The organism is Rhodococcoides sp. S146-33, assembly GCF_059489205.1.
Genome location: NZ_JCAJWY010000002.1, coordinates 1,202,279 through 1,259,949 on the forward strand (window position 1 = coordinate 1,202,279; position 57,671 = coordinate 1,259,949).

At 65.3% G+C, this 57,671-nt stretch carries 50 protein-coding genes (2 of these 50 running past the window's edge); 42 read left to right on the forward strand and 8 right to left on the reverse strand.

Annotated features, from left to right (window positions below):
• Positions 1-1,580, forward strand: the 3' portion of a protein-coding gene (locus tag AC5WEY_RS14210; protein ID WP_495646311.1) for a RelA/SpoT family protein. It extends 901 nt beyond the left edge of the window; the window shows 1,580 of its 2,481 coding nt (coding positions 902-2,481); its start codon lies beyond the left edge, outside the window; its stop codon occupies positions 1,578-1,580.
• A 67-nt stretch (positions 1,581-1,647) separates the two neighbouring features.
• Here the strand turns inward: AC5WEY_RS14210 and AC5WEY_RS14215 are convergent, their stop codons facing one another.
• Together AC5WEY_RS14215 and AC5WEY_RS14220 are read right to left on the reverse strand one after the other, a co-directional pair.
• Entirely contained in the window at positions 1,648-2,445 is a 798-nt protein-coding gene (locus tag AC5WEY_RS14215; protein WP_495646312.1) for a peptidylprolyl isomerase, read from the reverse strand.
• Positions 2,442-3,305, reverse strand: a complete 864-nt coding sequence (locus AC5WEY_RS14220) for a peptidylprolyl isomerase (protein WP_495646313.1) — start codon at positions 3,303-3,305, stop codon at positions 2,442-2,444. The genes AC5WEY_RS14215 and AC5WEY_RS14220 overlap by 4 nt, the downstream gene beginning before the upstream one ends.
• 192 nt (positions 3,306-3,497) lie before the next feature.
• On the opposite strand from AC5WEY_RS14220, the gene AC5WEY_RS14225 reads away from it, so the two are divergent.
• Genes AC5WEY_RS14225 through AC5WEY_RS14235 form a run of 3 tightly spaced genes read left to right on the forward strand, consistent with a single transcriptional unit; the run spans position 3,498 to position 6,107 of the window.
• Positions 3,498-4,190 carry an MBL fold metallo-hydrolase gene (locus AC5WEY_RS14225; RefSeq protein ID WP_495646314.1) on the forward strand — a complete coding sequence of 231 codons (693 nt, stop codon included), beginning with the start codon at positions 3,498-3,500 and terminating at the stop codon, positions 4,188-4,190.
• 2 nt (positions 4,191-4,192) lie between these two features.
• The gene (gene hisS, locus AC5WEY_RS14230) at positions 4,193-5,464 is read left to right on the forward strand and encodes a histidine--tRNA ligase (RefSeq protein WP_495646315.1); all 1,272 of its coding nucleotides are present in this window, start codon (positions 4,193-4,195) and stop codon (positions 5,462-5,464) included.
• A gap of 52 nt (positions 5,465-5,516) precedes the next feature.
• Positions 5,517-6,107, forward strand: a complete 591-nt coding sequence (locus AC5WEY_RS14235; protein WP_235581746.1) for a hypothetical protein — start codon at positions 5,517-5,519, stop codon at positions 6,105-6,107.
• Between the two features lie 11 nt (positions 6,108-6,118).
• Here the strand turns inward: AC5WEY_RS14235 and AC5WEY_RS14240 are convergent, their stop codons facing one another.
• A complete protein-coding gene (locus AC5WEY_RS14240; RefSeq protein ID WP_032377784.1) occupies positions 6,119-6,589 on the reverse strand; it encodes a DUF3237 domain-containing protein in 471 nt (156 codons plus the stop codon).
• Between the two features lie 126 nt (positions 6,590-6,715).
• On the opposite strand from AC5WEY_RS14240, the gene AC5WEY_RS14245 reads away from it, so the two are divergent.
• Entirely contained in the window at positions 6,716-7,744 is a 1,029-nt protein-coding gene (locus tag AC5WEY_RS14245; protein WP_495646316.1) for an Rv2578c family radical SAM protein, read from the forward strand.
• Positions 7,745-7,755: 11 nt separating this feature from the next.
• On the opposite strand, the gene ypfJ is transcribed toward AC5WEY_RS14245, so the two are convergent.
• A complete protein-coding gene (gene ypfJ, locus AC5WEY_RS14250; RefSeq protein ID WP_495646317.1) occupies positions 7,756-8,673 on the reverse strand; it encodes a KPN_02809 family neutral zinc metallopeptidase in 918 nt (305 codons plus the stop codon).
• A 169-nt stretch (positions 8,674-8,842) separates the two neighbouring features.
• Here ypfJ and aspS point away from each other — a divergent pair, with 169 nt between their 5' ends.
• Positions 8,843-10,648, forward strand: coding sequence for an aspartate--tRNA ligase (gene aspS, locus AC5WEY_RS14255; RefSeq protein ID WP_495646573.1), 1,806 nt, complete (start codon positions 8,843-8,845; stop codon positions 10,646-10,648).
• A gap of 77 nt (positions 10,649-10,725) precedes the next feature.
• Here the strand turns inward: aspS and AC5WEY_RS14260 are convergent, their stop codons facing one another.
• Complete coding sequence (locus AC5WEY_RS14260; RefSeq protein ID WP_495646318.1) at positions 10,726-11,790, reverse strand: hypothetical protein; 1,065 nt, start codon at positions 11,788-11,790, stop codon at positions 10,726-10,728.
• A gap of 227 nt (positions 11,791-12,017) precedes the next feature.
• On the opposite strand from AC5WEY_RS14260, the gene AC5WEY_RS14265 reads away from it, so the two are divergent.
• The 13 genes from AC5WEY_RS14265 (at position 12,018) to aroB (ending at position 31,020) form a co-directional block, all read left to right on the forward strand.
• The gene (locus tag AC5WEY_RS14265) at positions 12,018-15,407 is read left to right on the forward strand and encodes a transglutaminase family protein (protein ID WP_495646319.1); all 3,390 of its coding nucleotides are present in this window, start codon (positions 12,018-12,020) and stop codon (positions 15,405-15,407) included.
• A gap of 125 nt (positions 15,408-15,532) precedes the next feature.
• A complete protein-coding gene (locus AC5WEY_RS14270) occupies positions 15,533-18,196 on the forward strand; it encodes a circularly permuted type 2 ATP-grasp protein (RefSeq protein WP_495646320.1) in 2,664 nt (887 codons plus the stop codon).
• Positions 18,196-19,095, forward strand: a complete 900-nt coding sequence (locus AC5WEY_RS14275) for a transglutaminase family protein (protein ID WP_495646321.1) — start codon at positions 18,196-18,198, stop codon at positions 19,093-19,095. Before AC5WEY_RS14270 ends, AC5WEY_RS14275 begins: the two co-directional genes overlap by 1 nt.
• Before the next feature lie 155 nt (positions 19,096-19,250).
• Complete coding sequence (locus AC5WEY_RS14280) at positions 19,251-20,420, forward strand: kinase (RefSeq protein WP_495646322.1); 1,170 nt, start codon at positions 19,251-19,253, stop codon at positions 20,418-20,420.
• Between the two features lie 49 nt (positions 20,421-20,469).
• Positions 20,470-21,888 (forward strand): replication-associated recombination protein A, encoded by a 1,419-nt coding sequence (locus AC5WEY_RS14285; protein ID WP_495646323.1) that lies wholly within the window; start codon positions 20,470-20,472, stop codon positions 21,886-21,888.
• A gap of 42 nt (positions 21,889-21,930) precedes the next feature.
• On the forward strand, positions 21,931-24,600 hold the full coding sequence (gene alaS, locus AC5WEY_RS14290) for an alanine--tRNA ligase (RefSeq protein WP_495646324.1): 2,670 nt from the start codon (positions 21,931-21,933) through the stop codon (positions 24,598-24,600).
• A gap of 5 nt (positions 24,601-24,605) precedes the next feature.
• Positions 24,606-25,166 (forward strand): Holliday junction resolvase RuvX, encoded by a 561-nt coding sequence (gene ruvX / locus AC5WEY_RS14295; RefSeq protein WP_495646325.1) that lies wholly within the window; start codon positions 24,606-24,608, stop codon positions 25,164-25,166.
• The gene (locus AC5WEY_RS14300) at positions 25,163-26,599 is read left to right on the forward strand and encodes an endolytic transglycosylase MltG (protein WP_495646326.1); all 1,437 of its coding nucleotides are present in this window, start codon (positions 25,163-25,165) and stop codon (positions 26,597-26,599) included. Before ruvX ends, AC5WEY_RS14300 begins: the two co-directional genes overlap by 4 nt.
• A 1-nt stretch (position 26,600) precedes the next feature.
• On the forward strand, positions 26,601-27,413 hold the full coding sequence (locus tag AC5WEY_RS14305; RefSeq protein ID WP_495646327.1) for a shikimate dehydrogenase: 813 nt from the start codon (positions 26,601-26,603) through the stop codon (positions 27,411-27,413).
• Positions 27,414-27,572: 159 nt separating this feature from the next.
• Positions 27,573-28,145 carry a prepilin peptidase gene (locus AC5WEY_RS14310; RefSeq protein WP_495646328.1) on the forward strand — a complete coding sequence of 191 codons (573 nt, stop codon included), beginning with the start codon at positions 27,573-27,575 and terminating at the stop codon, positions 28,143-28,145.
• Positions 28,146-28,157: 12 nt separating this feature from the next.
• Entirely contained in the window at positions 28,158-29,345 is a 1,188-nt protein-coding gene (gene aroC / locus AC5WEY_RS14315) for a chorismate synthase (protein ID WP_495646329.1), read from the forward strand.
• Complete coding sequence (locus tag AC5WEY_RS14320) at positions 29,342-29,881, forward strand: shikimate kinase (protein WP_495646330.1); 540 nt, start codon at positions 29,342-29,344, stop codon at positions 29,879-29,881. Before aroC ends, AC5WEY_RS14320 begins: the two co-directional genes overlap by 4 nt.
• Positions 29,882-29,907: 26 nt before the next feature.
• Positions 29,908-31,020 carry a 3-dehydroquinate synthase gene (gene aroB / locus AC5WEY_RS14325; protein ID WP_495646331.1) on the forward strand — a complete coding sequence of 371 codons (1,113 nt, stop codon included), beginning with the start codon at positions 29,908-29,910 and terminating at the stop codon, positions 31,018-31,020.
• Between the two features lie 87 nt (positions 31,021-31,107).
• Here the strand turns inward: aroB and AC5WEY_RS14330 are convergent, their stop codons facing one another.
• On the reverse strand, positions 31,108-31,791 hold the full coding sequence (locus AC5WEY_RS14330) for a B-4DMT family transporter (protein WP_495646332.1): 684 nt from the start codon (positions 31,789-31,791) through the stop codon (positions 31,108-31,110).
• Positions 31,792-31,897: 106 nt separating this feature from the next.
• On the opposite strand from AC5WEY_RS14330, the gene AC5WEY_RS14335 reads away from it, so the two are divergent.
• The 17 genes from AC5WEY_RS14335 (at position 31,898) to AC5WEY_RS14415 (ending at position 50,210) form a co-directional block, all read left to right on the forward strand.
• Positions 31,898-33,001, forward strand: coding sequence for a M24 family metallopeptidase (locus AC5WEY_RS14335; RefSeq protein ID WP_495646333.1), 1,104 nt, complete (start codon positions 31,898-31,900; stop codon positions 32,999-33,001).
• 76 nt (positions 33,002-33,077) lie between these two features.
• Positions 33,078-33,641, forward strand: a complete 564-nt coding sequence (gene efp, locus AC5WEY_RS14340; protein WP_057478662.1) for an elongation factor P — start codon at positions 33,078-33,080, stop codon at positions 33,639-33,641.
• Position 33,642: 1 nt separating this feature from the next.
• Complete coding sequence (nusB, locus tag AC5WEY_RS14345; RefSeq protein ID WP_495646334.1) at positions 33,643-34,197, forward strand: transcription antitermination factor NusB; 555 nt, start codon at positions 33,643-33,645, stop codon at positions 34,195-34,197.
• 117 nt (positions 34,198-34,314) lie between these two features.
• Entirely contained in the window at positions 34,315-34,902 is a 588-nt protein-coding gene (pyrR, locus tag AC5WEY_RS14350; RefSeq protein WP_094610444.1) for a bifunctional pyr operon transcriptional regulator/uracil phosphoribosyltransferase PyrR, read from the forward strand.
• Complete coding sequence (locus AC5WEY_RS14355) at positions 34,899-35,840, forward strand: aspartate carbamoyltransferase catalytic subunit (protein ID WP_495646335.1); 942 nt, start codon at positions 34,899-34,901, stop codon at positions 35,838-35,840. The genes pyrR and AC5WEY_RS14355 overlap by 4 nt, the downstream gene beginning before the upstream one ends.
• Positions 35,837-37,153 carry a dihydroorotase gene (locus AC5WEY_RS14360; protein WP_495646336.1) on the forward strand — a complete coding sequence of 439 codons (1,317 nt, stop codon included), beginning with the start codon at positions 35,837-35,839 and terminating at the stop codon, positions 37,151-37,153. The genes AC5WEY_RS14355 and AC5WEY_RS14360 overlap by 4 nt, the downstream gene beginning before the upstream one ends.
• A 4-nt stretch (positions 37,154-37,157) precedes the next feature.
• Positions 37,158-37,664: a PH-like domain-containing protein gene (locus AC5WEY_RS14365; RefSeq protein WP_057478667.1), complete on the forward strand. Its 507-nt coding sequence runs from the start codon at positions 37,158-37,160 to the stop codon at positions 37,662-37,664.
• A complete protein-coding gene (gene carA / locus AC5WEY_RS14370) occupies positions 37,661-38,791 on the forward strand; it encodes a glutamine-hydrolyzing carbamoyl-phosphate synthase small subunit (protein WP_057478668.1) in 1,131 nt (376 codons plus the stop codon). The genes AC5WEY_RS14365 and carA overlap by 4 nt, the downstream gene beginning before the upstream one ends.
• Complete coding sequence (carB, locus tag AC5WEY_RS14375) at positions 38,791-42,132, forward strand: carbamoyl-phosphate synthase large subunit (RefSeq protein ID WP_495646337.1); 3,342 nt, start codon at positions 38,791-38,793, stop codon at positions 42,130-42,132. The genes carA and carB overlap by 1 nt, the downstream gene beginning before the upstream one ends.
• The gene (gene pyrF / locus AC5WEY_RS14380) at positions 42,129-42,959 is read left to right on the forward strand and encodes an orotidine-5'-phosphate decarboxylase (protein WP_495646338.1); all 831 of its coding nucleotides are present in this window, start codon (positions 42,129-42,131) and stop codon (positions 42,957-42,959) included. The genes carB and pyrF overlap by 4 nt, the downstream gene beginning before the upstream one ends.
• Positions 42,960-43,167: 208 nt before the next feature.
• Positions 43,168-43,488, forward strand: a complete 321-nt coding sequence (gene mihF, locus AC5WEY_RS14385) for an integration host factor, actinobacterial type (protein ID WP_027496987.1) — start codon at positions 43,168-43,170, stop codon at positions 43,486-43,488.
• Positions 43,489-43,544: 56 nt separating this feature from the next.
• Positions 43,545-44,105, forward strand: a complete 561-nt coding sequence (gene gmk / locus AC5WEY_RS14390; RefSeq protein WP_495646339.1) for a guanylate kinase — start codon at positions 43,545-43,547, stop codon at positions 44,103-44,105.
• Between the two features lie 72 nt (positions 44,106-44,177).
• The gene (gene rpoZ / locus AC5WEY_RS14395; protein ID WP_032377808.1) at positions 44,178-44,483 is read left to right on the forward strand and encodes a DNA-directed RNA polymerase subunit omega; all 306 of its coding nucleotides are present in this window, start codon (positions 44,178-44,180) and stop codon (positions 44,481-44,483) included.
• Positions 44,480-45,760, forward strand: a complete 1,281-nt coding sequence (coaBC, locus tag AC5WEY_RS14400; protein WP_495646574.1) for a bifunctional phosphopantothenoylcysteine decarboxylase/phosphopantothenate--cysteine ligase CoaBC — start codon at positions 44,480-44,482, stop codon at positions 45,758-45,760. Before rpoZ ends, coaBC begins: the two co-directional genes overlap by 4 nt.
• 184 nt (positions 45,761-45,944) lie before the next feature.
• Complete coding sequence (gene metK, locus AC5WEY_RS14405) at positions 45,945-47,159, forward strand: methionine adenosyltransferase (RefSeq protein WP_057478672.1); 1,215 nt, start codon at positions 45,945-45,947, stop codon at positions 47,157-47,159.
• Positions 47,160-47,307: 148 nt separating this feature from the next.
• Positions 47,308-49,275, forward strand: a complete 1,968-nt coding sequence (locus AC5WEY_RS14410; RefSeq protein ID WP_495646575.1) for a primosomal protein N' — start codon at positions 47,308-47,310, stop codon at positions 49,273-49,275.
• Positions 49,276-49,355: 80 nt separating this feature from the next.
• Positions 49,356-50,210 (forward strand): cyclase family protein, encoded by an 855-nt coding sequence (locus AC5WEY_RS14415; protein WP_495646340.1) that lies wholly within the window; start codon positions 49,356-49,358, stop codon positions 50,208-50,210.
• Here AC5WEY_RS14415 and AC5WEY_RS14420 read toward each other — a convergent pair.
• Positions 50,123-51,859, reverse strand: a complete 1,737-nt coding sequence (locus tag AC5WEY_RS14420; protein ID WP_495646341.1) for a diguanylate cyclase domain-containing protein — start codon at positions 51,857-51,859, stop codon at positions 50,123-50,125. The genes AC5WEY_RS14415 and AC5WEY_RS14420 overlap by 88 nt on opposite strands.
• A 295-nt stretch (positions 51,860-52,154) precedes the next feature.
• Here AC5WEY_RS14420 and AC5WEY_RS14425 point away from each other — a divergent pair, with 295 nt between their 5' ends.
• The 3 genes from AC5WEY_RS14425 to AC5WEY_RS14435 all read left to right on the forward strand — a co-directional run bounded on the left by AC5WEY_RS14425 (position 52,155) and on the right by AC5WEY_RS14435 (position 55,364).
• A complete protein-coding gene (locus AC5WEY_RS14425) occupies positions 52,155-52,886 on the forward strand; it encodes a PadR family transcriptional regulator (RefSeq protein ID WP_495646576.1) in 732 nt (243 codons plus the stop codon).
• Between the two features lie 88 nt (positions 52,887-52,974).
• A complete protein-coding gene (gene fmt / locus AC5WEY_RS14430; protein ID WP_495646342.1) occupies positions 52,975-53,898 on the forward strand; it encodes a methionyl-tRNA formyltransferase in 924 nt (307 codons plus the stop codon).
• Positions 53,895-55,364 (forward strand): RsmB/NOP family class I SAM-dependent RNA methyltransferase, encoded by a 1,470-nt coding sequence (locus tag AC5WEY_RS14435; RefSeq protein WP_495646343.1) that lies wholly within the window; start codon positions 53,895-53,897, stop codon positions 55,362-55,364. Before fmt ends, AC5WEY_RS14435 begins: the two co-directional genes overlap by 4 nt.
• Before the next feature lie 16 nt (positions 55,365-55,380).
• Here AC5WEY_RS14435 and AC5WEY_RS14440 read toward each other — a convergent pair whose 3' ends face one another.
• On the reverse strand, positions 55,381-55,770 hold the full coding sequence (locus AC5WEY_RS14440) for an MmcQ/YjbR family DNA-binding protein (protein WP_495646344.1): 390 nt from the start codon (positions 55,768-55,770) through the stop codon (positions 55,381-55,383).
• A 35-nt stretch (positions 55,771-55,805) separates the two neighbouring features.
• On the opposite strand from AC5WEY_RS14440, the gene rpe reads away from it, so the two are divergent.
• The 3 genes in view from rpe to AC5WEY_RS14455 are tightly spaced (at most 22 nt apart) and all read left to right on the forward strand, a layout consistent with a single transcriptional unit that may run on beyond the window.
• Positions 55,806-56,480: a ribulose-phosphate 3-epimerase gene (rpe, locus tag AC5WEY_RS14445; protein ID WP_495646345.1), complete on the forward strand. Its 675-nt coding sequence runs from the start codon at positions 55,806-55,808 to the stop codon at positions 56,478-56,480.
• A gap of 22 nt (positions 56,481-56,502) precedes the next feature.
• Entirely contained in the window at positions 56,503-57,534 is a 1,032-nt protein-coding gene (gene ribD / locus AC5WEY_RS14450) for a bifunctional diaminohydroxyphosphoribosylaminopyrimidine deaminase/5-amino-6-(5-phosphoribosylamino)uracil reductase RibD (RefSeq protein ID WP_495646346.1), read from the forward strand.
• On the forward strand, positions 57,535-57,671 hold the 5' end (the start) of the coding sequence (locus tag AC5WEY_RS14455) for a riboflavin synthase (RefSeq protein WP_495646347.1). The gene runs 475 nt beyond the window's last position; the window shows 137 of its 612 coding nt (coding positions 1-137); its start codon is at positions 57,535-57,537; its stop codon lies off the right edge, out of view. It begins immediately after the preceding gene.

The window sequence follows — 57,671 nt, forward strand, 5'->3', positions numbered from 1 at the left end:
CCGATCGGGCGCCGTCCCGCGACACCTATCTCGAGAAGGTTCGGGCCGAGATCAACGCGACGCTGGCCGCGTCGAGAATCAGTGCCGTCGTCGAAGGTCGCCCGAAGCACTACTGGTCCATCTATCAGAAGATGATCGTCAAGGGCCGCGATTTCGACGACATCCACGACCTCGTCGGCGTCCGGATTCTGTGCGACGAGATCCGCGACTGCTACGCCGCTGTCGGCGTGGTGCATTCGTTGTGGCAGCCGATGGCGGGCCGATTCAAGGATTACATCGCGCAGCCCCGTTACGGCGTCTACCAGTCTCTGCACACCACGGTGATCGGACCCGAGGGCAAGCCTCTCGAGGTGCAGATCCGCACCCGGGACATGCACCGGACTGCCGAGTTCGGCATCGCTGCGCACTGGCGGTACAAGGAGACCAAGGGCAAGCACTCGCAGGACAACGCCGAGGTCGACGACATGGCGTGGATGCGCCAGCTGCTCGACTGGCAGCGTGAAGCCGCCGATCCGGGGGAGTTCCTCGAGTCGCTGCGGTACGACCTCGCGGTCAAGGAGATCTTCGTCTTCACGCCCAAGGGCGACGTTGTCACCTTGCCTGCCGGATCGTGTCCCGTCGACTTCGCCTACGCGGTACACACCGAGGTCGGCCACCGCTGCATCGGCGCACGCGTCAACGGTCGGCTGGTCGCACTCGAACGCACCCTGGACAACGGTGAAGTGGTCGAGGTGTTCACGTCCAAGGCCGCGACCGCCGGACCGAGCCGGGACTGGCAGGGGTTCGTCGCGTCCCCACGTGCGAAGACCAAGATTCGACAGTGGTTCGCCAAGGAGCGCCGCGAGGAGGCACTCGAGGCCGGCAAGGATGCCATCGCGAAGGAGGTGCGCCGAGGCGGATTGCCGTTGCAGCGGTTGATGAATGCCGAATCGATGTCGGCCATCGCGCACGAATTGCGGTACGTCGATGTCTCGGCGCTGTACACCGCGGTCGGCGAGAATCACGTGTCCGCTCGCCACGTGGTGCAGCGTCTCGTTGCTCACCTCGGGGGTGTCGGCGATGTCGAGGAAGAACTCGCCGAGCGGTCGACTCCGTCGACCATTCCGACTCGGCCGCGGCAGGTCGGCGATGCCGGAGTGTTGGTGACCGGGGCGGACGGCGTCGTCGCGAAACTCGCGAAGTGCTGTACTCCGGTGCCCGGAGACGAGATCCTCGGATTCGTCACTCGCGGAGGTTCGGTCAGCGTGCATCGCACCGACTGCACCAACGCGCGTTCACTCGAGGAGCAGTCCGAGCGATTCATCGAGGTTCAGTGGGCACCGTCGGCGTCCTCGGTGTTCCTGGTGGCCATTCAGATCGAGGCACTCGACCGCCACCGACTGCTCTCCGATGTGACCAAGGCGCTGGCCGACGAGAAGGTCAACATCCTCTCGGCGTCCGTCGCCACGTCGGGTGACAGGGTTGCGATCAGCAAGTTCACGTTCGAGATGGGCGATCCGAAGCATCTCGGTCACGTGCTGAACGTGGTCCGCAATGTCGAGGGCGTCTACGACGTCTACCGGCTGACTTCGGCCGCCTGAGCGGTCCCGAGAACGACGAGAGGGTGAGCAGAGATTCTCTGCTCACCCTCTCGTGCTTCGAACCAATTTACGCCGTTGCCGACTCCACGATCACCGGGTTCGCAGGCGCGCCGTCCTCGGAGCCTCCGGTCACTCCTCCCGCCGCGATGGCGTCGAGGGTGGCCAGTCCGCTCTCGGAGATGGTGCCGAACACCGTGTACTGCGGCGGCAGCACCGAATCGGCGTACACCAGGAAGAACTGGCTGCCGTTGGTGTCCGGGCCGGCATTGGCCATCGCGAGCGTCCCGCGGGGATACACCACCGGATTCTCGGCCTGCGCGGGATCGGTGTATGCCGTCGTGGGGTACTCGTTGGCGAAGCTGTATCCGGGTCCGCCCCGGCCGGATCCGGACGGATCGCCGCACTGAAGCACCTCGAGGCCCGGTGACGTCGTCAACCGATGGCACGGAGAGCCGTCGAAGTATCCCTGCTGGGCGAGGCTGACGACGCTGTTGACCGTGCACGGTGCCTGCGTCCGGTCCAGCGTGATGTCGATGGGCCCCTGGCTGGTGGCCAGCGCCACGTCGACGGTTCCGAACACGTCCACAGCGTCGACCGGTGGCGGATCGACCTCTTTCGCGGCCGGAGTCTCCGCCGGATAAGCACAGGTGACCGTGTCGGTCGCCGGCTGTGGTACGGCCGGTAGCGCACCGAAACGAGACAGGTCCAACGCCGGCCGCTGCGATGTCGTTGCCGCCGGTGTCGACGAGGTTGTTGACGGGGTAGCTGCAGCAGGCTGGGCAGCGGGTTCGGCCGAGCCGGAGCAGCCGGCCAACACCAACGCGGTAGCCGAGAGCCCGGTCAGGAGGGCAGCGGTGCGGTTCACAGATCGCTCTGCATCGTCGTGATGTCGACCGGCTCGGCGGGAGCCCCGTCGGATGCGCCGCCCTGCACTCCCTTGGCCGCGATGGCGTCGAGGGTGGCGAGGCCGGTCTCGTCGATCGTGCCGAACGCGGTGTAGGCCGGCGGCAGTTCCGAATCTCCGTAGACGAGGAAGAATTGGCTGCCGTTGGTTCCCGGCCCTGCGTTGGCCATCGCCAGCGTTCCGCGCGGGTAGGAGATCGGCGTCTGCGCAACGGGATCGCCCTCGGCGAACGTGTCGGCGGGGAATTCGTCGGCGAACTGGTACCCCGGTCCACCGCTGCCGGTGCCGGTGGGATCGCCGCACTGCAGGACCTGAAGTCCGGCACCGGTGGTGAGTCGATGACAGGTGGTGCCGTCGAAGTAGCCCTGGTTGGCGAGCGAGACGAAACTGTTCACCGTGCACGGCGACTCGGGGTTGTTCAGAGTCAAACCGATGTTGCCGGCCGTCGTCTCCATGCTGTAGCTCAGCGGCTCGTCGCTGGTGGGGACGTTGTCGGTGCGTGGGGGAGTGTTCTCCTTGGCCGCAGGCTGTGCCGCAGCGGGATAGGAGCAGTTCACCGTCTCGGGCAGGGGCTCGGAACGGCCCGCTGCGATGAGGGAGTCGGCGGGCGCCGACGTCGTCGATGCCTGAGCGGTACTCGCGTCGTCGTCACCGCGGGTCACCACGTACACGACCGAGACGACGGCCACGACTGCGACGACGCCGAGAATGGAACCTGCAATCGTCAATTGCTTCCGACGCCGCGCTCGTTCCGCGCGGCGTACGAGTTGGCGTTCTAGCTTTCGTTTGGCAGCCTCGCGCCGTTGCTCGTTGCTGGGCAATTCGTGTTCCTCCCGCTTGTCCGAAAATCGACCTCGCCCGCTCGCTGTACGGACCGATCGTGTGGTGACAGGCCGAAAATCGGCCAACGCGAGTGTGCCATCACTGCCTGAGAGCATGCTGGGGGGACCCGATCGAGACGACCCCACTAAGCTTGCTCGGTACTTCGGCCTCAGCCTTTAGGAGCGATTGGTTTGCTCGTCACCGGATTCCCCGCAGGCATGTTTCAGACGAATTGTTACATCCTGGCCCAGGACGACGCGTCCGAGTGCGTCGTCGTCGATCCCGGTCAGGACGCCGCGGATCCGCTGATCGATTTTCTTACACGATCCTCGCTCACTCCCACCGCAGTGCTGCTCACGCACGGCCATCTCGACCACACGTGGTCGGTCGAGCCGATCTGCGCAAAGTACGGCATTTCTGCGTACATCGCACCCGAGGACCGATACATGCTGTCGGACCCGATCAAGGGAACGGGTCCAGCGTTGGCTGCCGTGCTCGGTGACATCGAGTTCCGCGAACCGAACGACGTGATCGAACTCGCCGACGGCGGGGAGCTCGATCTCGCCGGAATCGAGTTCACCGTGGTGCACACCCCCGGGCACACCCAGGGTTCCGTCGTGTTTCTCACCCGGGCCGACGGGCCCGAGGGCGCGGTTCCGCTGGCGTTGACCGGAGACACCCTGTTCGCGGGTTCGATCGGTAGGACAGATCTGCCCGGCGGCGACCACGACCAACTACTTCGTTCCATCGCGACCCGGTTGCTGCCGCTCGGTGACGACACCGTCGTATTGCCCGGGCACGGCGGCCAGAGTTCGATCGGTCAGGAACGGGCGTCCAATCCATTCCTCGTTGGACTCGGCGACCCCGAGCAAGGGAAGCTGTGAACGTGAGCAAGCCGACCACCTTTTCTGCGCCCAAGGGCATTCCCGACTACTTTCCACCCAACTCGGCCGAGTTCGTCGCCGTGCGAGAGGGGCTGCTCGACGCCGCCCGCAATGCCGGCTACGGACACATCGAACTCCCGATCTTCGAGGACACCGGGCTGTTCGCCCGCGGGGTCGGAGAGTCGACCGATGTGGTGAGCAAGGAGATGTACACGTTCGCCGATCGAGGAGATCGGTCGGTGACGCTGCGTCCCGAGGGCACCGCGGGGGTCATGCGCGCGGTGATCGAGCACGGATTGGATCGGGGCGCGCTTCCGGTCAAGTTGGCCTACGCCGGCCCGTTCTTCCGCTACGAGCGCCCCCAGGCCGGGCGGTATCGGCAGCTGCAGCAGGTCGGGGTCGAAGCAATCGGCATCGACGACCCAGCGTTGGACGCCGAGGTCATCGCCGTCGCCGACGCCGGATTCCGAGCCCTCGGGCTCACGGGGTTCCGGCTGGAGATCACCTCGCTCGGTGACGATACCTGCCGCCCGCAGTATCGAGAGTTGTTGCAGCAGTTCCTTTTCACGTTTCCACTGGACGAGGAGACGCGTCGGCGCGCCGAGATCAACCCGCTGCGGGTTCTCGACGACAAACGGCCGGACGTGCGCGAGATGACCGCGGACGCGCCGTTGATGCTCGATCACCTGTCCGATTCGGCCAAAGAACATTTCGACGAGGTACTGGCGTATCTGGACGTGATGAACGTTCCGTATCTGGTGAACCCGCGGATGGTGCGCGGACTGGACTACTACACCAAGACCACGTTCGAGTTCGTGCACGACGGGCTCGGGGCGCAATCCGGCATCGGCGGCGGCGGCCGCTACGACGGGCTGATGGAACAGCTGGGCGGGCAAGCGCTGTCGGGCATCGGATTCGGGCTCGGCGTCGACCGCACCGTCCTCGCCTTGGCCGCCGAGGGAAAGACTGCGGGGGCCACGTCTCGGTGTCAGGTGTTCGGCATCCCGATGGGTGCCGCAGCCAAACTGGCGATCGTCGATATCAGCGCGCAACTACGCGAACGGGGTATCGCCGTGGACATGGCGTTCGGAAGTCGCGGTATCAAGGGAGCGATGAAGGCAGCCGACCGATCGGGTGCCCGTTACGCACTGGTGCTGGGCGATCAGGAACTGGCAGCGGAATCGGTTGTGGTGAAGGACCTCTCGAACGGCGAACAGAGCACTGTCGATTTGGCCGACGTGGTCGACGACCTCGGGGCTCGCCTTGCCCGGTGATTCCGGGTCCGGTGACCCCCGGTCAGGTGGGGGTGCGGTAGCCCTCGATCTGGTGTCTGCAGAGTTCCTGGCTCCGCGCCTCCGAAAGATCGCGTTGATCTCGGTGGCGATCGGAATCGTGCTCGCCGTGGTACTCGCACTGGTTGTGCCGGTGTGGGTGGCAGTCCTCGTCGGAGTGGTGGTCGGTGGACCGGCCGCGTTGTCCGGCTGGCTCGGCCTTCGGCGGCGGGTATGGCTCGACGGTCCGCAACTGTGCGCGCGTGGCGTGCGCACTCGCCGACTGCAGATGCCCGAGGTGGTGACGGCCGAGCTGACGATTCGCACGGCCGGGATCGATCAGATTTCGTTGCGGCTCTACGACGGCCGCACTCGCGTGGTACTGCCACTGGCGCTCTACACCAACGGTGGAGGTCGTGAACTGCCGATCCTGGCGCTACGCACCCTCGCCGATTCGCTGTGGACCACCGAGCTCGTCCCTGCGGCGGCCATCGCGTCGGTCCTGGTGGATCAGCTACGGGCCGAGGCACGTGACGCCGGACTCGACGAAAGACCCCTCTACCGCGCGATCGAACTGGTTCGCAGCAAGGGCCGCACTCCGCATGCGACGCTGACCGACCGCGAGGTTGCACAGCTGATCCGGTGAGTGAACCGGTATCAGGTCACCAGGAACGCGTCGAGGACCACGGCCTCGGCCGATCGCGAGCCGGAGGTGACGACCAGCGCACGGTTGAGGTAGGTGAACTTCGGAACAGCCGTCGACACACGCAGCGTGCCGCGGAAGTAGTAGGTGGCGGGGTCGACTTCCCGATCGGGATCGTCGAGCGCGTCGATGACCTCGGCCGGACCGAACTGAACCCCGCGGTAGTCGAGCGAAAGGTAACCGCCGGTTGCCAATTCGAGGACGAGATCACTACTGAACTCGGTGCATCCGTCGGGTCGGGTGACGCTGACGACGGTCGATCGGGCAGCCAGAGTGCCCTCGATGTCCGGGCCGGGGGCGGCACCGCCGAGGACGGTGGTGACGACTCGGTCGCCCTCGGGCACCGAACCGATCTCGATGGCCGGTCCCAGTGTGAGTCCCAGGCGCAGAATGGGTTCGAGGGTCGGTGTGTTCGGGGCGGTCACGTGCTGTGCACTCCTTGGATCGGCTTCGGGCCCTACGCTATCGCTTGTCGGCTGCCGAATCCGAGCGGGGATGCGGGGGAACGATCCGACCTTGACACCGCATAGAACAAATGTTCGACTGTGTGCATGCGATGGGCCGGTCAGACTCTCGATGCCGCGGACGAAGGCGCGCTACCGGGACTCGAACGGTCCGGGCTCGTCCGCAGCGTACAGACTCCGGAATTCGAGGGAATCACCTTCCACGAGGTGCTGTGCAAGAGCGCCCTGAACGAGGTTCCCGGTGAATCGCAGGTGCCGTTCTCGTGGACCGTCAATCCGATGCGGGGATGCTCGCATGCGTGCCGATACTGCTTCGCCAGGCCGACACACGAATACCTGGACCTCGATTCCGGCAACGACTTCGACTCGCAGATCGTCGTCAAGACGAACGTTGCGGCCGTTCTACGCAAAGAGCTCGCACGCCGATCCTGGAAGCGGGAGCCGGTGGCGCTCGGTACCAATACCGATCCGTATCAGCGCGCCGAGGGACGGTACCGGTTGATGCCCGGCATCATTCGCGCGTTGACGGAGTCCGGTACGCCGTTCTCGATTCTGACCAAGGGCACATTGCTGCGTCGCGACCTTCCCTTGTTGACGTTGGCTGCCCAGAAGGTCGATGTGCACGTGAGCATCAGCCTCGCCATTCACGACGCCGACCTGCAGAAGCAGCTCGAGCCCGGAACCCCAAGTCCGCGAGCGCGATTGGATCTCATCCGTGCGGTCCGCGACGCGGGTCTCGACTGTGGAGTGCTGGTCGCTCCGGTGATTCCCTTCCTCACGGACGGTGGCAAGCAGCTCGACGGACTGATCGGCGCGCTGGCCGACGCGGGCGCTACGAGTGTGACGGCGTTGCCGATGCATCTACGGTCCAGCACCAAGGATTGGTACATGAGCTGGCTGGTGAAGGAGCATCCGGCGTTGGTTCGGCGCTACCGTCAGCTCTACGGCCATGGGGCCTACGTGACGCCGGAGTACAAGCAGTGGCTACGTAGCCGTATCGACCCGTTGCTCGAGGAGTACGGGTTCGCCGCCGAGCAGACCCGCTCCATGCCCCCCAACGAGCCTGCCGAACCCCGCGCACTGGTCGCCTCGGGTCCGGCTCTCACCTTGTTCTGATCGGCATCGGTTCAGGGGTTGTTCAGGTCGCGCGCCGAGAACGTATCGCAGGCCGAGACCTGCCCGGTCTCGTAACCCGCGGTGAACCACGCCTGTCGCTGCGCGGACGAGCCGTGCGTCCAGCCTTCGGGGTTGACCCGGCCGGTCGACGCCTGCTGAATCCGATCGTCGCCCACCGACGATGCGGCGGAGAGGGCGTCGTCGATGTCGGTAGAGGTCAGCGGTTCGAGGAACGGGACCCCGGTGTCCGGGTCGACCGTCTCGGCTGCGTAGTGCGCCCAGATTCCGGCGTAGCAGTCGGCTTGCAGTTCCACTTTGACGCCACCGGACTCGGGACCCTGTGGGTCGGCTTGCGCGCGTCCGATGTCACCCAGCTGATTCTGGATGTGGTGACCGATCTCGTGCGCCACCACGTACTCCTGCGCGAGTGGCCCACCGCTGGAGCCGAATTGATCGACCAGGACCTGAAAGAAGCTGGTGTCGAAATAGGCAGAGGAATCGGCCGGGCAGTAGAAGGGCCCGACGGCGCTGGTGGCGTTGCCGCACCCGGTGTTCGTGGAACCAGAGAACAAATTCACCGCGGGTCGGACGTAGGCGACACCGGTTTGATTCTGCAACTGTGCTTCCCAGACGGTGTCCAGGCTCGCCACCGTGAAGTCGATGCGGCAGTCGACGTTGCTGTTTGCCTCTGCGACGTCACAGTCGAGCGTTCCCGACGCTCCGGAGTCGTTCTGTCCGGCGGAACTGTCGCCGCCGCTGATCTGATTCAGGATTGCTCCCGGGTCGCCGCCGAACAGCAGGGCCAGGACGATGACGACCAGGCCGCCTGCGCCGCCGCCGATGGCCAGCTTGCCGCGTCCACCGCCCCCGCCGCTACCGCCGACGGAGACTCTGCCCGGTTCCGACTGCGAACCTTCTCTGAACGTCATGCTGGAGTTCCCCTCCGCCGAGCGCGCATCTGTGATGCGAACCGATACCGCCACTGTCGGCCTTAGCTTCGCATGCCGGGACGGGATCTCGTTTCCTTCTGGGGTGATGTGCTCCGTAGGATCGGTGAGCGAAGAACACGATCAGCGGATTTTTCTCGAAAGGACACCCGTGCTGCGCACCCACCTCGCCGGCTCATTACGCCCCGAGCACGTCGACCGAACCGTGACGCTGACGGGATGGGTGGCCCGTCGACGCGATCACGGCGGCGTCATCTTCATCGATCTCCGTGACGCCTCCGGTGTGTCTCAGGTCGTCTTCCGCGAGGGAGCAGCACTCGAGCAGGCACACCGACTGCGCGCCGAGTACGTGGTGAAGGTGACCGGCAAGGTCGAGGGTCGCCCCGAGGGCAACGCGAACTACGAGATCCCCACCGGTGCCATCGAGGTCGAGGCGTCCGAGATCGAGGTCTTGTCCGAGGCCGCTCCGCTGCCGTTCCAGCTCGACGATCAGCCCGGCGAGGAAGCGCGACTCAAGTACCGCTACCTCGATCTTCGCCGTGAGGGTCCCGGCCATGCCATTCGGCTGCGTTCGCACGTCAATGCCGCCGCCCGGTCGGTGCTCGCGCACCACGAGTTCGTCGAGGTCGAGACCCCGACGCTGACACGTTCCACGCCCGAAGGCGCACGAGACTTCCTCGTTCCTGCTCGTCTGCAGCCGGGTAGCTTCTACGCTCTGCCGCAGAGCCCGCAGCTGTTCAAGCAGCTGTTGATGGTCGGCGGTATCGAGCGGTACTACCAGATCGCTCGCTGCTATCGAGACGAAGACTTCCGTGCCGATCGTCAGCCCGAGTTCACTCAGCTCGACGTCGAGATGAGCTTCGTCACCCAGGACGACGTCATGCTGTTGGCCGAGGAGATTCTGGCCTCGCTGTGGAAGCTGGTCGGGTACCACTTCACGGCACCCATCCCGCGGATCACCTATGCCGAGGCCATGCGCCGGTACGGCTCCGACAAGCCCGATCTTCGATTCGACATCGAACTGGTCGAGTGCACGGACTTCTTCTCCGAGACCACGTTCCGCGTCTTCCAGGCTCCGTACGTCGGTGCGGTCGTCATGCCCGGCGGCGCGTCTCAGCCCCGTAAGCAACTGGACCGGTGGCAGGAATTCGCCAAGCAACGTGGACACAAGGGACTCGCGTACGTTCTCGTCGGCGAGGACGGCACCCTCGGCGGCCCGGTCGCGAAGAACCTGACCGACGCCGAACGCGGCGGACTGGCCGCACACGTCGGCGCGAAGAACGGCGACGCGATCTTCTTCTCTGCCGGACCCGTCAAGGCCTCCCGCGGGCTGCTCGGCGCAGTGCGCGGCGAGATCGCCCGCAAGCTCGACCTGATCGACCCGAAGGCCTGGGCATTCGTCTGGGTCGTCGACGCCCCACTGTTCGAGCCGACTTCCGACGCCACGGCCAGCGGTGACGTAGCCGTCGGATCCGGCGCGTGGACCGCTGTGCACCACGCGTTCACCTCGCCGAAGCCGGAGTCGATGGACACATTCGACACCGATCCCGGGTCTGCTCTCGCCTATGCCTACGACATCGTCTGCAACGGCAACGAGATCGGCGGCGGCAGTATTCGTATCCACCGCAAGGACATTCAGGAACGAGTGTTCGCGATCATGGGTATAGGCAAGGAAGAAGCTCAGGAGAAGTTCGGCTTCCTCCTCGATGCCTTCTCCTACGGCGCACCGCCGCACGGCGGAATCGCGTTCGGCTGGGATCGCATCACCGCGCTGCTCGCCGGAGTCGATTCCATCCGAGAGGTCATCGCATTCCCGAAGTCCGGTGGCGGCATCGACCCGTTGACCGACGCGCCTGCTCCGATCACGCCGCAGCAGCGCAAGGAATCGGGCGTCGACTTCAAGCCGGAGAAGAAGGAAGAGTCTCCGGCTGCGACCGAGACTGTGGCCGACGCGTAACTGTCGTCCTGCGAACGCCAATGTCCCCGTAACGCCGAGCGTTACGGGGACATTCGTTCTTTGGTGGAGCGGTTGGATCAGCGGGCCGGGGACACCGGCGCGCCGGTGAGCACGCGGTATGCGTAGTTGATGGCGATCACCGAGACCGGGATTGTCACCAGGAGACCCAGGCCGCACAGCAACCCGCCGACTATGTTGATCGCGGCAAGTGCCAGAAGGAGCAACACGAGTGGTCCGAAATTCTTGACGGTGAGGTCGAAGCTGGACTTGATTGCAGTGATAGCTTGCTCGTTTCGATCGAGCAGAAATGTCAGCGAGAAGGACAGCAGGAAGCCGAACACGATGGTGAGCAAGGTTCCCAGGAACGGAATGAACGACAGGACGACAGTGAGCACCGTCCAGATCAACGCCAGCACGGCAATCTGTGGAACGTTGGTGAGCTGGAAGAATCGCCCGAACGCAGGCTTCTCGGGACCGCCGGTTTCATCCAACGCTCCACGCACGAATGCTGCGTTGACGAAGTAGGACACAAAGGTCCCGATGGCCGTGACCACGATGAACACGCCGGACGTCGTGGCGACGGCCGCGCTTTCACCTCGGTCCGCGGCTGCGATTGCGGCAGTGAGGGTCGACGCGAACGTGAAGATGAACACGGCCACGCCGACGGCCCATACGATTGCTGTGATTCCCAGCCACGGTCCGGCGTTGGCCTTGAACTTGTCGAAGCCGTAGCTCAGCGCCGCACCGACGTCGAGGCGCCCAGGATTGGGGGCCATCGGTGCCGGACCGTAGCCCTGGTTTCCGTAATTCCCGTAGTTTCCGGGAGGCGGTGGGTAGGCACCTGGCGGCGGTGGGTAGGCACCTGGCGGCGGTGGGTATCCACCAGGAGTGCCACCGGGGGGTGGGTAGTTTCCGGGCGGAGGGGGATATTGACCGGGTGCGCCGCCCTGGGGTGGGTAGTTCCCAGGAGGTGGGTAGCCGCCAGGAGGGGGATAGCCACCGGGAGCTGGGTAACCGCCCGGTGTGGGATAACCACCGGGCGGCGGGTAGCCGCTGCCAGGCGGCTGGGGTTTGTTCAGGTTCGGCTGGTCCGGGTTGGGGTCGCCACCGTATTGCGGTCCATCGGGCGGGTTTTCATTCACGTTTTACCCTTCGGTGTCTAGCGAAGTACGTCGACGATTCGTCGTTTTTCAGGCTGAGCGAACCGTAGACAGTTCTGGGTGTCAAGGCGTCGATATTCGGACGGTGCGGGGCTCGGAAATGTTCCAGTACGCGTGCACCGATCGCGAATTCTTGCCGAGCGGACCCGGCTCGGCCCTACTAGGGTTGGGTGTTCCACCCATACCGGGACTATCACGAGGGGCTCGCCGTGGGCATCAAGGTTGCACTCGAACACCGCACCAGCTACCAGTTCGACCGCACTGTCAAGATCTTTCCGCATGAAATCCGGTTGCGCCCGGCGCCCCATTCGCGCACACCGATCGAGGCGTACTCGCTGAAAATCGAACCAGCGGAACATTTCGTCAACTGGCAGCAGGACGTCTTCGGCAACTTCCTTGCTCGGGTGGTGTTTCCCGAACGCACCGACCGGATGTCGATCACGGTGGGTCTCGTCGCAGACATGGCGTCGATCAACCCGCTGGACTTCTTCGTCGAAGAATGGGCCGAACACTTCGGATTCGCGTACGAGGAGCACGACCTTCCTGATCTGGAGCCGTACCTGCGTCCGGTGGACGAGGACAAGGCCGGCTCGGGCCCGGGTCCCGTGGTCTCGGCCTGGGTGGAGAAGCTGCAGGCGGCCGTAGTCGAACGCGGAGAGTCGTTGCGCACCATCGACTTTCTCGTCATGGCAAATCAGGCCGTGATGAGTGACGTCGGGTACTCCGTGCGGATGGAGCCCGGGGTGCAGACGCCCGATCTGACACTGACGTCCGCTGTCGGGTCGTGCCGTGACTCGGCGTGGTTGCTGGTTTCGGTGCTGCGCCAGATGGGTCTTGCCGCGCGTTTCGTCTCCGGGTATCTCGTTCAGTTGTCCTCGGACGTCAAGTCGTTGGACGGTCCGTCCGGTCCTGTCGAGGACTTCACCGATCTGCACGCGTGGACCGAGGTGTACCTGCCCGGGGCGGGCTGGGTCGGGATGGATCCGACGTCGGGTCTGTTCGCGGGCGAGGGACACATCCCACTGTCGGCGACCCCGCACCCGTCGACGGCCGCCGCGATCTCCGGTGCGACGAGCAAATGCAAAGCCGAACTGGACTTCTCGAACACTGTTATCCGCGTGCACGAGGATCCGCGAACGACGTTGCCCTACACGGCCGATCAGTGGGAATCGATCAAGGTCACGGCGGAGAAGATCGACAAGCGGATGCATGATCAGGACATTCGGTTGACGGTCGGTGGTGAACCGACGTTCGTGGCGATCGAAAATCAGGAAGCCCCGGAGTGGAACACCACAGCCGACGGCCCACACAAGCGAAAACTGGCCAGTGTCCTGGCCGAACGCCTCCGGACCATCTACGCACCGGACGGATTGGTACAGCGCAGTCAAGGCAAGTGGTACCCCGGCGAGCCGCTGCCCCGATGGCAGGTGGGATTGTTCTGGCGTACCGACGGCCAAGCCCTCTGGCACGATTCCGACCTGATCGCAGATCCCTGGTTGGCCGAGGACCTTCGCCCGGAGCCGGTGAACAATTCGGCGTCACAGGAACTGATCGACGAGTTGGTCAAGGCACTCGGACTGCCTGCCTCACAGGCGCGTCCTGCCTACGAGGATCCGTTGGTGAAACTGCTGGACCTGGTTCGTCAGCCCTACGGGGACCCGCCCGCCGACGACGAGGACCTCGAACCCGGAACCGATTCCGCGGACGCGAGACAGCGACTGCTCGAGCGGCTCGATTCCAGCACCGACGAGCCCGCCGCGTTCGTGTTACCGATATCACGGACCGACGACGGCTCCGGCTGGGAGAGCGCTGACTGGAAGTTGCGCCGAGGCCGAATAGTGTTGTTGGAGGGTGATTCTCCCGCTGGTCTACGTTTGCCGCTCCGCGCGATCTCCTGGGACGGCGGTCCGGTCGAGAACCCGTCCGATCCCACCGCACCGACTCCCGATCTACCCGTCCCGCAATTGACGCAACAACCGCCGCGTGCAGTTGACCCGACCGAGTCGCGGTACGCGCAGTTGGTGAACGAGACGTCCGGGGTGGGCGGCACAGCCGTGACCGCGTTGGTCGCCGAGGTCCGCGACGGCGTGCTGCACGTGTTCATGCCGCCGATGGATCGTCTGGACGATTTCGTCGACCTCGTCTCGCGCGTCGAGCACGCGGCCTCGGCCATCGACACACCGGTCGTCATCGAAGGTTACGGTCCGCCGTCGGATCCGCGCATCCAAACCCTTACCGTCACACCGGATCCCGGTGTGATCGAGGTCAACGTTCAGCCGACGTCTTCGTGGGCCGAACAGAACGAGCTCATGGAACGCCTCTACCTCGAGGCGCGAAAGTCCCGGTTGAGTACCGAAGGATTCGACAACGACGGCACCACTCGCGGAACCGGCGGTGGCAACCACATCACCCTCGGCGGGGTCACACCCGTGGACTCGCCGGTGCTACGTCGACCTGACCTGCTGGTGTCGTTGCTGACACACTGGCAACGGCACCCGTCGTTGTCGTACTTGTTCTCGGGACGTTTCATCGGAACCACGTCGCAGGCACCTCGTGCCGACGAGGGTCGCGAGGAATCGCTCTACGAGCTCGAGGTCGCGTTCAGCGAGATCAAGCGACTGACCGATGCAGATCGATCCGCGTCGCCCTGGGTCGTCGACCGCGCTCTGCGACACCTGCTCACCGACATCACCGGGAACACGCACCGTGCCGAGTTCTGCATAGACAAGCTTTACAGCCCCGACTCCACCCGGGGCCGACTGGGACTGCTCGAGCTGCGCGGGTTCGAGATGCCGCCGCATCATCAGATGGCAATGGTGCAGTCTTTGCTCGTGCGTTCGATGGTGTCCCGGTTCTGGGACACCCCGCTTCAGGCACCGCTGATTCGGCACGGTGCGAATCTGCACGGGCGGTACATGCTCCCGCACTTCGTCATCAACGACATCGGCCGCGTGGTCGAGGACCTTCGCGAACACGGGATCGAGTTCGACACCAGCTGGCTCGACCCGTTCACCGAGTTCAGATTCCCCAGGATCGGAACCACGGTGGTCGGCGATGCCGAGATCGAGTTACGAGGGGCGATCGAGCCGTGGAACACCCTCGGTGAGGAATCGACGTCCTCGGGAACGGCGCGCTACGTGGACTCCTCGGTGGAGCGAATCCAGGTGCAGGTGGCCGGAGCCGATGCGGGTCGTTATCTGTTGACGTGCAATGGGGTGCCGGTGCCACTGCTGCGCACCGATCGACAGGATGTTCAGGTCGCTGGGGTGCGGTATCGCGCATGGCAGCCGCCGAGCGCTCTGCACCCGACGATCGAGGTACAGAGTCCGCTGCGTTTCGATCTCGTCGAGATGCAGACCGGACGTGCGGTGGGCGGTTGCTCGTACCACGTCGTTCATCCGGGTGGGAGGTCGTACGACGGCCCACCCGTCAACTCCGTCGAGGCCGAAGCACGCCGTAACGGCCGCTTCGAGGAGGGGGGGTTCACCTCGGGCAAGGTGGACGTAGCAAGATTGCTCGAGATACACGCTCGACAGGCGATCGATGTGAGTGCTCCCGGCATGTTGGACCTGCGCCGAACAGGAGTTCACACGCCCTGACGCGTGCCTGCACAACAGAACGAGTCGACCGGTAGCGATCTCGGTCCGACGCGCATCGGAAGAATTCGGTCACGAACTCGTCCGGTGCCGGAGGGTGATCGACCGACGGAAGGAACAGCGGCTCGATGGTGCCCGTAGATACTGCCCTCAGTGGTGCCGGTCGGAACGAACCTGTGACGGGCGAAGCCGGGTCGCCCTGGCTTGCTTATCGGGGTCGTCGTGAGGCCGTGATCGGTCGGGCAGATCGTTTCGACGAGATGCTCGATCCCGACGGCACCGTGCGTCCGCATTGGGCGGGGTTGATCGACGGGATGCGCGAGGCCGGTTCAGGCGTCATGCAGACGTTGCAGTCACGTGTCAGCCGACTCGTCGATGACCATGGCATCACGTACAACCCCATTCCGACCGGCGGTTCCGAGTCGGTGCCCAGTGCAGTTCGGTGGGGTTTGGACAGCGTTCCGTTGGTGGTCGCGGCCGACGAGTGGGACCGTCTGGAAGCCGGTTTGGTTCAGCGGTCGATGTTGCTCGATGCGGTGCTCACCGATATCTACGGTGCCCAGGAGACCGTCAGGCAGGGGTTGATTCCACCGGAGCTGATCTTCGGCAACCCGGGCTATCTGCGGACGGCGCACGCGATCACCATCCCGGGTCCGCATCAATTGTTCATGCATGCCGCCGACGTCGCCCGCGGCTCCGACGGTCGATTCCAGGTCGCCGCGGACCGAACTCAGGCACCGTCCGGTGTGGGGTACGCGCTGGCGGATCGGCGGGTGATGTCGCGCGCGATGCCCGAGCTGTTCCAGGAGAGCAACCCCAGGCCGCTCTCGACGTTCGCGCGCGCGGTTCGGTTGGCACTGCGCGATGCTGCTCCCGCGTCGGCCGAGGATCCGGTGGTGGTTGTTCTGAGCCCCGGTTCGCATTCGGAGACTGCATTCGATCAGGCTTATCTCGCAACGGTTCTCGGCTTCCCGCTGGTGGAGAATGCCGATCTCGTCGTTCGGGACGGATGCCTGTGGATGAGATCGCTCGGCAAGCTCCGCAGGGTCGATGTGGTGCTCCGTCGGGTGGATGCCGAGTTCGCCGATCCACTGGACCTGCGTCCGGACTCGCATCTGGGTGTGGTGGGCCTGGTCGAGGTGCTGCGACGCGGTGCTGTCAGTGTGGTCAACACACTCGGCAGTGGGGTGCTCGAGAACCCTGCACTGCTTCCGTTGCTGCCTGCGCTGAGCCGGGCGCTGCTGGACGAAGATCTGGTTCTCGGCTCGGTTCCCACCTATTGGGGCGGTGACCCGAATCAGCTCTCGCACATCGGCAATCGGCTGCGTTCGCTCGTGCTGCGGTCGACCACATCGCGTCGCACGGTGGTAGGACACGACCTCACGGACGCAGGAGCTCGCGACTTGTGGGATCGAATCGTGGCCGAGCCCTGGAAGTGGACCGGCCAGGAAGTGCCGGAATTCTCGTTGGCTCCGGTAGGTGCGTCGATCGGCGGGGCAGCGGGAGAACAGTTGGCCGTTGCCCCAGCTCAAGTGGGGATGAGACTGTTCACCGTCGCTCAGCGCGGTGGATACACCCCGATGCGCGGTGGATTGGGTCAGGTGGTGATCACGGCTCCGGTCACCGACCCGCTCATCACGGTGGCCTCGAAGGATGTCTGGGTCAAGTCTTTGGAACGGGTCACTCCGGCCGATTCTGCGCCGCACACCCCGCCTGCGACGGTGGAAGAGCTGCCGCAGTACGCCGCGTCGAACGTCGATGTGGTCAGCTCACCACGTGTGCTGGGCGATCTGTTCTGGTTCGGTCGCTACACCGAACGTGCCGAGGACATGACTCGCCTGCTGATCGCGGCACGCGAACGTAATCAGGACTACCGCTCCATGCCGTGGTTGGAGGGCAGCGAAAGCCTGCCGATTCTGCTCGAAGCGGTCACCAAGGTCTCGCGGACCGGACCGGGATTTCTCGACGAGAAGACCCGCGCCGACGCGATGATCGAGATGCGTTCACTGATGCTGTCCGCGGCCCGCCTCGGATCGCTGGCGCAATCGGTGGACCGGATGCAGCAGGCGGCACGAGCGGTGCGCGATCAGCTCTCGAACGACACCTGGGCCGTGCTCAACCGCATCGACACCGCGCTCGAAGAATTGGCGGAGTCACCGGTCAACAACGGTGCCCAACTGGCCGCGTCGCAATCGAGCGTGTTGCGAGGACTGCTCGCAGTGTCCGGATTGGCGTCGGAGTCGATGGTTCGCGATGCCGGCTGGTACCTGATGGACGCCGGTAAGCGGATCGAACGTGGTCTGCAGCTCACAGCGTTGGTTTCTGCAACACTGAGCCACGCCCTCACTCCGTCCACCGAACAGGCCGTCATCGATTCGGTGTTGTCGGCGGCCGAGTCCTCGGTGATCTATCGTCGACGCAACAGTGGCCGCGCACGTCCGGCAGCTGTTGCGCAGCTGCTGCTGTTCGACGAGGGAAACCCGCGAGCGCTGGTGTATCAGCTCGATCGTCTTCGCGACGACCTGGGATCGCTGCCCGATGCCTCGGGTACCTCACGGCCCGAGCAACTCGTCGAACAGATGCGGGTGCGGTTGCGCCGCGTGGACCCGGGCGATCTCGAATCGGTCGACGCCAACGGTCGCCGGGTAGACCTGATCGAGTTGGTGGACGGCATCCACGATTCCCTCGAGGAACTCTCTCGCGTCGTGCTAGCAACTCACATGTCGTTGCCGGGTGGCACGCAGCCGTTGTGGGGTAGCTCGAACATCCGGACTGCGAACGGGGTGCGGTGATGAGTCGTCGGTACCGAATCAAGCACATCACGACCTACACCTACTCCGATCGCGTGTCCTCGTCGTACGGTCGAGGATTTCTCGCGCCGCGAGACATGGACGGCCAACACTGCATGGAGAAATCCGTCATCGTGGAACCTGCGCCGACCGATCAGTCCTTCGGGGTCGACGTCTACGGCAACGAGGACGTGTACTTCCACGTGACGCACGATCACGAGAAGTTGGTGGTGACGGCGGACTCTCTGGTGGAGGTCTATCTGCGGCCGGCGGACGAGACGACATCGTGGCCGGCAACCGCGCCGTGGGAGTCCGCTCGGATGGCGCGGTTCGACCCGACCGTTTCGGCGGATCCGGCCCGCGCGTGCGCGGTGGAATTCGCTCTGGATCTTCCCTCTCCGGAGATCACCGACGACGTGCGTGCGTATGCGGCACCCAGCTTCTGGCCGGATCGACCGCTGGCGGACGTCATCGTCGATCTGACGCATCGTATTTTCACCGACTTTCGATATCTGTCCGGTTCCACGACGGTGTCGACCACCGTGGCCGATGTGCTGGCCGCACGGTCGGGCGTGTGCCAGGATTTCGCTCGACTGGCCATTGCGTGCCTGCGTTCGCAGGGTCTGGCTGCGAGGTACGTGTCGGGATATCTTGCAACCGAACCCCCGCCCGGCAAGGAACGCATGATCGGGGTCGATGCAACCCACGCGTGGGCCGCGGTGTGGATGCCGAACGATCGGTGGCTCGCGTTCGATCCCACCAACGACCAGTTGGTCGACGAGCGGTACGCGACGGTGGCGTGGGGGCGTGACTACGCCGACGTGCCGCCCCTGCGCGGGATCATCTACACCGAGGCGGAGGAGAGCACCATCGCCGTGTCAGTGGATGTTGCACCCCAGTAGCGAACCCTGCATAATTCGATGGTTCGGGGGTAACCGACCATCTGGTCGAATCTGGGGATGTGACGTGCGAAAAGCCGCAAACAGGACAATCGTGTCTCATTCGTAGTCGTCGACACAGCACGGAAAATCGCAGCGAACAGGTAGCTTGGACATCGATGACCGCAACACTGGCAGACCCTGTATCAGAGGTAGTAGCAGCAGCGCAGCGCCTCCTCGCCAAGCGCACCGGAGCTCCGGTGACGCTGATCGACCCGATGAACCTGGGCGGTAGCGGCCAGGCGATCGTATTGCGAGTCAAGGTCTCGGAGAACCCCTTTCAGCTGCCTCGGACCCTGGTGCTCAAGCAGGTGCGGGACGTGACCGGCGAGTCGGAACTGCATACCGAACTGGCCCACGTCGCAGGGTCGAGTGCATTCCTGCGGGAGGCAGCCTCGTACCAGTTCGCCAATGCTCTGGCCACCGACAGCAGGCCGGGGCCGGAACTGCACGCATACGACCTCGACGCACGGTTGCTCGTACTCAGCGACCTCGGTGACGCCAGCCCCATCACATCTCTGTTGCGAAATTCGGACGAGGCGGCAGTGACCAACTCGCTGATGGCCATGGCCCAGGCGCTCGGCCGAATGCATGCCGCGACCGTCGGCCGAGAGGACGATTTCGCAGCCCTGCTCCGGCGCATAGGGCAGCCCGACACCACGGACGGAATCTCCGCGCAGATCCCCGATGCACTGGCCGAAGTTCCCGAATTGTTGGCCGGCTTGCCGGGGGTGGGTCCCACCCCGGCTGCGCTGCTCGATCGGGTGTCTCGCAGTGGACGACTGTTCGCGCACGGCGCTTTCCGTGCCTTCAGCCCGTCCGATCTGTGTCCCGACAACATCATCGTCAACGACGAAGGCGTCCGTTTTCTCGACTACGAGTGGGGCGGATTTCGCGACGCGACCCTCGACATCACCTATGCGCTGGCCTCGTTTCCGGGCTGCCTGTGCAGCTTCGATCTCTCGCACGAACGCGAACAGGCGATGGTCGATGCATGGCGCGCGGAGGTCGTCGGTATCTGGCCTGCGCTGGCCGACGACACCGCACTGGCAAGCAAGATCCTCGACGCGCGATTGATCTGGGTATGGCTGACCACCTACTGGTTCCTTCCCGACGACCACACTCGGATCGCCGCGGCGAGGGCGCACCACCTCTCGGTTCCGCGATCGCGGGCACTCGTTTCTCGTTGGGCGGTGCTCTCCGATAGCGCGCAACGGGCCGGTGAGGCCGGCATTGCGGAGTACTCCGCATCGGTCGCGGCTGCGTTGCGAGCGAAGTGGGACCGGTAGCGACGACGTCGTTCGCATTCGCGCCGACGCACTCGGTAGCGTTCGACCGGTGAGTGGCGGCTTCGGAAGTGACGTGTCGGGCAGTGGCGTCTCGAACTATGAATCCGGTGACGGTCTCTTCGATACCCCGGCATCGTCCGACCCGGTTGATGCCGAGGCGACGAGTGCCGAGTCCCGGCCGACCTCGACCTTCGTCAGGCCCGACGCGCCGCTGGCCGTGAGGATGCGTCCGACGACGCTCGACGAGGTGGTCGGGCAATCTCACCTGTTGGCTCCCGGCGCACCGTTGCGTCGGCTCGTCGAGGGATCGGGTGCGTCGTCGGTGATGCTCTACGGTCCGCCGGGAACCGGGAAGACGACGCTCGCGTCGTTGATTTCCGGGGCCACCGGACGCAAATTCGAGGCGTTGTCGGCCCTGTCGGCAGGCGTCAAGGAAGTGCGCAACGTCATCGAACTCGCTCGACGCCGGCTGTTGTCCGGTGAACAGACCGTGCTGTTCATCGACGAGGTGCACCGCTTCTCCAAGACGCAGCAGGACGCGCTGCTCGCCGCCGTCGAGAATCGGATCGTGTTGTTGGTGGCTGCGACCACCGAGAACCCGTCGTTCTCGGTGGTCTCACCGCTGCTGTCGCGGTCGCTGGTGTTGCAGTTGCAGCCGTTGGGTACCGAGGACATCGAATTGTTGTTGACCCGCGCGGCCAACGACCCCCGTGGTCTGGACGGGGCTGTGACCATTGCCGAGGACGCGATGGACCATCTCGTACGGCTCGCGGCCGGAGACGCGCGCAGGGCATTGACGGCCCTGGAGGCGGCGGCTGGTGCGGCGACCGATGGTGTGTTGGATCTGGCGACCGTCGAAGCCAGTGTGGACAAGGCTGCGGTGCGATACGACCGCGACGGCGACCAGCACTACGACGTCATCAGCGCATTCATCAAGTCGATCAGAGGATCGGATGTCGATGCAGCACTGCACTACCTGGCGCGCATGATCACTGCGGGCGAGGACGCGCGGTTCATCGCCCGACGGTTGGTGGTCCATGCCAGCGAGGACATCGGAATGGCCGATCCGACGGCTCTGCAGACGGCGACGGCCGCGGCGAACGCCGTCCAGATGATCGGTATGCCCGAGGCGCGGTTGGCGCTCGCTCAGGCGACGATCCACCTGGCCACCGCTCCGAAGTCGGGCGCGGTGATCGCGGCCCTCGGTGCGGCCATGGCCGACGTCGCCGCGGGAAAATCCGGATCGGTACCTCCGCATCTTCGCGACGGCCATTACAAGGGTGCGCAGGGTCTGGGCAACGCGGTCGGATACAAGTACCCCCACAGCAGTCCCGGCGGCGTCCTCGGTCAGCAGTATCCACCGGACGAATTGGTGGGGGTGAACTACTACGAGCCCACCGAGCACGGTGCCGAGCGTGAAATTGCGACCAGGGTGGGCAAACTACGGCGGATCGTTCGAGGCCGATAGGCCCTCGAGTCGGCACAGGGGCTCGGACGCTAACCTGTATCAGTGCAGACCCATGAGATCCGCAGGCGTTTCCTCGACCATTTCGTGAAGGCGGGACACACCGAAGTACCCAGTGCGTCGTTGATTCTCGACGATCCCAACCTGCTATTCGTCAATGCGGGCATGGTTCCGTTCGTGCCGTTCTTCCTCGGCCAGCAGACACCGCCGTACAACACCGCCACGAGTGTCCAGAAATGCGTGCGCACCCTCGACATCGAGAACGTGGGCATCACCACCCGGCACAACACGTTCTTCCAGATGGCCGGAAACTTCTCGTTCGGCGACTACTTCAAGCGCGACGCGATCACGCACGCCTGGTCGTTGTTGACAGGCAGCGTGGACGACGGTGGTTACGGGTTCGACCCCGAACGCATCTGGGCCACTGCATATCTCGACGACGACGAGGCGATCGAACTCTGGAAGGAAATCGCCGGGCTGCCCGACGAGCGTATCCAGCGGCGCGGAATGGCCGACAATTACTGGTCCATGGGCATTCCGGGGCCCTGTGGCCCGTGCTCGGAGATCTACTACGACCGTGGGCCCGAGTTCGGCGCCGAGGGTGGCCCGGAGGCGGACGAGGACCGCTACATCGAGATCTGGAATCTCGTGTTCATGCAGAACGAACGCGGTCAGGGAATCAGCAAGGACGACTTCGAGATTCTCGGCCCGCTGCCGAAGAAGAACATCGACACCGGCATGGGCGTCGAGCGCGTCGCGTTTCTGCTGCAGGGTGTCGACAACGTCTACGAGACCGACCTCGTTCGTCCTGTGATCGCCAAGGCCGAGGAACTCTCGGGACGCAGGTACGGCAGTAACCACGACGACGACGTGCGGTTCCGTGTCATTGCCGACCACGCACGTACCGCCGCGCTGCTCATCTCCGATGGAGTCAATCCCGGCAACGACGGTCGCGGCTACGTGCTGCGTCGGCTGCTGCGCCGGATCGTGCGCTCGGCGCGCCTGCTCGGTGCGCCGGACGAGACGATGGCGCAGTTCGTCACCGTCGTCCGCGACACGATGGCGGAGTCGTACCCCAACCTGGTCACCGATTTCGACCGCATCCTGACCGTCGCCGTGGGGGAGGAGACGGCGTTTCTCAAGACCCTCACCTCGGGTTCGCGACTGTTCGAGGGTGCAGCGGAGGCCGTCAAGGCGTCGGGCGCCAAGAAGATCGGCGGTGCCGAAGCATTTGCTCTGCACGACACCTACGGCTTCCCGATCGACCTGACGCTCGAGATGGCCGCCGAGGCGGGCCTGTCGGTCGACGAGGACGGTTTCCGGTCCTTGATGGCCGAACAGCGTAATCGGGCCAAGGACGACGCCCGTGCCCGAAAGCATGCACACACCGACCTCACGGTCTATCGCGATTTCGTCGACGGTTCGCCAACCGAATTCACCGGTTTCGACGAACTCGGTTCCGAAGCAACGGTATTGGCGCTGATCTCGAACGGCGTTCGGGTTCCGACGGCAGTTGCGGGCGAGAGCATCGAGATCATCCTCGACCGCAGCCCGCTCTACGCGGAGTCCGGTGGACAGATCGCCGACATCGGCACCATCACCGCTCCCGGCCTCGATGTCAAAGTCAACGACGTGCAGAAGATCGCCAAGAAGGTCTGGACGCACAAGTCCGTGGTCGAGTCGGGTCAGATCACCGAAGGCGACATCGTCCACGTCGACGTGGACCACGCGTGGCGCAAGGGTGCTACTCAGGGCCACTCGGGCACGCACATGGTGCACGCAGCCCTGCGGCAGGTCCTCGGGCCGAACGCCACTCAGGCCGGTTCGCTCAACAAGCCCGGGTACCTGCGATTCGACTTCTCGTGGCAGGGCGCACTCTCGGAAGCGCAACGCGACGACATCGAGAACGTCGCGAACGACGCGGTCGGCTCGGACTTCGCTGTCAACACGCTGGTGACCGACCTCGACAGTGCCAAGAAGATGGGCGCGATGGCGCTGTTCGGCGAGAATTACGGCGACGAAGTGCGTGTGGTCGAGATCGGTGGGCCGTTCTCGATGGAACTGTGCGGTGGCACCCATGTGGAGCACTCGTCGCAGATCGGCCCGGTCACCATTCTCGGTGAGTCTTCGGTCGGGTCGGGTGTGCGCCGCGTCGAAGCCTTCGTCGGCCTCGATTCGTACCGCTACCTCGCGAAGGAACGCGCTCTGCTGGCCGGTGTCGCGTCGTCGTTGAAGGTTCCGTCCGAGGAGGTGCCGGCGCGTATCGAGAATCTCCTCGAGCGGCTTCGGGTTGCCGAGAAGGAACTCGAGTCGGTCAAGGCCGCAGCTGTACTGGCCTCGGCCGGTGAGTATGTCGGCCGGGCCGAACGATTCGGTGACGTTCGGGCCGTCGTTGCGCAGGCACCCGACGGTGTCGGCGGCAACGACCTACGCACTCTGGTGACCGACATTCGAGGGCGGCTCGGTACGGATCCAGCCGTGGTGGTGCTGTTCGGCACGGTCGGCGGCAAGGTCCCGTTCGTGGTCTCGACCAACAAGGCTGCGCAGGATGTCGGGATTGCCGCCGGTGATCTGGTGGGAGCGTTCGGCCCGAGCATCGGGGGCCGGGGTGGCGGTAAGCCGGAACTGGCACAGGGCTCGGGATCGGACGTCGCCGGAATCACCGCCGGTATCGACGCGGCCCGCGCTCGCCTGTCCGAACTGACGACCCACTGACGATCATGGCCAACCAGGGGCGTGGCCCCGATCGGCCCGGTGTGGACGATCCCGGCCGGGGTCGGCGTATCGGCATCGACGTCGGCAGCGTTCGGATCGGAATTGCGTCGAGCGATCCCGACGGAGTACTTGCAACGCCGGTCGAAACGGTGCCGCGATCGAAGATCAAGGGGCCCGATGCCCCGGACGTCGTACGCGTCGCGGAAATCGTGGCCGAGTACGACGCCGTCGAGATCGTGATCGGCCTGCCCCGCACACTGCGTGGTGAGCGCGGAAGCGCCGTCGATGCTGCCGAGAAATTCGGACGGTCATTGCACAGACGGTTGGGCGGCGTACCGATTCGGATGGCCGACGAGCGACTGACTACGGTGAGTGCGTCACGTGCCCTACGGGACAGCGGGGTGCGGGCCAAGAATCAGAGGTCGGTGATCGACCAGGCGGCGGCGGTGGCGATCTTGCAGGGGTGGCTCGACGAACGTCGTGCCCTGCCGAATCGCAGTGCTACCGTTCGCGCGGTCTCGGATGACACGGGGATCAATTCAGGATCGACGGAGGTCGACGAGTGAACAACCATGGGTCCTTCGATCGGGACCGGCGACAGGCGCGCTCCGACGAGGCGCACACCGATCCGATCGGGTATCGCGTGGACGAGGGCAGCGATTTCGATCGCCGTATGAACAGCCGTCCGCACCCGCCGCAACGACGTGAACCGCACCCGACGCCGGCAGCAGGCGCAGAGCGCGAGGGTGTCCGGGCCCCGCACACGGATTCGGACAGCGAAGCGGCACCGCGGGAGACCGGACGCCGTCGGGCCGCGAACCGTCAGGAACGGGCCGCGTCCACACGTAAGCGCCGTGGCCGGGTCGTGGCGGCGGTGCTCGGGCTGCTGCTCGTTGTCGCGGTGGCAGGCGGGGGGTATTTCGCAGTGAACAAATTCAGCAATCGCACGATCCCGAACGCTGACTTCGCGGCCGGTTCGTCGGGTGACGGTGTGGTCATCCAGGTGCATCCCAACGACACCGCCCAACAGATCGGCACCGAGGCAGCGGACAAGGGTGTCGTCGCAAGCTCGGGAGCATTCCTCGAAGCCGCTATCGCGAACAACGCCATCACCTCGGTCCAGCCGGGCTTCTATCTCCTCACCAGTAACGTGCCTGCCCAGCGAGCAGTAAGTGAACTGGTCGATCCCGCCTCCCGGGTGGGAAACATGGTCATCTCGGAGGGACGTCAGCTGCACGACGCACGCGACGTCAACACCGGTGCCGTCAAGAAGGGCATCTACACCCTGATCTCCGAAGCGAGCTGCGTGGACAGAACGGGCAGCGGCACGCCCGTCTGCTCGAGCTACGACGACCTCAACGCAGCGGGAGCGGTGGACGACCCGGCCGCATTGGGTGTTCCCGACTGGGCCACCGACCGGGTCGAGGGCGTTCCGGACCGGGATCGTCAGCTCGAGGGCCTGATCGCCGCAGGAACCTGGGATTTCGACCCCAGTGCCGCACCCGCCGACATCCTGAAACAGCTGGTGTCCGAGAGTGCCACCCGCTACGAGGACACCGGAATTCTCACCGCGGGCACCAACTCCGGACTCACTCCCTACGACACTCTGGTGGCCGCATCCCTCGTCGAGCGGGAGTCACTACCGCAAGATTTCAGCAAGGTGGCCCGGGTGATTCTGAACCGGCTCGCGCTGCCGCAGAAGCTCGAGTTCGACTCGACGGTCAACTATTCGCTCGACACGACCGAGGTGGCCACCACCGACGCCGATCGGGCACGCGTCACTCCGTGGAACACCTATGCGAGCGAGGGCCTGCCGGCAACCCCGATTTCCTCGCCGAGCATCGGTGCCGTGCAGGCCGTCGAAGCACCGGCCGACGGTGACTGGTTGTACTTCGTGACCATCAACCAGGCGGGTGAAACGCTGTTCACACGCAGCTACGAGGAACACCTCGCGAACATCGGGAAAGTCGAGCCCGGCTTCCTCGACAGCGGACGCTGACGTGCGGGCCGCAGTACTCGGTAGTCCCGTCGAACATTCCAAGTCGCCGCTGTTGCACCGCGCCGCGTACCGCGCACTCGGTCTCGACGATTGGACATACGACCGGATCGAGTGCACCGGTGAGCAGTTGCCCGGCATGCTGGACGCTTTCGGTCCGGAATGGGTGGGCGTCTCGGTCACGATGCCGGGCAAGGTTGCAGCCCTGAACTACGCCGGCGAGCGCACCGAACGCGCTGTGTTGGCCGGCTCGGCGAATACTTTGGTGCGCTCCGAGTCAGGCTGGCGTGCGGACTGTACAGACGTGGACGGCATCGTCGGTGCCCTCCGCGGGGCCGGGGTGCTCGACCTGACCGGGAGCGCAGTCACGGTGGTCGGAGCAGGGGGAACCTCGCGACCGGCGATCGTTGCACTGGCCGGTCTCGGTGCGGCGTCCGTCACCGTCGTCGCACGTTCGGCCGACCGAGCGAAGGACACTCTCGACTGCGCTGCGGCCGCGGGCCTGCGCGTGGAGTTCGTGCACGTGTCCGACTCCCGTCTGGCCGCTGTCGCGGGTGCGTCCGCAGTCCTGGTCAGCACTGTTCCCGCCGCCGGAGCCGCCGACATCGCGACGGATCTCGCACAGGCACCGTTGGTGCTCGATGCCATCTACGATCCCTGGCCGACACCGCTGGCAGCTGCGGTAGAAACGGCCGGGGGGACTGTCGTCGGGGGCTTGGCGATGCTGCTCGAGCAGGCGTTCGGGCAGGTCGAGCAATTCACCGGCCGACCGGCGCCCCGGGAAGTCATGCGTGCTGCATTGACCAGCACCGACTGAGCATCACCGACCGACCCGTCCACAGGCAACGCGTTGTCCCCAGGTACCGAGTTGTCCACAGGTACCGAGTTGTCCACAGGTACCGAGTTGTCCACAGGGCAATCTTCGGCCAGGCGTTTCCCCACGGGCGGCCCCTGATGCGATGCAACCCTTCGGACCATGTTGGGTCTGAGTGTTGCGTGCATAGTAGGTGCCGTTGCCGGGGTAGCCATGCGCTCCGGCTTGGCGCGCTGGGATCCGCGATATGTTCCGCTGTTGTCCGCGGTGGGCACCGGCTGGGTGTGGTGTCGATTCGGCAGTTCCACGCACATGGTCCTGTTCTGCTTGTTGACATTGTGGTTCGTGGCGCTCAGCACCGTCGACCTACGCTGTTGCCGGTTACCGAACGAACTGACGATCTCGGGTGCGCTGGTGGTGACAACGGCGCTCGTGTCGAGCGGATCGGCTCATGCGGTGCTCGGGGGAGCCCTGCTGTTCGCGATCTATCTCGTCGTGCACCTTCTCGCGCCGTCGGCTTTCGGTGCCGGAGACGTGAAGCTGGCATGGTCGGTGGGTTCGATCGCAGCCCTCGGCGGCGGGGAGGGGTGGGTGATCGCGGCGCTGGCTGCACCACTTACGACGGCCGCGGTGGGTTCGGTTGCCCTGGTCCTCGGACGCCCACGAGCGCGCATCGCGCACGGTCCGTCCATGTGCGCGGCGACCCTGCTGGCATCCGCGGCATGCCTGACGTGAAAAGATGTTCGAGTGCTGCGCTGGATAACTGCCGGAGAATCCCACGGACCCGCTCTCGTCGCCATTCTCGAAGGAATGGTCGCGGGAGTCGAGGTGACCTCGGACGATATTGCCTCCCAACTCGCTCGCCGTCGCCTCGGTTACGGCCGCGGTGCTCGAATGAAGTTCGAAGCGGACAAAGTAACGCTCACCGGCGGTGTACGGCACGGCCGCACGATGGGCGGGCCCGTCGCGATCGAGGTCGGAAACACCGAGTGGCCGAAGTGGGAACAGGTGATGTCGGCCGACCCCGTCGACGAGACCGTGCTTGCCGATCTCGCGCGCAACTCCCCGCTGACCCGCCCGCGCCCCGGGCATGCCGACTTCTCCGGGATGCTCAAGTACGGCTTCGATGACGCGCGCCCGGTTCTCGAGCGCGCAAGCGCGCGCGAGACCGCTGCCCGGGTTGCCATCGGAACGGTCGCGCGGCTGTTTCTGAAGCAAGCGTTCGGCGTCGACGTCGTCTCGCATGTCATCTCCATCGGTGGCTCGGATCCCTACGTCGGCCCGCCGCCTGCAGGCGCGGACATCGATGCCATCGACGCGTCACCGGTGCGAGCCTTCGACAAGGCCGCCGAGGAGTCCATGATCGCCGAGATCGAAGCGGCGAAGAAGGACGGCGACACTCTCGGCGGCATCGTCGAGGTCGTGGTGCACGGCCTTCCGGTCGGCCTCGGGTCGTTCGTCTCGGGTGAACGCAAGCTCGACGCGAGGCTGGCCGCTGCGCTGATGGGCATCCAGGCGATCAAGGGTGTCGAGGTCGGCGACGGTTTCGAGACCGCACGGCGGCGCGGCAGCGTCGCCCACGACGAGATCAAACCGGGTCCCGACGGAGTTCTGCGCTCGACGAACCGGGCGGGCGGGATCGAAGGTGGGATGACCAACGGTGAGGCTCTGCGGGTTCGTGCCGCGATGAAGCCCATCTCCACTGTTCCCCGTGCTCTCTCGACGGTGGACATGTCGACCGGTGACGAAGCGGTGGCCATTCATCAGCGCTCGGACGTGTGCGCTGTCCCGGCCGCCGGAGTCGTGGCGGAGACAATGGTTGCTCTCGTGATCGCGCAGGCAGCGCTGGAGAAGTTCGGTGGAGACTCGCTGGCGGAGACGACGAGCAACGTCGACCACTACGTGAAGGGCACCGCCGCCCGACCTCCACGATGACCCCGTACGCGGTCCTCGTCGGACCGCCGGGTGCAGGTAAGTCGACCATCGGCAGAAGGCTCGCCCAAGCGTTGAACCTCGATTTGTTCGACACCGATGTGGCCATCGAACGCGATACCGGTCGCACAATTGCCGATATCTTCTCCCACGACGGAGAGCCGGTTTTCCGGCAGATCGAGGAACGCATCGTGGCGGGCGCGCTTGCCTCGCACGACGGCATCGTCTCCCTCGGCGGCGGTGCAGTGCTCTCTGGTTCCACCCGCGCCCTGCTGTCGAAGCACACGGTTGTCTACCTGGAAATCAGTGTGGCAGAGGGGCTTCGGCGGACCGGGGCCAACACGGTGAGGCCGCTCCTTGCCGGTCCCGACCCCCGCGCGAAATATCAGGAACTGATGCGTCACCGGCGGCCCCTGTACCGTTCGGTGGCCACTGTGCGGGTGCGCACCGACAGTCGTAGCCCTGCCCGAGTGGTGGGCCAGCTGGTCTCCAAATTGACCGCGATCGCACCGGTACCCCCGCGCAACGTGAACGAGTAAAACCCCCAGTAGATGAAGGTGATTCGATGACAGAGCCAGTGCGCGTCCAGGTCGAGACAGCCAGTCCGTATCCGGTGATCATCGGTCGAGGTTTGTTGACCGATCTCGTCGACGAACTCGCCGGAACTGCCACTGTGGCGATTTTTCACCAGCCACCGCTGGCCGAGACGGCCGAGGCCGTACGAGCGGCGTTGGCGGAGAAGGGCATCGACGCACACAGGATCGAGATTCCGGATGCCGAGGACGGTAAGGACCTCGCCGTGGCGGGATTCTGCTGGGAGGTGTTGGGCCGAATCGGTCTCACTCGTAGCGACGCCATCGTCAGCCTGGGCGGCGGAGCTGCGACCGACCTGGCCGGGTTCGTGGCGGCAACGTGGATGCGCGGCGTGCGTATCGTGCACGTCCCGACGACGCTGCTGGCCATGGTCGACGCGGCCGTCGGCGGCAAGACGGGCATCAACACCGACGCCGGTAAGAACCTCGTGGGGTCCTTCCACGAACCGGCTGCCGTGCTGATCGACCTCGCTACGCTCGAAACCGTACCCAAGAACGAAATCGTCTCGGGCATGGCCGAGGTGATCAAGACCGGTTTCATCGCCGATCCAACGATTCTCGACATGATCGAGGCCGATCCGGCGGCTGCGTTGGATCCGACCGGTGACGTTCTACCGGAGTTGATCAAGCGATCTGTCGAGGTCAAGGCGAAGGTCGTGGCTGCCGATCTGCGCGAATCGAATCTTCGCGAGATCCTCAATTACGGCCACACGCTCGCGCACGCCATCGAACGGCGTGAACAGTATCGGTGGCGCCACGGTGCAGCAGTATCGGTCGGTCTGGTGTTCGCTGCCGAGCTCGGACGGCTTGCCGGTCGTCTGGACGACACCACGGCCGACAGGCATCGCTCGATTCTCGAATCGGTCGGATTGCCGGTCACCTACGACGAGCACGCGTTCGGGGACCTGCTGAAGGGCATGCAGACGGACAAGAAGAATCGGGCCGGACTGTTGCGGTTCGTCGTCCTGGACGGTCTGGCCAAGCCGGGACGGCTGGAGGGTCCCGATCCAGCTCTGCTCGTTGCCGCATTCTCCGCGGTCGGTCGCGAGGCCCCGGCGACCGGTGGGTCCGCGATCATGCTGTGAGGATCGGCTCCTGTTCCGGAGGAGATGAGAACGGGCGGTGAGTGACGCGTCATGCGTCGCTCACCGCCCGTGTGTCTGTGGCCGGAGTCAGGAACCGTCGGCGCTGCCGTGACGGTTGCCGCGCTTGTCCATTCGGGGCTTTCCGTCGGCGTCCACTGCCGAGAACACCTCCGTGTCGGCTTCGCCGTGCTCGGCGGCCCACTGCGGTTCGGAGCGTGTCGGTTCGGAGCGCGTGGGTTCTGCTTGCGATCGCGTGTCGCGACTCGACCCGGCGCGTTCCGCGCTGCCTGCCTTGACCAGCTCGCGGTCGTGGGCACGGTCGGCGTCGGACGTCGCCAGCTTCTTCTTCGCTTCGCGGTTGACGATCAACCGACCGACGAACACCGCAATGCTGGCCACGATGAAGATGGTGAGAATGGTGAATGCTGCGCCCGAGGTGAGCTCGAAGATCAGACCGTTCTGACCGAGGCTGAAGTCGACGAAGAAGTCGATGATCCAACTGAGAAGTCCAGCGAGCAGTCCTGCGACCGCCGCGGCCTTGAGCCACACCATCGTGAGGTCCTGGCCGTCGTCGGGATCAGGATGATTACGACGATCACGGACTCCGTCGATTCCCGCCCAGACCACGATCACGAGGACCACGAGGGCGTACGCCACCCATCGCAACGCCGAGCCGCTCAGCGGCCACATCGATACTGCCGCCCCCAGCAGCAATCGAACGACGGCGTTGATCAATCCCATACCTATGCCACGCACTGCCCACCCAGTCATGCGGCACAGCATATCCGCACGTCGCCGTTCGTGTGGCAGGGCCCACAAAGTTCGAGTCCGACGCGTCCGGGCAGAGGTGCCAGGGGCGAGCAGTAATGTCGAGCGCATGCCTGCTGATTTCGGTGCCCGTCGCGGCGCCCTGCGTGAACTGTTGGCCGCCGACGGCCTCGATTCGATGTTGATCACCGACTTGCTGAACGTGCGTTATCTGACCGGCTTCACCGGTTCGAATGCGGCGCTGCTGGTCTCGGCGGCGGATTCGAGCCACGGTGAGAACGAGACCGTGATCTGCACCGACGGTCGGTATGTCACCCAGGTCGCGGAGCAGGTGCCGGATCTCCGTGCGGAGATCGATCGCGCGTCGGCGATACACCTCCTCCGATCAGGGGTGTCGGGTCGTGGTGGCCGTATCGGGTTCGAGAGTCACGTGGTGACGGTCGATGCTCATCGGGCCTGGGCAGAGTTGGACGGGCGCGTCGAATTGGTGCGGGCACCGGGTGTGGTCGAGTCGTTGCGCATGGTCAAGGACGAGTTCGAGGTGGGATTGCTCCGCGATGCGTGCCGCGCCGCCGACGATGCGCTTGCCCGATTGCTGAGCGGAGGCAGCATCCGCGCCGGGAGAACCGAGCGTGAGGTGGCCCGCGAACTGGAATCCGCGATGCTCGACCACGGTGCCGATGCGATCTCGTTCGAGACGATCGTGGCTGCCGGGGTCAATTCCGCAGTGCCGCATCACCGCCCGACGGATGCGGTGTTGGCCGTGGGTGACTTCGTGAAGCTGGACTTCGGTGCGCTCGTGGGCGGGTACCACTCGGACATGACCCGGACCTTCGTGATCGGGAGTCCGGCGCAGTGGCAGCGCGACCTGTACGAGTTGGTGCAACGGTCGCAGACGGCCGGGCGAGAGGCGCTGGCACCCGGGGTGAACACAGCTTCGGTCGACGCGGCGTCACGCTCGGTCATCGACGACGCCGGCTACGGCGAGTACTTCTTGCACGGCCTCGGTCACGGCGTCGGCTTGGAAATTCACGAAGCGCCCGGAATCGCGAAGACGAGCACCGGTACACTGCTGAGCGGTGCAGCGGTCACCGTCGAGCCGGGTGTCTACTTCTCCGGTCGCGGCGGCGTTCGGATCGAGGACACACTCGTCGTTCGCGACGGGGGTCCGGAACTGCTCACCCTGACAAGCAAGGAACTCACGTCCGTCTAGCGCGCGGGCGGGAGCAAATCCCGCACCTGACCGACGGCGCGTCACGCGCACAAACGATTGAGGAGACGCGAAGCAAGTGGCTTCCACCAGCGATTTCAAGAACGGACTGGTTCTCAACCTGGAGAACCAACTGTGGTCGATCATCGAATTCCAGCACGTCAAGCCCGGCAAGGGGCCTGCCTTCGTGCGGACCAAGCTCAAGAACGTGCTCTCGGGCAAGGTCGTCGACAAGACGTTCAACGCCGGTGTGAAGGTCGAGACCGCAACGGTCGACCGCCGCGACATGACCTACCTGTACCACGACGGCAGCGACTACGTGTTCATGGACGCCGACACCTACGACCAGCTCTCGATCGGTGAGGCCACGGTCGGTGACGGTGCGCGATTCCTGCTCGAGAACCTGCGCGTCCAGGTCGCCATGCACGAAGGCGTACCGCTCTACGTCGAGCTTCCCGTCACCGTCGAGCTCGTGGTCAAGCACACCGATCCCGGCCTGCAGGGCGACCGCTCCACCGGTGGCACCAAGCCTGCCACGATGGAGACCGGAGCCGAGATCTCGGTGCCGCTGTTCATCAACACCGGCGACAAGCTCAAGGTCGACTCGCGTGACGGCAACTACCTCGGGCGTGTGAACTCCTAACGTGTCATCGAAGAAGTCGGCATCCTCCGGCGCGCAGAGCGGTGCCCCCGGTGCCAAGAAGCTGGGCGCGCGTCACAAGGCCCGCAAGCGTGCGGTGGATTTCTTGTTCGAGGCAGAGGCGCGCAACGTAGACCCGGTGAACCTGGCCGCCGAGCGCATCGAACTCGCGCGCGGCGACGACACCATCGCGCCGGTCAGCGAGTACACCTCGACGTTGGTCGAGGGTGTGGCGGAGAACTTGGATCGCCTCGACGGAGTGATTGCCGATCACCTCAAGGATTGGACGCTGACGCGTCTTCCTGCAGTCGACCGGGCCATCCTTCGGATCGCCGTCTGGGAGCTGTTCCATGCCACCGACGTGCCTCCCGTCGTCGCCGTCGACGAGGCCGTCGAGCTGGCCAAGCAGTTGTCCACCGACGATTCGCCCGGCTTCGTCAACGGTGTGCTCGGTCAGATCGTTCTGGTCGCGCCTCAGGTACGCGCGGCGGCAGCGGCGGTCTCGAGCCGTACACAGGCCGAAGCCACCGCCGAGACGCCGGTCGACGCCGAACAGTGACCGAACGCTCTGCGAGCCTGGTAGGTGTGGTTCGCAGAGCGTTGCTAGGCTCTACGCAGTTTCATGTCAGACATCCTTTAACGATCCGTCCAGAGAGGCGGAGAAGGAGGTCGTAGTTTGCCTGCGCCCGAAAGCTCGTCTGCGAACTCTGCTGTTCGCGAATTGCTGTCCTCGGCCGATGTGGGACGAACCATCTCCCGCATGGCCCATCAGATCATCGAGAAGACGGCCCTCGACGCCGCAGATTCACCTCGCGTCGTCCTCCTGGGCATTCCCACTCGCGGCACCACTCTGGCCGAGCGCCTCGCCGAACGCATCGAGGCATTCTCCGGCGTCCGACCCCCGCTGGGTTCTCTCGACATCACCCTGTACCGCGACGATCTTCGCAACAAGCCGCACCGTCCGCTGGAGAGGACGTCGGTCCCGGTCGGCGGTGTCGACGACGCGTTGGTCGTGCTGGTCGACGACGTCCTGTTCTCGGGCAGAACAGTTCGCTCCGCGCTCGACGCACTACGCGATCTCGGTCGACCGCGCGCCGTGCAGCTGGCGGTTCTCATCGACCGCGGGCACCGCGAGCTCCCGCTTCGGGCGGATTACGTGGGCAAGAACGTGCCCACTGCGCGCACCGAGGACGTGTCGGTGCTGCTCTCCGAACACGACGGCCGCGACGGTGTCAGCCTGTCCGAGGGGGGATCGGCGCGATGAAGCACCTTCTCTCGGTCGCCGATCTCACCGTCGACTCGGCCACCGAACTCCTCGACGAAGCCGAACGCTTCGAGCAAGCGCTGCTCGGACGCGAAGTCAAGAAGCTGCCGACGCTGCGCGGACGCACCATCATGACGGTCTTCTTCGAGAACTCCACGCGCACTCGCGTCTCGTTCGAGGTGGCCGGCAAGTGGATGAGTGCCGACGTCATCAACGTCAGTGCCAGCAGTTCATCGGTGTCGAAGGGGGAGTCGCTCCGCGATACCGCGATGACGTTGCGGGCTGCTGGAGCCGACGCCCTCATCGTTCGACACCCAGCATCGGGTGCTGCCCACCAAATAGCTCAGTGGACCGCAAATCAAGGCGCTGGCCCCGCGGTGATCAACGCGGGCGACGGTACGCACGAACATCCCACCCAAGCCCTGCTCGACGCGCTGACGGTTCGTCAACGTCTGGGCACCATCGCCGGCCGACGAGTCGCGATCGTCGGCGACATTCTGCACAGCCGGGTGGCGCGGTCGAATGCGATCCTGCTGGCCAAGCTCGGTGCCGAGGTGGTGCTGATCGCGCCACCGACTCTGCTTCCCGTTGGTGTGTCCGGCTGGCCGGTGCGGGTGTCACACGACATCGACGCCGAACTGCCCGGGTTGGATGCTGTGCTGATGCTGCGCGTGCAGGCGGAACGAATGAACGGCGGGTTCTTCCCCTCGGCTCGGGAGTACTCCATCACGTACGGGCTCTCGCAGCGCCGACTGGAGCTGCTGCCCGATCATGCCGTCGTGCTGCACCCCGGTCCGATGCTGCGCGGTATGGAGATTGCATCCTCGGTCGCGGACTCTCCCAAAACTGCAGTCTTGCAACAGGTTACGAATGGAGTTCACGTGCGGATGGCGGTGCTGTTCCGATTGCTGGTCGGTTCGGGCGGGGGTGCCTCATGACCGCATCCACCTCCTCGGTGCTGTTGCGGGGCGTGCTGCTGTACGGCGAGGGCTCCGAAACCGACGTGCTGATCACCGGCGAGGAAATCGCCGCGATCGGTGCCGACCTCGATGCCGACGACGCGCAGGTGATCGACGCCCGCGGGCACATTCTGCTGCCCGGATTCGTCGACATGCACACGCATCTGCGCGAGCCGGGCCGTGAAGACACCGAGACGATCGAATCCGGTTCGGCAGCTGCGGCTCTCGGCGGTTATACCGCGGTGTTCGCCATGGCCAACACCGATCCGGTTGCCGACTCGGTGGTCGTGACCGACCACGTCTGGCGTCGGGGACAGGAAGTCGGCCTCGTCGACGTCCACCCGGTCGGTGCGATCACCGTCGGCCTCAAGGGCAAGCAACTCGCCGAGATGGCCACGATGGCAGCGGGAATCGGCCGAGTGAAGATGTTCTCGGACGACGGCCACTGCGTCGACGATCCACTGATCATGCGTCGGGCGTTGGAGTACTCGAGTTCGCTCGGTGTGCTCATCGCTCAGCACGCCGAGGAGCCACGGCTCACAGTCGGTGCCGTCGCGCACGAGGGGCCTACTGCTGCACGGCTCGGACTGGCCGGTTGGCCGCGTGCGGCCGAGGAATCGATCGTCGCACGGGACGCCCTGCTGGCCCGAGACGCCGGTGCGCGGGTGCACATCTGCCATGCGTCCACCGCCGGCACCGTCGAGTTGATGAAGTGGGCACGCGGACAGGGGATCAAGATCACCGCCGAGGTCACCCCGCATCATCTTCTGCTGGACGATTCGCGCCTCGAGACGTACGACGCGATCAACAAGGTGAACCCGCCGCTGCGCGAGAAGTCCGATGTCGACGCCCTCCGTCGAGGCCTCGCTGACGGTGTGATCGATTGTGTGGCAACCGATCACGCGCCTCACGCCGAGCAGGACAAATGCTGTGAATTCTCGATTGCCCGTCCCGGCATGCTCGGACTCGAGACCGCTCTGTCCATCGTGGTCGACACGATGGTGACGCCCGGCCTACTCGACTGGCGTGGCGTCGCCAGAGTGATGAGCGAGCGTCCCGCGCAGATCGTCGGGCTGTCCGACCAGGGCCGGCCGATCGAGGTGGGCGAGATCGCCAACCTCACCGTGGTCGATCCGGACGCGAGCTGGACGGTATCGGGCAAGAAATTGGCCAGCGTCGCGCACAACACGCCGTTCGAGGACATGACCTTCTCCTCGAAGGTGACCACGACGGTGTTACGCGGACGAATCACCGTCCACGGCGGAGTCGTGACGAACAGGGCAGGGGAGTAGAGCCGTGGACAGAGTTCTCATCGTCATCGGATTCATCCTGTTCTGGGCGTTGATGATCGCGCTGATCTTCTGGGGTTGGCGAGGACGGCAGAAGCGTCAGGAAGAGCGAATCGGCGAATTCCCCTCAGTGCCCCAGGATCTGGGTGCCACGCACATCGAGCCGGCCACCGGCCTGTACGTCGGCAGTACCATCGCGCCGAGCTGGCAGGACCGTATCGCCGTCGGCGACATCGGCCACCGCGCGACCGGGGAGCTGTCGCGACACGAGAAGGGGATCCTTCTCGATCGGGACGGCGAATCTCCCATCTGGATTCCGACCCACTCGATCCGCGCGATCCGAACCGAACGCGGACTTGCGGGGAAGGTCATGACCAAGGACGGTCTCCTCGTGATCCGCTGGGAATTGCCGACGGGGACCGAGATTGACACCGGCTTTCGAGCCGACGACAAGCAGATCTACCCGGTGTGGACAGAGAGTTTCACCGGAGAAACCAAGGAGGAAACCGCGTGAGCAGCGCAGTTCTTGTTCTGGAGGACGGCCGGACATTCCGCGGCACCACATTCGGCGCACAGGGGCGCACCCTCGGCGAGGCCGTGTTCTGCACCGGAATGACCGGATACCAGGAGACACTCACCGACCCGAGCTACCACCGACAGATCGTCGTCGCGACCGCGCCGCAGATCGGCAACACCGGCTGGAACCAAGAGGACGGTGAAGCCGCCAGCGCACAGGATCCCAACAAGATCTGGGTGGCCGGCTACGTCGTCCGAGATCCGGCACGCCGCACGTCGAGTTGGCGTTCGACCGGAACTCTGCAGGATCAGCTCGAGGCCCAGAACGTGGTGGGCATCGCTGGAATCGACACGCGCGCTCTGGTCCGGCACCTGCGCACCCGCGGCTCCATGCGGGCGGGAGTGTTCTCGGGCGACGCGCTCGGCACTGCGGAGGAGATGCTGGAGCAGGTGAACGGTCAGCCGTCCATGCTCGGTGCCGATCTCGCCGGTGAAGTCACCACTGGAGCCGGGTACACAATCGAGCCGACCGGTGAGGCTCGATTCACGGTCGTCGCAGTCGATCTCGGTATCAAGACAAACACTCCCCGGATGTTCGCCGAGCGCGGTATCCGAGTGCACGTGGTGCCGTCGAGCACTACCTTCGACCAGGTTCTGGACCTGAACCCGGATGGTGTCTTCCTGTCCAACGGACCGGGCGACCCCGCCACAGCCGACACCAGCGTCGCGCTGACCAGGCAGGTTCTCGAACGGGAGCTGCCGCTCTTCGGGATCTGCTTCGGCAACCAGATCTTCGGACGGGCTCTCGGCCGTGGCACCTACAAGATGAAGTTCGGCCACCGCGGCATGAACATCCCGGTGATCGAGCACACCACCGGCCGCATCGCGATCACCGCACAGAACCACGGATTCGCACTCGAAGGCGAAGCAGGCGAGGAGTTCGACACCGACTTCGGTCGTGCTCGGATCAGCCACACCTGCGCCAACGACGGCACCGTCGAAGGCGTCGAGCTGATCGGCGGTAGCGCCTTCTCCGTGCAGTACCACCCCGAGGCCGCGGCCGGTCCGCACGACGCCGCCTACCTCTTCGACCGTTTCACCAGCGTCCTTCAGGAGAAGAAGTAATGCCACGCCGCACAGACCTGAACCACGTCCTGGTCATCGGATCCGGCCCGATCGTCATCGGTCAGGCCTGCGAGTTCGACTACTCCGGCACCCAGGCCTGCCGAGTGCTTCGCGAGGAAGGGCTCCGCGTCAGCCTCGTCAACTCCAACCCGGCGACCATCATGACCGACCCCGAGTTCGCCGACGCCACCTACGTCGAGCCCATCACGGCGGAGTTCATCGAGAAGATCTTCGCCCGCGAGGCCGAGCAGGGGCACCCCATCCAGGCCGTGCTCGCCACCCTCGGTGGCCAGACGGCGCTCAATGCTGCTGTTGCACTGCATGATCAGGGCATTCTCACGAAATACGGTGTCGAGCTGATCGGTGCCGATTTCGACGCGATCCAGCGCGGCGAGGACCGGCAGAAGTTCAAGGACATCGTTGCCAAGGTCGGTGGCGAGTCCGCGAAGTCGGCCGTCTGTTACACGATGGACGAAGTGCGCGAGACCGTCGCCGAGCTCGGGTTCCCTGTCGTCGTGCGGCCGTCGTTCACCATGGGCGGTCTGGGATCCGGACTGGCCTACAACGACCAGGACCTGACCCGAATCGCCGGTGGCGGACTGGCAGCGTCACCGACGGCGAACGTCCTGATCGAGGAGTCCATCCTCGGCTGGAAGGAATACGAGCTCGAGCTCATGCGCGACGGCCGCGACAACGTGGTCATCGTCTGTTCCATCGAGAACGTGGACCCCGTCGGCGTGCACACCGGCGACTCCGTGACCGTTGCCCCGGCCATGACGCTGACCGACCGCGAGTACCAGAAGATGCGCGATCTCTCGATCGACATCCTGCGCGAGGTGGGCGTCGACACCGGCGGCTGCAACATCCAGTTCGCGATGGATCCGGCGGACGGACGGCTCGTCGTCATCGAGATGAACCCTCGTGTGTCGCGCTCGTCGGCGCTGGCGTCGAAGGCGACCGGTTACCCGATCGCGAAGATGGCCGCCAAGCTGGCCATCGGATACACCCTCGACGAAATCATCAACGACATCACCAAGGAAACCCCGGCGTGCTTCGAGCCGACGCTGGACTACGTGGTCGTCAAGGCACCGAGATTCGCGTTCGAGAAGTTCCCCGGTGCGGACGGCACGTTGACCACGACGATGAAGTCCGTCGGTGAGGCGATGTCGATCGGCCGCAACTTCACCGAGGCATTCGGCAAGGTGATGCGCTCACTCGAAACCAAGCGGGCGGGATACTGGACCGGGCCGGAGGTGGAGGCCGAGAGTCTGGAGGCCTTGCTGAAGGACCTGTCGGTTCCTCAGGATGGCCGGATGTACGGGATCGAGAAGGCGTTCGCGCTCGGTGCCACTCTCGAGCAGCTCTTCGATGCGACCAAGATCGACCCCTGGTTCCTGGATCAGTTCCAACAGATCCACGAGCTCGGCGTCCAGGTCCGCGAGGCGGCCGAATTCGACGAGGCGCTGTTGCGCCAGGCCAAGTACCACGGGCTGTCCGACCGTCAGATCGCCGCGTTGCGACCCGAACTCGACGGCGAGGACGGTGTGCGTGCGCTGCGCGACCGGCTCGGAGTGCACCCGGTCTACAAGACCGTGGATACCTGCGCGGCGGAGTTCGAGGCCAAGACCCCGTACCACTACGGCACCTACGAGCTCGACCCCGAAGCCGAGACCGAGGTTGCCCCGCAACCGGACCGGCCCAAGGTCCTGATCCTCGGATCCGGTCCCAACCGCATCGGTCAGGGCATCGAGTTCGACTACAGCTGTGTGCACGCGGCGCTGACGCTGTCCGAGGCCGGCTACGAGACGGTCATGGTCAACTGCAACCCCGAGACCGTCTCCACCGACTACGACACCGCAGACCGCCTGTACTTCGAGCCGCTGACCTTCGAGGACGTGCTCGAGGTCTACCGGGCCGAGGCCGCCTCGGGAACGGTGCGCGGTGTCATCGTGCAGCTGGGCGGCCAGACTCCACTCGGACTCGCCAAGCGACTGAAGGCCGCAGGCGTCCCGATCGTCGGAACCTCGCCCGAGGCCATCGACCTCGCCGAGGACCGGGGTGAATTCGGCAAGGTACTCGACGCAGCCGGATTGCCTGCAGCGAAATACGGCACCGCGACAACGTTCGACGGGGCCCGTGAGATCGCGTCGGGCATCGGCTACCCGGTACTGGTCCGCCCGTCGTACGTACTCGGCGGACGCGGGATGGAAATCGTGTACGACGAGGCGTCACTCGCGACGTACATCTCCAACGCGACGGAGATCTCGGACGACCGCCCGGTGCTGGTCGACCGTTTTCTCGAAGATGCGGTCGAGATCGACGTCGACGCGTTGTGTGACGGCACCGAGGTGTACATCGGCGGCATCATGGAGCACATCGAGGAGGCCGGTATCCACTCCGGAGACTCCGCGTGTGCGCTGCCGCCCATCACACTCGGCAAGACCGACCTGGAGAACGTGCGTCGGTCCACCGAGGCACTCGCGAAGGGAATCGGTGTTCGGGGCCTGCTGAACGTGCAGTACGCGCTCAAGGACGACATTCTGTACGTCCTCGAAGCCAACCCTCGTGCGAGCCGAACTGTGCCGTTCGTGTCCAAGGCAACTGCGGTGCAGCTCGCGAAGGCCTGTGCACGAGTGATGCTGGGCGAGAGCATCGCCGAACTCCGGACGGCGGGAATCCTGCCGGAGACCGGAGACGGTGGCACCGTCCCGGCCGGTGCACCCATCGCCGTCAAGGAAGCGGTGTTGCCGTTCAACAGGTTCCGCCGTGCCGACGGCACCGGAGTCGACACTCTGCTCAGCCCGGAAATGAAGTCCACCGGTGAGGTGATGGGAATCGACTTCGATTTCGGTACTGCCTTCGCCAAGAGCCAGACCGCCGCATACGGATCGTTGCCCGCGAGCGGCGCGGTGTTCGTATCGGTGGCGAACAAGGACAAGCGGTCGTTGATCTTCCCGGTGAAGCGGCTCGCAGATCTGGGATTCACCGTCCTGGCAACCGAAGGTACCGCAGATGTGTTGCGGCGCAACGGAATCAAGTGTGAGCAGGTGTACAAGCAGTCGGGTGAGGATGTGCCGGAGGGTGAGCAGACCATCGTCGACCGCATCCTGGCCGGCGATATTGCGATGGTGATCAATACCCCGTACGGCAACTCCGGCCCCCGCGTCGACGGGTACGAGATTCGTAGCGCAGCGGTGGCACAGAACATTCCGTGCATCACCACGGTGCAGGGTGCATCGGCGGCAGTGCAGGGAATCGAGGCCGGTATCGCCGGCGGAATCGGCGTTCGGTCGCTCCAGGACCTGCATGCCGGGCTGAAGGAAGGATTGGTTGTGCCGTGAGTCATCACCGGAGTTGGTCGGATCGGCTGCGTTCGGCGGTTGGGGCACGCGGTCGACTGTGCGTCGGTATCGATCCACATCCGGCCCTGCTCGAGGCGTGGGAATTGCCACGCTCGGCCGACGGTCTCGAGGTGTTCGCCGAGTTGTGTGTCGAGGCGTTCGTCGGCGAAGTGGCGATCGTCAAGCCCCAGGTGGCGTTTTTCGAGGCGTACGGATCTGCGGGATACGCAGTGCTCGAACGCACTATCAGTGTGCTTCGTGACGCAGGCACCCTGGTGATTGCGGATGCCAAACGCGGCGATATCGGCACGACGATGGATGCATACGCGCAGGCATGGCTCGAGCCCGAGTCGCCCTTGTCGTCGGATGCCGTCACGGTGTCGCCGTACCTGGGCTTCGATTCGCTGGGGGAGACCGTCGAGCGAGCAGTGCGCCATCAGCGCGGGTTGTTCGTGCTGGCCCGCACCTCGAATGCGGAGGGCTCGGGCCTGCAACAGGCGGCAACGTCGAACGGCGGGTCGGTGGCGCAGTCGATCGTCGACGCGGCGGCGACGCGTAACCGCGCCGATGCCGACACCGTGGGGTTGGTCGTCGGTGCCACTCGTGATCATGGCCTCGACCTCTCGAATTACACCGGTCCCATCCTCGCGCCGGGTCTGGGCGCACAGGGTGCAACGGTCTCCGATCTCGCGGACATCTTCCGTGATTCGCGTGAGCTGTTGCTTCCCAACTCCTCGCGAGGTGTGCTGGCGGCCGGTCCGTCGGTGACGGCATTGCGTGACGCCGCGACGCGGCTGCGCGACGAGATCGAAGCCGGTCTCGCATAGTCGACGCTGCTGCGCTCCGGCACTCGGGGGCGAGTTAGCGGTGAACGCGAGTCGTCGGTACGGTCGCTAGCGCTGCCGACGAACAGTGCGGACTGCCGTTGCCGAGCGCCGATGGCTGCACTACGTGGCAGTCGAACACCGATGGTCGACGTGCCGAGAGTGATCGTGTGCGTCGTATCGCCCAGAACGAGAAGACGGAGGAACCACAGTGGCCCTTCCCCAGTTGACCCCCGAGCAGCGAGCTGCCGCCCTCGAGAAGGCAGCTATCGCCCGTAAGGCTCGCGCCGAACTCAAGGAGCGTCTCAAGCGTGGCGGCACCGATCTCAAGCAGGTGCTGAAGGACGCCGAGACGGACGAGATCCTCGGCAAGATGAAGGTGTCTGCGTTGCTCGAGGCGTTGCCCAAGGTGGGCAAGGTCAAGGCCGCGGAGCTGATGACAGAGTTGGAGATCGCTCCCACCCGCCGACTTCGTGGTCTCGGCGATCGGCAGCGTAAAGCGCTGCTGACGAAGTTCGATTTCGAGGCCTGACCACAGTGGATGACGCTGCGACTTCATCGGCACCATCGAACGAACGGGGTCGATTGGTGGTGCTCTCCGGCCCCTCCGGCGTCGGCAAGTCCAGTGTCGTTCGGCTCGTACGCGCGGCGTTGCCCGAACTGGTCTTCAGTGTGTCGGTCACGACGCGATCACCACGGCCGGGCGAGGTGGACGGTCAGGATTATCACTTCGTGTCGTCCGAGGAGTTCGATCGAATGATCGCCGACGGCGAATTGCTCGAGTGGGCAAGTATTCACGGTGGTCTGCAGCGGTCCGGAACTCCGGCCGCACCCGTGGAGGCCGCGCTCGAGGCGGGCAGCCCGGTGCTGCTGGAGCTGGATCTGGCCGGTGCCCGCGCCGTGCGGGTGTCCAAGCCCGAGGCTCTGCTGGTGTTCATGGCTCCACCCACATGGGAAGACCTGGTCTCCCGGTTGGTCGGTCGTGCGACCGAGGAGAGCGCTGCGACCGAGCGTCGATTGGAGACCGCGCGGGTGGAACTGGCCGCTCAGGACGAGTTCGACACGGTGGTTGTCAATACCGATGTCGACCATTCGTGCGAACAGTTGGTATCCTTGTTGGTCGGTAGGTCGTCGGTCGGCAACAGTTGACCAGTTTCACGGCGCACGAAGCCCCGACCAGCTAGTTCGTAGCACCAACGATGCAATTTCAGGAGATCATCAGTGAGCAGCATTTCAGCGGCCGTTTCCGACTTCGACGGACGCAGCGCTCTGCCGGCCTACGACACGCCGCTCGGCATCACCAATCCACCCATCGACGAGTTGCTCGCTCGCACCTCGTCCAAGTACGCACTCGTGATCTACGCAGCCAAGCGGGCGCGTCAGATCAACGACTACTACAACCAGCTCGGTGACGGCATCCTCGAGTACGTGGGACCCCTGGTCGAGCCGGGTCTGCAGGAGAAGCCGCTCTCGATCGCTCTCCGTGAGATCCACGCGGACCTTCTCGAGCACACCGAAGGCGAATAAGAACCTCACAGAGGACATCTGACTTGCACGTTGTCGTCGGAGTCGGCGGAGGTATCGCCGCCTACAAGAGTTGTTCACTCATCCGCAGTTTCACCGAGAGCGGGCATCAGGTACGGGTGATTCCGACCGCATCGGCCCTGGAGTTCGTCGGACGCGCGACGTTCGAGGCGCTGTCCGGTCAGCCGGTGCACACCGGGGTCTTCGCGGACGTGCCGGAGGTTCCGCACGTCCGCCTCGGTCAGGACGCGGACCTCGTCGTCGTCGCGCCCGCCACCGCGGACCTGATGGCTCGCATCGCCGGGGGACGTGCCGACGATCTTCTGACGGCCACCCTGCTCACCGCGCGGTGTCCGGTGGTGCTGGCTCCCGCGATGCACACCGAGATGTGGGAGCACCCGGCCACGGTCGCCAACGTCGCGACTCTCCGCTCGCGCGGGACACACGTGATCGAACCGGCGTCGGGGCGACTGACCGGACGTGACACCGGTTCTGGCCGGCTTCCGGAACCGGACGAGATCTTCGCGCTGTCGATGCTCGTGACCGAGCGTGCCGACGCGCTGCCCCGGGACCTCGAAGGACGCCATGTTCTGGTGTCTGCCGGCGGTACTCGTGAGCCCCTCGACCCGGTCCGTTTTCTGGGCAATCGAAGCTCGGGCAAGCAGGGATTTGCACTGGCACGAGTGGCTGCTCAACGCGGAGCCCAGGTGACGTTGGTTGCCGGCTACACCAGCGACCTCCACGCTCCCGCCGCCGTCGACGTGGTGCACGTCAAGACGGCGTCGGACATGCAGGACGCGGTTCGCAAGCTTTCCGTCGGTGTCGATGCGGTGGTGATGGCGGCCGCGGTCGCCGACTTCCGTCCTGAGTCGATCGCGGGCAGCAAGATCAAGAAGGGTGCGAACGAGCCGTCGTCGATCCCGTTGATCCGCAACGACGACATACTCGCCGGCCTGGTCGCTGCTCGACGGGACGGCGACATCGAATCATCGACCGTCATCGTCGGGTTCGCCGCGGAGACAGGCGACGCCGACGGCGATGTGCTGACGTACGCGCGGGCGAAGCTCGAGCGCAAGGGCTGCGACCTGCTCGTGGTCAATGCCGTCGGTGACGGCAAGGCATTCGAAGTGGACCACAACGACGGCTGGTTGCTCGGTTCCGACGGTTCCGAGGCGGCGCTCGGTGAGGGCTCCAAAGCGCTTCTCGCGAGCCGCGTGCTGGATTCGGTGGCTCAGATGCTCGATACGAGGAGCCCCCGACAGAGTTCGAATCAGCGATGATGCCAAGGGTGCACGAGCGATGTTGTGCCGGATACTGTGCTGGACACGTGTCGTATCGATCGTAGAGATCAGGTTTGCCATGTTCCGGCAGGGGCGATAACACCGAGGGAACGTCAATTTTCGTGTAGTGCCCGACCGGCGCCAGGCGTCGGGTCGGGCAGGAACATGCGTCGAGAGGAAGTCCGTGAGCAAGTCCGGTAGTCGGCTTTTCACCAGCGAGTCAGTCACAGAGGGTCATCCAGACAAGATCTGCGACGCCATCAGCGATTCGATTCTCGATGCTCTGCTGACGGAGGATCCGCGTTCTCGTGTGGCCGTCGAGACATTGGTCACCACCGGTCAGGTGCACGTCGCTGGCGAGGTCAATACCACCGCATACGCCGACATCCCCAAGATCGTGCGCGAGAAGGTGCTCGAGATCGGGTACGACTCGTCGGCCAAGGGGTTCGACGGAAATTCGTGCGGCGTGAACGTTGCCATCGGCGCGCAGTCTCCCGAAATTGCTCAGGGAGTCGATCATTCGCACGAGGCGCGAGTCGAAGGACTGTCCGACGACGAGATCGATCGTCAGGGCGCGGGAGATCAGGGGTTGATGTTCGGCTACGCCAACACCGACACTCCCGAGCTGATGCCGTTGCCTATCGCGTTGGCGCACCGGCTTTCTCGGCGGTTGACCGAGGTTCGCAAGAGTGGGGTGCTGCCGTACCTGCGTCCGGACGGCAAGACTCAGGTAACGATCGAATACGACGGTGACAACGCCGTTCGCCTCGACACCGTGGTCATCTCGACTCAGCATGCGGCCGACATCGATCTCGACAACCTGCTCACTCCTGATATCCGGGAAAAGGTGCTGGGATCGGTACTCGCAGAATTGGACGTGCCGACGCTGGACACCTCCGACGTGCGTCTGCTGGTCAACCCCACCGGAAAATTCGTGCTGGGTGGCCCGATGGGTGACGCCGGCCTGACCGGACGCAAGATCATCGTCGACACCTACGGGGGCATGGCGCGGCACGGCGGCGGAGCCTTCTCCGGAAAGGACCCGTCGAAGGTCGATCGCAGCGCCGCCTACGCAATGCGGTGGGTCGCCAAGAACGCGGTCGCTGCCGGGCTCGCCGATCGCATCGAGGTACAGGTGGCCTACGCCATCGGCAAGGCCGCCCCCGTCGGGTTGTTCGTCGAGACATTCGGCACGGAGAAGACCGATCCCGCTCGTATTCAGGCGGCGATCAGCGAGGTGTTCGACCTCCGCCCCGGGGCCATCATCCGCGATCTGGATCTGCTCCGCCCGATCTACGCGCAGACGGCCGCATACGGCCACTTCGGCCGTACGGACATCGATCTTCCGTGGGAATCCACCGATCGCGCGGGCAAGCTCCGCGAGGCTGCCGGGCTCTGAGTTCGGCTTCGGCCGCCCTGCACGTACCCTGCTCGCACCGGCTCGGTGCTCCGACATCGAGTGTGGGGTGAGAATCGAGGAGGGAGGTGCAGTGGCGGGCGTAGCACGGGTGGCAGCGTCGAATCTGCCGATCGCGCGGATTCTCCCGATGTTGCCGCTGCCGCATCTCGACCGAGAGTTCGACTACCTCGTTCCCGAGGAGCTCGGTGAGGATGCGCAACCCGGCGTTCGCGTCCGGGTGCGGTTCGCAGGCCGTCTGGTCGACGGTTTCGTGCTGGCCAGGCTGGCCGAGACCGACCACGAAGGCAAGCTCGGATGGCTCGATCGCGTGGTGTCCGCGGAGCGGGTCCTGACACCCGAGATCGCCGAGCTCGCCGAGGCCGTAGCCGATCGCTACGCCGGAACGCGGGCGGACGTGCTGCGTCTGGCGGTACCGGCACGCCACGCGCGGGTCGAGGCGGAAGCGACATCCGTCTTCGATCCTCCGAACGAGCCTGCCGTCGACCGCGTGGCGTGGTCCGCATACACCCACGGTCCGAACTTCCTCGACGCCCTGGCGTCCGGCCGTCTTCCGCGCGCGGTGTGGCAGGCGCTCCCCGGCGAACAATGGTCGATTCGTCTGGCCGAGGCTGCGGCCGTGACGGTGGCAGGCGGTAGGTCTGCGGTGGTCGTGGTGCCCGATCAGCGCGATCTCGATCGCGTGGAAGCGGCGTGCACGGCGTTGCTCGGGGCCGAACATGTTGTGGCATTGTCGGCCGGACTCGGTCCGGCCAAGCGGTATCGGCAGTGGCTGAGGTGTCTGCGATCGAGATCGGTCGTCGTCGTCGGAACGCGGAGTGCCGTCTTCGCTCCGGTGTCGACACTCGGCATGATCGCGATCTGGGACGACGGTGACGACAGTTTCGCCGAGCCTCGGTCCCCGTATCCACACGCGCGCGAGGTGGCATTGCTCCGCGCCCACGTGTCCGGGACGGCTGTGGTGATCGGTGGACACTCGCGCACGGCGGAGGCCGAAGCGCTCGTCGACTCGGGCTGGGCCCACGACCTGGTCGCTCCGCGTGAGCTGGTCCGTGAGCGCCAACCTCACGTGGTTGCGCTTGCCGATTCGGACCATGCTCTGGCGCGGGATCCGGCGGCTCGCGTGGCCCGTTTACCGGCGATTGCCTTCGAGGCTGCCCGGGCGGCGTTGAAGGCCGATGCACCTGTGCTGGTTCAGGTTCCACGTGGCGGTTATGTGCCGTCACTGGCATGCGCGAAGTGCCGGAATCCGGCGCGGTGTCGTCGATGCAACGGCCCGCTGGCCCTTCCCTCGACCGCAGGCAGTGACGGTGCGAGCAGTCCGACGTGTTCGTGGTGCGGAATTGCCGACGCTGCACATCGATGCACGGTCTGCGGATCGCGGAATCTCCGTGCGGTCGTGATCGGGGCGGGCCGAACTGCCGAGGAATTGGGTCGGGCCTTTCCGGGTGTGCCGGTACACAATTCCGGAGGTGCGACAGTACTCGACTCGGTCCGTCCCGGTGCCGGACTCGTAGTGTCCACGGTCGGTGCCGAGCCGACGGTCGAGGGTGGCTACGGCGCGGCGTTGCTGCTCGACGGCTGGGCATTGCTCGGCCGGGCAGATCTGCGTGCCGCAGAGGAGACCCTACGTCGGTGGATGACGGCCGCCGCCATGGTGCGACCGGGTTCCGACGGTGGCCGTGTGGTCGTCGTGGCCGAATCGGAGATCCCTACTGTGCAAGCTCTGGTTCGCTGGGATCCTCTGTGGCACGCGAGGAGTCAGCTGGACGAGCGTGTGGAGGTGCGTTTTCCGCCGGCCGTCCACGTTGCAGCGATAGACGGCACCACCGAGGCGATCACGGCGCTGGTCGAGAGTGCAGACCTACCCGAGGCCGTGGAAGTGCTGGGGCCGGTCGATCTACCGGACGGTCAACGCCCGCCGGCGAGCAGTGGAGAGGACGGGCTTTCCGGTGATGTGCAGCGGCTGCTGATACGCGTGCCCCGCAGTACCGGGGCGGCGCTGGCTCGGGCGTTGTCCGCTGCGCAGGCATCTCGCAGTGCCAAGAAACTGGGCGCGGGAGTGCGGGTCCAGATAGATCCGATTCGGATCGGTTGACGCTGCCTTCGGGGTTCGGCAGGGCCTAGGGTTGCGTCGGGGAGGCGCACGGGGTGCCGACGAGAGGTGGAGTGGGGGATATGAAGAGAAGGCAGCTCTTTCGCCGAGTGACAACAGGTGTGGCAGTGCTGATGGGGGCACGGTTGGTTACGCCCGCCACCGCCGACGCCCTGCCCGGTACCGGCTCGGCGCAGCCTGCCGGGCCTGCCGTTCCGTTGGACCGCATGCTCGGGATCGTGTCTCTCTCCCATGTCAACGATCCAGCGCTCACCCCGATCTTTCCCGGTGATCCCGAGTTCTCACTCGACACGGCATTCACAGTCGCCGAGGACGGGTTCTACCTCCAGTACGTCAAGGAGGGCGAACACACCGGCACGCACTGGGGGGCACCCGCGCACTTTCAGGAGGGTGGACTGACCGCCGACCAGCTCGATCCGGAAGATCTGTTTCTGCCCGTGGTGAAGATCGATATCCGGCAGCAGGCAGCGGCCGACGCAGACTATGCCGTCACAGTCGCAGATCTGCAGAACTGGGAGGCTCGACACGGCGTCATTCCGACGGGGGCGGCCGTGATCGCCTGGACCGGATGGTCGTCGCGTTGGGGCACAGACGCGTACGCCAATGCGGACGCGGACGGTGTGACACATCAACCCGGGTTCTCTGCGGAGGCGGCGCAGTGGTTGATCGACACGGGCAAGCTGGCGGATCGCGGCGCACTCGGCACCGATACCTTCGGACCCGATCTGGGCAACGACGAGACCTACCCGGTGTCGGTCAAGCTCTACGATCGGCGACGGATCAGCTTGGAGAACCTGACGAATTTGGAGTCCATCCCGGCCACAGGCGCCTATGTTCTGGTCGGCGGCCCCATCAACCGAGCCGGATCTGGTTCTCCTGCAACAATATTCGGCCTGGTTCCTAAATTGTCCCGATAGGTGTCGATCGGTACCGCGCTGAGCGCGCCCATGATGTCGTAGGCGTAGACCCTGGCCTTGCCCTCACGCTTGGCCCGATACATCGCGCGATCGGCGAGCCGCATCAGCTCGTCCTCGTCGATATCGGTGGTTCGTGGTGCGGTGTGGTCGGCATCGGCATCGGCCTCGGTTGCCCGGCCTATCTCCACGACACCGACGCACGCTCCGACCGAGACCGGATGCCCGTCGATGTCATGGGGAGTCTGCATCGCTTCGGCGATGCGTACCGCGGTGGCGTGGCCGGTGTCGAGGTCTGCGTACACCAGGGCGGTGAACTCGTCACCGCCGAAACGCGCCACCACTCCCTCCCCGACACACGTGTTCAGTCGACGTGCAAGTTCGATCAGCAATTCGTCGCCGCCGCCGTGGCCGAATCGGTCGTTCACGCTCTTGAAGTTGTCCAGGTCGATCAGAAGCAGGACTGCGCTCTGCCGGCCCGCCCGGGCGTCGTTCACTGCCGCGCGCAGATGTTCGTCGAACGACGATCGATTGAGCAGTCCGGTCAAACCGTCGTGGTGCGCACGGTAGGTCAGCTCGTCTCGGGCCAGAGTCAAACTGCGCAGCAGATTGTCGTTCTGTATCAAGGTGATCACCTGTCGCACGAGCGAGAGCAGCACCACCGCAACCCCGAGCACGATGACCGTCGAGTCGAGGGTGCCGGTCAGCACATGCAGAACTGCCAACACGACGCCGATGGCCCCCATGAGCGCGTAGGGCAGCAGCATCTGCGTTCGTTCGCCGGCGACGCTGGCTGTGGACGTAAGCGCAACGGGCTCTCGGCCGTATGCCGACGGGCCGTACGTCACAGGGCCGGATGTCGACGGGCGGTCGTCGAGGGTTCTGGGTGTGGCGGCCGCGAGAGCGATGAGCGCGGTGCCGGCGATGAATCCCCCGTCGGTGAGGACGGGCATGAATTCTGCCCCGATTGCGACCAGGTACGCGTAGATGCTGTCCGAGATCGCCAGCATCAGGATCCCTGCACCGAGCAGGGTGAGCTGTGACCTGTACCGAGCCGCGATGGTCGGAATCACGATGAGCAGCACGATCATGGCGACGAGAACCAGATCGGTGATGGGGTACATGACGGCCACCAGGAACTCGATGGGTTCGGACTCCGACGAGTGCACGACCGCACCGAGCACAGTGGCCCATGACAGAACGAAGAGTGATCCCACGACGACGGCACCGTCGAGCAGCGACATGAGCCAGATATGGCGGGCACCTGCGGCCGCTCGTCGGGGCGACACTCCCACGAAGGCGAACAGAGCGGGAACGGCGAAGACAGGGAAGAGGAAGAACCCGAGGTCTGCGACCGATGCGGTCGGCAGTGGCATGTCGAGCACGGATCGGTAGAAGGCCCATACCGCCATGCCTGCGCTCCAGCATGCCATTCCCGCGGCCATCAGCACGCGCCACTGGCGTTCGGAACCCGTCCGACTCCTGGCAGTCCGGCCGCAGACGACCGTCGCGGCGATTCCGCCTGCGAGCTGTGCGACGTCGTCGATCAGCACCGAGATGCGGTGGCCGAGGACGCCGGATCCGACCAGGAGGACGACAGCGAGAACGCAGCCGAGCACGACGAGAACCCGTCGCCCCGCTGATCCGGCCATGCGGCCTCCCTCGTTCGTGAGCGGGTGCCGACACGCCGGTCGCTGTGATCGGTGGCTCGGGCCGGCTGATTCATCTTACCGAGAGGTGGCTGTTGGCCATGCGCTCATCGGAGTCGAAAGCAGTATTCGGACTCGGCACTTGCGGAAACTGTATTGCCGATATATCGTCGAAATGACAAACGATACAGAGGAGAACGACATGAACTACGCATTCGAAGGATTCGCACACGAATTCGGACGCCGCGGAGGCCCCCGGATGGGGCCGTTCGCAGGCAGTGGAGGCGGACGCGCGCACATGCGCGGCGCACCGTTTCAGATGTGGGTTGCCCAGACCGACGATGACGTCCCGGTGGACGAGGGCGGCCATCGAGGGCGCGGAAAGAGGGGGCACGGTGAACGCGGCAGGCGCGGTGCAGGAGGTGGGTTTGGACGCGGCCGCGAGGGCATGCGGCCCGGTTTCGGGGCAGGCGGTTTCGGGGCTGGTGGTTTCGGACCGAATGCAGATTTCGGCCGAGGCCGGGGCAGAGGAGGGCGAGGCCGACGCGGAGACGTGCGCGCGGCAATCCTGCTGCTGCTCGAGGAGCGTCCGATGCACGGATACGAGCTCATCCAACAGATCGCCGACAAGAGCAACGGCACCTGGAAGCCGAGCCCCGGCTCGATCTATCCGGCTCTGTCTCAGCTCGAGGACGAGGGTCTGGTTCTCATCGACAAGGTGGCCGGACGCAAGACGGCAGCTCTGACCGATGAGGGGCGATCGCACATCGAGCAGCATCGCGAGGACCTGGGCAGTCCGTGGGACGACGTTGCCGACTCGGTCGGTTTCGACGCGCGAGATCTTCGGGCGCTCATCGGACAGTTGATGGGAGCAGCAGGCCAGGTGGCCGGAGTCGGCACGTCCCGGCAGGTCGAACAGGCCGCCGACATCCTCGTCGAGGCGCGCAAGTCCATGTACCGCATCCTCGCGGAGGACGGCCCCGACGACGCCGAGTCGGACGAGGCGGTCGACGTTCCCGACGCGACATGAACGCTGGGTGCGGAATCGTCCGCAGCGCTCGGCACTCCCTAGGATGGACACCCGAGATCGTTTCGTCCATCCCAGGGAGTTGCCTACAGTGCGCGTCGTCTTTGCCGGAACACCGGACCCCGCAGTCTCATCGCTGCAGAGGTTGCTGGAGTCCGAACGCCACGAGGTGATCGCCGTGGTGACCCGGCCCGACGCCGCATCCGGGCGAGGGCGAAAGACCGTCCGATCCCCGGTCGGTCTGCTGGCCGACGAGCACCGCATTCCGGTGTTCACGCCGGCGAAGCCGTCGGACCCGGATTTCGTGTCGCAGCTGATCGACCTCGCACCCGACGTCTGCCCGGTTGTGGCATACGGTGCGCTGCTGCCTCAGCCGGTGCTCGACATTCCTCGTTTCGGCTGGATCAACCTGCACTTCTCGCTGTTGCCCGCATGGCGCGGTGCCGCGCCCGTGCAGGCCGCCATCGCCGCAGGTGACGAGATCACCGGCGCCTCCACCTTTCTGCTCGACGCGGGAATGGATACCGGACCGGTGCTCGGCGTCGTCACCGAGAGAATTCGTTCGGCCGACACCACGGGTGACCTGCTCGCCCGACTCGCATCGAGCGGAGCCGAACTGCTGACCGCAACCCTCGACGCGATCGAGGACGGAACCGCGAGCGCCCATACCCAATCCGACGACGGTGTTTCGTACGCGAGCAAGGTCACCGTCGACTCGGCGCGCATCGACTGGAATCGATCCGCCGCCTACATCGATCGGCACATCAGGTCGGTCACCCCGGCTCCGGGCGCGTGGACGACGATCGGCGAACTCCGCGTCAAGATCGCCCCCGTAGAGCTGGTGCCCGACACGCTGCCTCCCGGCGCGATCGAGGTACGCAAATCCGGTGTGCACATCGGAACAGGCACGGCCGCAATTGTTCTCGGCGATATTCAGCCCCAGGGCAAGAAGGTCATGAAGGCACTCGACTGGGCGCGCGGCGCTCGGCTGGACGATACGGCGGTAGCGCGATGACAGACCCCGACAAGCCCCGCAAGCGCGAGTCCGGTCAGCCGCGGAAGTTCGTGAAGAAGTCGCCAGGAGCTCGTGGTCCCAAAGGAAATCGGCCTCCGCAGGGCGCGGGACCCCGCGCAGTCGATGCGATCGACCCTGCACGCCGCGCGGCCAGGGACGTACTCAAGGCGGTCCGCGAGCGCGATGCCTACGCCAACCTGGTGCTGCCCGGCCTGCTCCGAGAGCGGAAGCTGGACTCGCGCGATGCTGCGCTGGCCACCGAACTCGCCTACGGCGCATCCCGCGCGCGTGGGGTGCTCGACGCGGTGATCGCCCACGCGGCCGGGCGGCCTGCTGCGGAAATAGACGGGCCTCTGCTCGACATTCTGCGGCTCGGCTCCTACCAGTTGCTTCGGACTCGGGTGGCACCGCACGCGGCCGTCGCCACGTCGGTGGATCTGGCCAGGTCCGAATTCGGCACCGGCAAAGCAGGTTTCGTCAATGCAGTGCTGCGGCGCGTGTCCGAACGGACGGCTGCGCAGTGGGTCGACGAACTGGCACCCCCCGCAGCGAAGGATCCGGTCGGCCACCTCGCCTTCGAGTACGCACATCCCAAGTGGATCGCACAGGCCTTCGCCGACGCGCTGGGTGCCGACGCCGGTGAACTCGCCGCCGTACTCGAAGCCGACGACGCACGGCCCTCGGTTCACCTCGTCGCGCGGCCCGGAGAGATCTCGGCAGAAGAACTGGCGTTGATCACCGGGGGAGAGGAAGGACCTTATTCGCCGTACGCCGTGCACCTCGACGGCGGCGATCCCGGCAAGATCGACGCCGTCCGGGACGGGCTGGCCGGAGTTCAGGACGAGGGCAGTCAACTCGTCGGACGGGCGCTCACCCTCGCGCCGCTGATCGGTGTGGACGGTGGTCGATGGCTGGACCTCTGTGCCGGCCCGGGAGGTAAAGCCGCCCTGATCGGTGCCATCGCCGAGATCGACGGTGCCACAGTCGATGCCGTCGAGCCCACACCGCACCGCGCCGATCTGGTGTCCAAGACGACCAAGGACCTTCCGGTGACGGTGCATACCGTCGACGGCAGGCAGTCCGAACTCGACGGTGGCTACGACCGCGTACTCGTGGACGCGCCGTGCACCGGGCTCGGCGCTCTACGCCGTCGGCCCGAGGCGCGGTGGCGACGACAGCCGTCCGACGTCGCAGCCCTGGTGACGCTGCAGAAGGAGTTGCTGGCAGCGGCGATCGACCTGGTTCGTCCCGGTGGGGTAGTGCTGTATTCGACCTGCTCGCCACACCTGTCCGAAACCACCGCTGTCGTCGCCGACGCGGTCCGCCGCTTCGGCGTCGAACAGCTCGACACCCGCGAGCTCGTCCCGGGAGTGCCGAAACTCGGTGACGGTACGTCCGTGCAACTGTGGCCGCACCGGCACGGTACGGACGCGATGTTCATGGCGGCGCTGCGTAAACCGATGTGACCGGGAGGCGGCGGATTCAGCCGCCGGCCAGGAACGTCTCGGCGACGTGCTTCGGGGCGTGGACGAGCCACCCGTCGATCACGAGTTCGCGAAGTTCGTCGTCGTCGGTGTTGTCGAGGTCGACCAGCACCGCGGCGAAGCCGTCGAAGTGAGAGATGGTGAAGCACGCCCGCGGATGTGCGGCGAGGATGGCCTCCTTCTCGTGCAGGTCCGCAGTCAGAACGGCGAGGATCGGTCCGGTGGGCGGCGTCTCGTCGCCGAACCGTTTCAGGTCGGCCTTGCTGAACGGGCGGATCCACGCGAAGACGATCTTGCCGACCGCCCATGCCGAATGCCCGTACCTGACGCCCTCGCTGACCTCGGGCAGTTCGGCGATCATCGCCGTGGCGGAGTCGATGGTGGCCATGGGCGCACCATACCGCTCGGCTAGGCTCGTCAATCGTGGTTTCCCCGATGATTGCCCCCTCCATTCTGTCCGCCGATTTCGCACGGCTCGCCGCCGAAGCCGAGGCGGTGTCCGGAGCCGATTGGCTGCACGTCGACGTCATGGACGCGCACTTCGTTCCCAACCTCACGCTCGGTCTTCCGGTCGTCAAGAGTCTGCTGAAAGCGACAAACATCCCCCTCGACTGCCACCTGATGATCGAGGATCCGGCGCGCTGGGCCCCTCCCTATGCCGAGGCCGGGGCCTACAACGTGACCTTTCACGCCGAGGCGGCCGACGACCCGTCCGCCGTGGCACGTGACATCCGCGCGGCGGGCGCAAAAGCCGGTCTGTCCGTCAAGCCCGGCACGCCCATCGAGCCGTACCTCGAGATCTTGCGTGACTTCGACACCCTGCTGGTGATGAGCGTGGAGCCCGGCTTCGGCGGACAGTCATTCATGCCCGAGGTGCTCTCCAAAGCGAAAGCTGTTCGGGCACTTGTCGATTCAGGTGATCTGCGATTGGTGGTCGAGATCGACGGCGGAATCAATTCCGACACGATCGAGCAAGCGGCCGAAGCCGGTATCGACTGCTTCGTCGCAGGGTCGGCCGTCTACGACACTGCCGACCCTGCCGCCGCCGTGCGCGATCTTCGCGCCCGGGCCGCCCACGCATCGCACCACCTGGCCTGATGGACGACCCGGGCACAGTCGTATGAGCGTCGAAGGCAGGGCGGTGTCGATCGTCGACGCCATGGCCCTCGCCATCGAGGCCTCCGAGTCCGCCCGGGGTATCAGTGCCCCGAACCCTGCGGTCGGTGCCGTGATCCTCGATGCAGGCGGAACCGTCGTAGGAGTCGGATCCACGCGTCCACCCGGCGGACCTCATGCCGAAATCGTGGCCCTGGCCGAGGCCGGGGATCGAGCTCGCGGCGGCACAGCCGTAGTGACCCTCGAACCCTGCAACCACACCGGTCGCACCGGACCGTGTTCACAGGCGCTGATCGAGGCGGGCATCGCGGCAGTCGTGTACGCCGTGGCCGATCCGAACCCGCTCGCATCAGGCGGCGCAGACACCCTGCGCGGCGCGGGCATTCGCGTCGAGCAGGGGATAGGCGAACGCGACGTACGACAGGGTCCGCTGCGGGCATGGCTGCACAAGCAACGCACCGGGCGGCCGCACGTGACCTGGAAATATGCCGCGACTCTCGACGGCCGCAGCGCCGCCGCCGATGGGACGAGTCAGTGGATCACCGGTGCCGAGGCGCGGGCGCACGTGCACGCCGAGCGGGCCAAGCTCGACGCCATCGTCGTGGGAACCGGAACCGTTCTGGCCGACGACCCGCGGCTGACCGCCCGTCGCCCCGACGGGTCCCTCGCGCCCCATCAGCCCGTGCGCGTCGTCGTCGGATCGCGGCCGATACCGGCGGCCGCGGCGATTCGTGGGTCGGAGGCACCCACGGTGTTTCTCGACACACACGATCCGGCGGCGGTGATCGAAGCTCTGGGCGAACACTCCGATGTCCAGATCGAAGGCGGTCCGACGCTGGCCGGAGCATTCCTCGCTGCCGGGTTGATCGACCGCGTCGTGGCCTATGTCGCCCCGGCCGTGTTGGGCAGCGGACCCGCGGCGGTGGAGAATACGGGCATCGGAACAATTGCCGACGCAATTCGGTTCCGCACGGAGACAGTCACCATGATCGGCAACGACATACTGATCGGCGTCGTGCCCGAAGGAGCGAATTAGATGTTCACCGGAATCGTCGAAGAGCTGGGCGAGATCGTGGCCAAGGACGAACTGACCGACGCTGCTCGCTTCACCGTTCGCGGGCCGGTGGTGACCTCCGATGCGGGCCACGGGGACTCCATCGCGGTCAACGGGGT

Excerpts from the sequence above, each read along its gene's own strand:
- AC5WEY_RS14245 (WP_495646316.1), top strand. The coding sequence starts at position 6,716 with ATGCGATGGGCCGGTCAGACTCTCGATGCCGCGGACGAAGGCGCGCTA.
- ypfJ (WP_495646317.1), bottom strand. The coding sequence starts at position 8,673 with ATGACGTTCAGAGAAGGTTCGCAGTCGGAACCGGGCAGAGTCTCCGTC.
- AC5WEY_RS14270 (WP_495646320.1), top strand. The coding sequence starts at position 15,533 with ATGGTGCCCGTAGATACTGCCCTCAGTGGTGCCGGTCGGAACGAACCT.
- AC5WEY_RS14275 (WP_495646321.1), top strand. The coding sequence starts at position 18,196 with ATGAGTCGTCGGTACCGAATCAAGCACATCACGACCTACACCTACTCC.
- AC5WEY_RS14280 (WP_495646322.1), top strand. The coding sequence starts at position 19,251 with ATGACCGCAACACTGGCAGACCCTGTATCAGAGGTAGTAGCAGCAGCG.
- ruvX (WP_495646325.1), top strand. The coding sequence starts at position 24,606 with ATGGCCAACCAGGGGCGTGGCCCCGATCGGCCCGGTGTGGACGATCCC.
- AC5WEY_RS14310 (WP_495646328.1), top strand. The coding sequence starts at position 27,573 with ATGTTGGGTCTGAGTGTTGCGTGCATAGTAGGTGCCGTTGCCGGGGTA.
- AC5WEY_RS14320 (WP_495646330.1), top strand. The coding sequence starts at position 29,342 with ATGACCCCGTACGCGGTCCTCGTCGGACCGCCGGGTGCAGGTAAGTCG.
- aroB (WP_495646331.1), top strand. The coding sequence starts at position 29,908 with ATGACAGAGCCAGTGCGCGTCCAGGTCGAGACAGCCAGTCCGTATCCG.
- AC5WEY_RS14330 (WP_495646332.1), bottom strand. The coding sequence starts at position 31,791 with ATGACTGGGTGGGCAGTGCGTGGCATAGGTATGGGATTGATCAACGCC.
- AC5WEY_RS14335 (WP_495646333.1), top strand. The coding sequence starts at position 31,898 with ATGCCTGCTGATTTCGGTGCCCGTCGCGGCGCCCTGCGTGAACTGTTG.
- AC5WEY_RS14355 (WP_495646335.1), top strand. The coding sequence starts at position 34,899 with ATGAAGCACCTTCTCTCGGTCGCCGATCTCACCGTCGACTCGGCCACC.
- AC5WEY_RS14360 (WP_495646336.1), top strand. The coding sequence starts at position 35,837 with ATGACCGCATCCACCTCCTCGGTGCTGTTGCGGGGCGTGCTGCTGTAC.
- carB (WP_495646337.1), top strand. The coding sequence starts at position 38,791 with ATGCCACGCCGCACAGACCTGAACCACGTCCTGGTCATCGGATCCGGC.
- AC5WEY_RS14410 (WP_495646575.1), top strand. The coding sequence starts at position 47,308 with ATGTTGCCGCTGCCGCATCTCGACCGAGAGTTCGACTACCTCGTTCCC.
- AC5WEY_RS14415 (WP_495646340.1), top strand. The coding sequence starts at position 49,356 with ATGAAGAGAAGGCAGCTCTTTCGCCGAGTGACAACAGGTGTGGCAGTG.
- AC5WEY_RS14420 (WP_495646341.1), bottom strand. The coding sequence starts at position 51,859 with ATGGCCGGATCAGCGGGGCGACGGGTTCTCGTCGTGCTCGGCTGCGTT.
- AC5WEY_RS14425 (WP_495646576.1), top strand. The coding sequence starts at position 52,155 with ATGCGCGGCGCACCGTTTCAGATGTGGGTTGCCCAGACCGACGATGAC.
- AC5WEY_RS14435 (WP_495646343.1), top strand. The coding sequence starts at position 53,895 with ATGACAGACCCCGACAAGCCCCGCAAGCGCGAGTCCGGTCAGCCGCGG.
- AC5WEY_RS14440 (WP_495646344.1), bottom strand. The coding sequence starts at position 55,770 with ATGGCCACCATCGACTCCGCCACGGCGATGATCGCCGAACTGCCCGAG.
- ribD (WP_495646346.1), top strand. The coding sequence starts at position 56,503 with ATGAGCGTCGAAGGCAGGGCGGTGTCGATCGTCGACGCCATGGCCCTC.